Origin of the sequence: Allochromatium humboldtianum, from assembly GCF_013385175.1 — a bacterium.
GTDB classification, from domain to species: domain Bacteria; phylum Pseudomonadota; class Gammaproteobacteria; order Chromatiales; family Chromatiaceae; genus Thermochromatium; species Thermochromatium humboldtianum.
The window spans coordinates 227633-285303 of the sequence record NZ_JABZEO010000001.1 but is presented as its reverse complement, the minus strand read 5'-3'; the positions used below and the strand labels follow the sequence as shown (position 1 = coordinate 285303).

Annotated in this window: 51 protein-coding genes (2 of these 51 running past the window's edge); 22 read left to right on the top strand and 29 right to left on the bottom strand. The window is 65.2% G+C overall.

The genetic code is table 11. The features are described from left to right. From HW932_RS01325 to surE, 16 genes are all read right to left on the bottom strand, one after another. Positions 1–804 carry the 5' portion of an exopolyphosphatase gene (locus tag HW932_RS01325; protein WP_176974700.1) on the bottom strand. Its footprint begins 126 nt before the window's first position, so the window shows 804 of its 930 coding nt (coding positions 1–804); its start codon is at positions 802–804; its stop codon lies beyond the left edge, outside the window. Between the two features lie 111 nt (positions 805–915). Next, positions 916–1140 carry a DUF2835 domain-containing protein gene (locus tag HW932_RS01320; RefSeq protein ID WP_176974699.1) on the bottom strand — a complete coding sequence of 75 codons (225 nt, stop codon included), beginning with the start codon at positions 1138–1140 and terminating at the stop codon, positions 916–918. Positions 1141–1185: 45 nt separating this feature from the next. Beyond that, positions 1186–1479, bottom strand: coding sequence for a PilZ domain-containing protein (locus HW932_RS01315; RefSeq protein WP_176974698.1), 294 nt, complete (start codon positions 1477–1479; stop codon positions 1186–1188). 49 nt (positions 1480–1528) lie between these two features. Further along, a complete protein-coding gene (locus HW932_RS01310; protein ID WP_176974697.1) occupies positions 1529–3184 on the bottom strand; it encodes a methyl-accepting chemotaxis protein in 1656 nt (551 codons plus the stop codon). Between the two features lie 115 nt (positions 3185–3299). After that, positions 3300–3500: a cbb3-type cytochrome oxidase assembly protein CcoS gene (gene ccoS / locus HW932_RS01305; protein WP_176974696.1), complete on the bottom strand. Its 201-nt coding sequence runs from the start codon at positions 3498–3500 to the stop codon at positions 3300–3302. Positions 3501–3553: 53 nt separating this feature from the next. Next, complete coding sequence (locus HW932_RS01300; protein ID WP_176974695.1) at positions 3554–6052, bottom strand: heavy metal translocating P-type ATPase metal-binding domain-containing protein; 2499 nt, start codon at positions 6050–6052, stop codon at positions 3554–3556. Between the two features lie 3 nt (positions 6053–6055). After that, positions 6056–6583, bottom strand: coding sequence for a FixH family protein (locus HW932_RS01295; protein WP_176974694.1), 528 nt, complete (start codon positions 6581–6583; stop codon positions 6056–6058). A gap of 36 nt (positions 6584–6619) precedes the next feature. Beyond that, positions 6620–8059, bottom strand: coding sequence for a cytochrome c oxidase accessory protein CcoG (gene ccoG / locus HW932_RS01290; RefSeq protein WP_176974693.1), 1440 nt, complete (start codon positions 8057–8059; stop codon positions 6620–6622). A gap of 18 nt (positions 8060–8077) precedes the next feature. Beyond that, positions 8078–8977 (bottom strand): cytochrome-c oxidase, cbb3-type subunit III, encoded by a 900-nt coding sequence (gene ccoP / locus HW932_RS01285; RefSeq protein ID WP_176974692.1) that lies wholly within the window; start codon positions 8975–8977, stop codon positions 8078–8080. Then, on the bottom strand, positions 8964–9182 hold the full coding sequence (locus tag HW932_RS01280; RefSeq protein WP_012970006.1) for a cbb3-type cytochrome c oxidase subunit 3: 219 nt from the start codon (positions 9180–9182) through the stop codon (positions 8964–8966). Before HW932_RS01280 ends, ccoP begins: the two co-directional genes overlap by 14 nt. Beyond that, the gene (gene ccoO / locus HW932_RS01275; protein WP_176974691.1) at positions 9175–9975 is read right to left on the bottom strand and encodes a cytochrome-c oxidase, cbb3-type subunit II; all 801 of its coding nucleotides are present in this window, start codon (positions 9973–9975) and stop codon (positions 9175–9177) included. Before ccoO ends, HW932_RS01280 begins: the two co-directional genes overlap by 8 nt. A 17-nt stretch (positions 9976–9992) precedes the next feature. After that, positions 9993–11426, bottom strand: coding sequence for a cytochrome-c oxidase, cbb3-type subunit I (ccoN, locus tag HW932_RS01270; protein ID WP_176974690.1), 1434 nt, complete (start codon positions 11424–11426; stop codon positions 9993–9995). A 140-nt stretch (positions 11427–11566) separates the two neighbouring features. Next, positions 11567–12583, bottom strand: coding sequence for an RNA polymerase sigma factor RpoS (gene rpoS / locus HW932_RS01265; RefSeq protein ID WP_176974689.1), 1017 nt, complete (start codon positions 12581–12583; stop codon positions 11567–11569). A 30-nt stretch (positions 12584–12613) separates the two neighbouring features. Further along, complete coding sequence (locus HW932_RS01260) at positions 12614–13531, bottom strand: peptidoglycan DD-metalloendopeptidase family protein (RefSeq protein WP_176974688.1); 918 nt, start codon at positions 13529–13531, stop codon at positions 12614–12616. A 92-nt stretch (positions 13532–13623) separates the two neighbouring features. After that, entirely contained in the window at positions 13624–14292 is a 669-nt protein-coding gene (locus tag HW932_RS01255) for a protein-L-isoaspartate(D-aspartate) O-methyltransferase (RefSeq protein WP_176974687.1), read from the bottom strand. Then, positions 14292–15041, bottom strand: a complete 750-nt coding sequence (gene surE / locus HW932_RS01250; RefSeq protein ID WP_176974686.1) for a 5'/3'-nucleotidase SurE — start codon at positions 15039–15041, stop codon at positions 14292–14294. The genes HW932_RS01255 and surE overlap by 1 nt, the downstream gene beginning before the upstream one ends. Positions 15042–15177: 136 nt before the next feature. On the opposite strand from surE, the gene HW932_RS01245 reads away from it, so the two are divergent. Genes HW932_RS01245 through lgt form a run of 3 tightly spaced genes read left to right on the top strand, consistent with a single transcriptional unit; the run spans position 15178 to position 18566 of the window. After that, positions 15178–15732 carry a Smr/MutS family protein gene (locus HW932_RS01245; RefSeq protein WP_176974685.1) on the top strand — a complete coding sequence of 185 codons (555 nt, stop codon included), beginning with the start codon at positions 15178–15180 and terminating at the stop codon, positions 15730–15732. Between the two features lie 37 nt (positions 15733–15769). Next, the gene (locus tag HW932_RS01240) at positions 15770–17719 is read left to right on the top strand and encodes a hypothetical protein (RefSeq protein WP_176974684.1); all 1950 of its coding nucleotides are present in this window, start codon (positions 15770–15772) and stop codon (positions 17717–17719) included. A gap of 16 nt (positions 17720–17735) precedes the next feature. Continuing rightward, complete coding sequence (gene lgt, locus HW932_RS01235) at positions 17736–18566, top strand: prolipoprotein diacylglyceryl transferase (RefSeq protein WP_176974683.1); 831 nt, start codon at positions 17736–17738, stop codon at positions 18564–18566. Between the two features lie 73 nt (positions 18567–18639). On the opposite strand, the gene rpsT is transcribed toward lgt, so the two are convergent. After that, the gene (gene rpsT / locus HW932_RS01230; RefSeq protein WP_012969996.1) at positions 18640–18903 is read right to left on the bottom strand and encodes a 30S ribosomal protein S20; all 264 of its coding nucleotides are present in this window, start codon (positions 18901–18903) and stop codon (positions 18640–18642) included. 182 nt (positions 18904–19085) lie between these two features. On the opposite strand from rpsT, the gene murJ reads away from it, so the two are divergent. After that, positions 19086–20624, top strand: coding sequence for a murein biosynthesis integral membrane protein MurJ (gene murJ, locus HW932_RS01225; protein WP_176974682.1), 1539 nt, complete (start codon positions 19086–19088; stop codon positions 20622–20624). 60 nt (positions 20625–20684) lie between these two features. Here murJ and HW932_RS01220 read toward each other — a convergent pair whose 3' ends face one another. From HW932_RS01220 to parE, 3 genes are all read right to left on the bottom strand, one after another. Continuing rightward, positions 20685–20993 (bottom strand): helix-turn-helix domain-containing protein, encoded by a 309-nt coding sequence (locus tag HW932_RS01220; protein WP_176974681.1) that lies wholly within the window; start codon positions 20991–20993, stop codon positions 20685–20687. Beyond that, positions 20990–21289: a DNA-binding protein gene (locus tag HW932_RS01215; protein WP_176974680.1), complete on the bottom strand. Its 300-nt coding sequence runs from the start codon at positions 21287–21289 to the stop codon at positions 20990–20992. The genes HW932_RS01220 and HW932_RS01215 overlap by 4 nt, the downstream gene beginning before the upstream one ends. Before the next feature lie 81 nt (positions 21290–21370). Then, on the bottom strand, positions 21371–23275 hold the full coding sequence (parE, locus tag HW932_RS01210; RefSeq protein WP_176974679.1) for a DNA topoisomerase IV subunit B: 1905 nt from the start codon (positions 23273–23275) through the stop codon (positions 21371–21373). Between the two features lie 122 nt (positions 23276–23397). Between parE and HW932_RS01205 the strand changes: the two genes are divergently transcribed. From HW932_RS01205 to cysZ, 5 genes are all read left to right on the top strand, one after another. Continuing rightward, entirely contained in the window at positions 23398–23640 is a 243-nt protein-coding gene (locus tag HW932_RS01205; protein WP_176974678.1) for an exodeoxyribonuclease VII small subunit, read from the top strand. Beyond that, on the top strand, positions 23633–24526 hold the full coding sequence (gene ispA / locus HW932_RS01200; RefSeq protein WP_176974677.1) for a (2E,6E)-farnesyl diphosphate synthase: 894 nt from the start codon (positions 23633–23635) through the stop codon (positions 24524–24526). Before HW932_RS01205 ends, ispA begins: the two co-directional genes overlap by 8 nt. 156 nt (positions 24527–24682) lie before the next feature. Further along, positions 24683–25534 carry a GTP cyclohydrolase FolE2 gene (folE2, locus tag HW932_RS01195; RefSeq protein ID WP_176974676.1) on the top strand — a complete coding sequence of 284 codons (852 nt, stop codon included), beginning with the start codon at positions 24683–24685 and terminating at the stop codon, positions 25532–25534. After that, a complete protein-coding gene (locus tag HW932_RS01190) occupies positions 25531–26298 on the top strand; it encodes an alpha/beta fold hydrolase (RefSeq protein ID WP_176974914.1) in 768 nt (255 codons plus the stop codon). Before folE2 ends, HW932_RS01190 begins: the two co-directional genes overlap by 4 nt. 81 nt (positions 26299–26379) lie before the next feature. After that, positions 26380–27579, top strand: coding sequence for a sulfate transporter CysZ (gene cysZ, locus HW932_RS01185; protein WP_176974675.1), 1200 nt, complete (start codon positions 26380–26382; stop codon positions 27577–27579). 4 nt (positions 27580–27583) lie between these two features. Here the strand turns inward: cysZ and HW932_RS01180 are convergent, their stop codons facing one another. After that, the gene (locus HW932_RS01180; RefSeq protein WP_176974674.1) at positions 27584–28306 is read right to left on the bottom strand and encodes a class I SAM-dependent methyltransferase; all 723 of its coding nucleotides are present in this window, start codon (positions 28304–28306) and stop codon (positions 27584–27586) included. Positions 28307–28415: 109 nt separating this feature from the next. Between HW932_RS01180 and HW932_RS01175 the strand changes: the two genes are divergently transcribed. Continuing rightward, positions 28416–28847: a phosphate-starvation-inducible PsiE family protein gene (locus HW932_RS01175; RefSeq protein WP_176974673.1), complete on the top strand. Its 432-nt coding sequence runs from the start codon at positions 28416–28418 to the stop codon at positions 28845–28847. A 37-nt stretch (positions 28848–28884) separates the two neighbouring features. Further along, positions 28885–29682, top strand: coding sequence for a sulfite exporter TauE/SafE family protein (locus HW932_RS01170; RefSeq protein WP_222932175.1), 798 nt, complete (start codon positions 28885–28887; stop codon positions 29680–29682). Between the two features lie 9 nt (positions 29683–29691). Here the strand turns inward: HW932_RS01170 and HW932_RS01165 are convergent, their stop codons facing one another. Beyond that, positions 29692–30300 carry a hypothetical protein gene (locus tag HW932_RS01165; protein WP_176974671.1) on the bottom strand — a complete coding sequence of 203 codons (609 nt, stop codon included), beginning with the start codon at positions 30298–30300 and terminating at the stop codon, positions 29692–29694. Positions 30301–30447: 147 nt separating this feature from the next. Next, positions 30448–32418, bottom strand: a complete 1971-nt coding sequence (locus HW932_RS01160; RefSeq protein WP_176974670.1) for a transglycosylase SLT domain-containing protein — start codon at positions 32416–32418, stop codon at positions 30448–30450. A gap of 29 nt (positions 32419–32447) precedes the next feature. Between HW932_RS01160 and HW932_RS01155 the strand changes: the two genes are divergently transcribed. The 5 genes from HW932_RS01155 to HW932_RS01135 all read left to right on the top strand — a co-directional run bounded on the left by HW932_RS01155 (position 32448) and on the right by HW932_RS01135 (position 39716). After that, positions 32448–32759, top strand: a complete 312-nt coding sequence (locus HW932_RS01155) for a hypothetical protein (protein ID WP_176974669.1) — start codon at positions 32448–32450, stop codon at positions 32757–32759. 113 nt (positions 32760–32872) lie between these two features. Beyond that, positions 32873–33676 (top strand): AmmeMemoRadiSam system protein B, encoded by an 804-nt coding sequence (gene amrB / locus HW932_RS01150; protein ID WP_176974668.1) that lies wholly within the window; start codon positions 32873–32875, stop codon positions 33674–33676. Continuing rightward, entirely contained in the window at positions 33654–34283 is a 630-nt protein-coding gene (gene amrA / locus HW932_RS01145; protein WP_176974667.1) for an AmmeMemoRadiSam system protein A, read from the top strand. Before amrB ends, amrA begins: the two co-directional genes overlap by 23 nt. 25 nt (positions 34284–34308) lie before the next feature. Further along, entirely contained in the window at positions 34309–37605 is a 3297-nt protein-coding gene (locus HW932_RS01140) for a hybrid sensor histidine kinase/response regulator (RefSeq protein WP_176974666.1), read from the top strand. Further along, complete coding sequence (locus HW932_RS01135; protein ID WP_176974665.1) at positions 37602–39716, top strand: GGDEF/EAL domain-containing response regulator; 2115 nt, start codon at positions 37602–37604, stop codon at positions 39714–39716. The genes HW932_RS01140 and HW932_RS01135 overlap by 4 nt, the downstream gene beginning before the upstream one ends. Here the strand turns inward: HW932_RS01135 and HW932_RS01130 are convergent. Further along, positions 39705–40538 carry an ATP-grasp domain-containing protein gene (locus HW932_RS01130; RefSeq protein WP_176974664.1) on the bottom strand — a complete coding sequence of 278 codons (834 nt, stop codon included), beginning with the start codon at positions 40536–40538 and terminating at the stop codon, positions 39705–39707. The genes HW932_RS01135 and HW932_RS01130 overlap by 12 nt on opposite strands. A 109-nt stretch (positions 40539–40647) precedes the next feature. Between HW932_RS01130 and HW932_RS01125 the strand changes: the two genes are divergently transcribed. Continuing rightward, a complete protein-coding gene (locus HW932_RS01125; RefSeq protein WP_176974663.1) occupies positions 40648–42222 on the top strand; it encodes an AAA-like domain-containing protein in 1575 nt (524 codons plus the stop codon). A 1-nt stretch (position 42223) separates the two neighbouring features. On the opposite strand, the gene HW932_RS01120 is transcribed toward HW932_RS01125, so the two are convergent. Beyond that, a complete protein-coding gene (locus HW932_RS01120) occupies positions 42224–44302 on the bottom strand; it encodes a molybdopterin-containing oxidoreductase family protein (RefSeq protein WP_176974662.1) in 2079 nt (692 codons plus the stop codon). 71 nt (positions 44303–44373) lie between these two features. Between HW932_RS01120 and HW932_RS01115 the strand changes: the two genes are divergently transcribed. Continuing rightward, positions 44374–45567, top strand: coding sequence for an alkaline phosphatase family protein (locus HW932_RS01115; RefSeq protein ID WP_176974661.1), 1194 nt, complete (start codon positions 44374–44376; stop codon positions 45565–45567). Between the two features lie 86 nt (positions 45568–45653). Here the strand turns inward: HW932_RS01115 and rimI are convergent, their stop codons facing one another. Further along, positions 45654–46124: a ribosomal protein S18-alanine N-acetyltransferase gene (gene rimI / locus HW932_RS01110; protein ID WP_246296596.1), complete on the bottom strand. Its 471-nt coding sequence runs from the start codon at positions 46122–46124 to the stop codon at positions 45654–45656. A gap of 289 nt (positions 46125–46413) precedes the next feature. Between rimI and nifJ the strand changes: the two genes are divergently transcribed. The 3 genes from nifJ (at position 46414) to HW932_RS01095 (ending at position 52048) form a co-directional block, all read left to right on the top strand. Beyond that, on the top strand, positions 46414–49995 hold the full coding sequence (nifJ, locus tag HW932_RS01105; protein WP_176974659.1) for a pyruvate:ferredoxin (flavodoxin) oxidoreductase: 3582 nt from the start codon (positions 46414–46416) through the stop codon (positions 49993–49995). Between the two features lie 78 nt (positions 49996–50073). After that, the gene (locus tag HW932_RS01100) at positions 50074–51090 is read left to right on the top strand and encodes a dihydroorotate dehydrogenase-like protein (RefSeq protein WP_176974658.1); all 1017 of its coding nucleotides are present in this window, start codon (positions 50074–50076) and stop codon (positions 51088–51090) included. A gap of 25 nt (positions 51091–51115) precedes the next feature. After that, positions 51116–52048, top strand: coding sequence for a DNA ligase (locus tag HW932_RS01095; RefSeq protein ID WP_176974657.1), 933 nt, complete (start codon positions 51116–51118; stop codon positions 52046–52048). A gap of 13 nt (positions 52049–52061) precedes the next feature. Here HW932_RS01095 and HW932_RS01090 read toward each other — a convergent pair whose 3' ends face one another. After that, the gene (locus tag HW932_RS01090; RefSeq protein WP_176974656.1) at positions 52062–55490 is read right to left on the bottom strand and encodes a CHASE domain-containing protein; all 3429 of its coding nucleotides are present in this window, start codon (positions 55488–55490) and stop codon (positions 52062–52064) included. Then, on the bottom strand, positions 55487–56647 hold the full coding sequence (locus HW932_RS01085; protein WP_222932173.1) for a response regulator: 1161 nt from the start codon (positions 56645–56647) through the stop codon (positions 55487–55489). Before HW932_RS01085 ends, HW932_RS01090 begins: the two co-directional genes overlap by 4 nt. 192 nt (positions 56648–56839) lie before the next feature. On the opposite strand from HW932_RS01085, the gene HW932_RS01080 reads away from it, so the two are divergent. Next, positions 56840–57190, top strand: coding sequence for an Hpt domain-containing protein (locus HW932_RS01080; protein WP_176974654.1), 351 nt, complete (start codon positions 56840–56842; stop codon positions 57188–57190). Between the two features lie 11 nt (positions 57191–57201). On the opposite strand, the gene HW932_RS01075 is transcribed toward HW932_RS01080, so the two are convergent. After that, positions 57202–57671: the 3' portion of a peptidylprolyl isomerase gene (locus HW932_RS01075; RefSeq protein ID WP_176974653.1), read on the bottom strand. It continues 94 nt past the right edge of the window; 470 of the gene's 564 nt are visible here — the last part of the coding sequence; its start codon lies beyond the right edge, outside the window — the gene reads right to left on this strand; it ends in the stop codon at positions 57202–57204.

Here is a 57671-nt window from a genome sequence, read left to right as displayed (position 1 = left end):
ATTGGTCTTGGAGCTACGGTCGAAGATGGATTTGCCGGTGGCGAAGACGGTGTTCTGCTGCTTGACGCCCCAGAGCACATGAATCGAGATGTTGCACTGCGGAAAGAGCGCATAGATCATGAAGCGGTTGCCGGCCCAGATGGTCTCCTCGCCGCGCAGATCCAGCACCACCAGATTGTCGTGGACTGTGGCGCAGCGTCGAATCTGTTCCTTACACTGCTCTTCGTGCTCGAAATAGAGCTCGACACGCTCGCGAACATCCGGCAGGGCCAGGATCTGATCGATGTCGTGATTTTTGCAGTAGTCGATCAGATCCATCATCAGGTTGTAGTTGGAGATGCGGAACTCGCGGAAGCGCCCGAGTCCGGTGCGCGCGTCCATCAAAAAATTCAGCAGCACCCAGCCCGTAGGATGCAGCACGTCTTCCTGATCGAACTGAGCCGAATCGCCCTTGTCGACCGCCTCCATCATCTCGTCCCAGGCGAGCGGGAAGGCGTCGTGACCGCCGTAATAACGCCAGACCACGCGCGCCGCCGAGGGGGCATCCGGATCGATGACGTGATTGTCGTGCCGACCCGTGCGCAGGGTCTCGGACAGATGATGATCGAAGGCCAGATGGACACCCTCGACATAGGGCAGATTGGTGGTGATATCACGGTCGGTGATCGCGATCTTGCCATCCTGCATGTCCTTGGGATGGACGAAGGTGATGTCGTCGATCAGATCCAGATGTTTGAGCAGGACGGCGCACACCAGGCCGTCGAAATCGCTGCGAGTGACGAGGCGGAACTTCTGGTCGGACACGAGGTGTCTCCGGGTGGTTCGTATGGCGGTCGATCTGACGGGCATGATACGCAAGATGGTTAGACGTTGGCACGCGACGTCCATTCTGAACCACCATCACAAACCCTGCTCTCAATCCGCCTGACGCTCCAACGCGATCAGCCGATTGTTTTCATCAATCGTGGCGCGGAATCGGCCCTGGATACCGGCATGAGTGACGAACTGACGCAGATTGATCGCCGGAATGGACAGTGTGCGCCCGTCATGGGCGCGCACGACCACGCGCGCGGCCGAGCCCTGGTAATAACGCAGATACTCGGTGCGCTGGATGTTCAGGCTGAAATAGAAGTAACGCATGGCGGCTGGACGGCGGACGGGATGGGTACGAGCGCGGGCGAGTCCTCAATCCTGATCGAGCACGAATTCGACCGCGATCAGCCGTCCCTCCTCGTCCTGGGTCACGCGAGCCACACACGCGCGCCGACGCAGCGGCTCGATCTTCGGGTTCGGACTGAGGACCAGGATCTCCAACTCCTCATCGGGCGCAATCGGTCGATCGGAGCGAAAGGCGCATCCCGAGGCACTCAGGTTGATCAGGCTGGTGGTCATGGATTCACCCGTCATCAGGCGGGTGATGGTGACATCGGTCTCGGTCTCCAAGCGTCGGAATCCCCGGCGTTCGTCATTGGTCAGCATGGATGGCTTCCTCCTCTACGAGCGATCATTCGCGACAGCGGAGTCGAGATCATATCTTGAATCGCCCCGAGCTATCCTGAAGACTCGCCGCGAGCCTGGCCAGTTCGCCGCTGGCGGAAGCCGCCTGCGTCGCTCCATCCGAGATCTGACTCACGCTCTGGGACAGCGACTGGATATTGCGGTTGATCTCCTCGGCCACGGCCGATTGCTCCTCGGCCGCACTCGCGATCTGGGTGTTCATGTCATTGATGCGCGCGATGGCGGCGGCGATGGCGCGCAATGACTCGCCGGCCTGACGCGCCTGAGCCACGCCCTCGCCAGCCCGGACGCGTCCCTGATCCATGACAGCCACCGCACCGGCCGAACCGGACTGTACGCGCTCGATCTTGTCCTGGATATCCTGAATCGAATCCTGGGTACGGCTGGCCAGGGTTCGCACCTCATCGGCGACCACGGCGAAGCCGCGCCCCTGTTCACCGGCGCGGGCGGCCTCGATCGCGGCGTTCAGGGCCAGCAGATTGGTCTGGGCTGCCACGCCGCGGATCACATCGAGCACGGCGCCGATTTCGCGGCTGTCATCCGACAGACGGGTGATGACCTGACCGGCCGCCTCGACTTCGTTAGCGAGCGCCTCGATGGCGAAGATGGTCTGTTCGACCACCCGAGAGCCAGCCTCGGCCTCGCGGTCGGTCTCCTGGGCGGCGTGCGCGGCATCGGCGGCATGGCGCGCGACCTCCTCGACCGTGGCCGTCATCTCATGGATGGCGGTGGCGACCTGATCGGTCTCGGAGAGCTGCATGTGCACCTGTTCGCTGGTCTCGCCACTGGTGAGCGACAGCTCCTCGGCCGCCGAGGCCAGATGCGTCGAGACCCCGGCGACCTCCTTGACCATCTCGTGGATACGCTCGACGATGAGGTTGAAGGTTCGCGCCAGCTCGGCCAGCTCGTTGTTCCCTTCGGCGGGGAGGCGCTGACTGAGATCGCCCTCGCCTTCGGCGATCTCGCGCAGGCCGGCAGTGACCCGGCGGATGGGACCGGTGATCATGCGTGCTATCCCAAGGATGCCCAGAATACCGACCGCGATCACCACCAGGAGCGCCACGCCCATGGCGAGCACCATCTCGGCCATGCCCTTAGCGACGATGGTCGTGGCGCGGGTCTTGGGGATGCCGAGCCCGAAGACGCCGATCACCTGACCGGCGGCATCGTGCAGCGGCTCATAGGCCGTCAGGTGCGGTTCGCCCAGGATGTCGGATTCACCCACATAGCGCTCGCCCCGCACCAGTGGATCATGGGCCGCGCTCGACTCGCCGAGCCGGGTGCCGAGCTGAAGCCGCCCGTTGGCATCGCGTACACTGGTAGCGACACGGACGAAGTCCGTGCCATCGCGAGCAAAGAGGCTGAACACCAACCCCAGATCGCGACCGATGGCGTCGGGCATCTCCGTGCGCCCTTCGATCGAACGACCCTGGGCATCGACCAATTGGCCGCCCTGCAAGCTCAGTTGGCCAAAGTCACGCGCGATGTAGAGCTTGGCGGCGCGCAGATCGCCATCGGCCTTGGTGAGCAGCGTCTGATGCACCAGCGTCTGGGCCATGGAAGACGCTGTGAAATAGGCAATCAGGACCAGCGCGGCGCCAATCAGCAAAATGCCGGGGATGGCTGCGACCATGAGCCGGGAATGGATGGTGAGATTTTTCCACATGGGAACCCCCAGCGTGTTGGAAAGTATGATGGTTTCTAGCCCGACACGGCTCCCTGACAGGCCCCAACGGGTATAGCTTACCCTTTTGATGCCCACCGACTTCGGTCACGATACATCAATTGCGCTCCGTTGCGTCCGGCTCGGCATCGGTCAGGCCCTTGGGGTCGACTCTATCCTCGTCCTCGTCGAGCAGGAGGCGCTGCCCATCGCCCTCCAGATCGTCGAACTGACCGCTGCGCGCGGCCCAGAACAGCACAGCGACCGCCGCGAGACCCAGGATCAGCATTCCGGGGATCAGGCCATAGATGACTTCCATCGTGAGATGCCCGCTATGATGGGATTGAAACCGTCAGTGAACCCGAACGCTCTCTATCGGGCCCACAAGTGATCTCGTTCGTCGGATGACTTGAAGAGCGCACCGAGCCGCGCCGAGTTGCCGATCACGGCCAGACTGCTCAGCGGCATGGAGACGGCCGCGAGCAGCGGCGTAATGACGCCGGCCATGGCCAGCGGCACCATGACCAGATTGTAGAGGATGGAGAGTGCGATGTTCTGTCGAATGGTTCGCAGTGTGCGCCGCGAGAGTTCGGCGGCTTCCAGCACCCGTTTCAGCTCGCTCGACATGAGCACGATATCGGCGCTGGCGATGGAGACATCGGTGCCGCTGCCCATGGCGATGCCGACATCGGCGCGCACCAGGGCCGGAGCGTCGTTGACGCCGTCGCCGACCATGGCCACCGGCTCGCCGGCACGCTGGAGTTCGTCGATGACGCGATCTTTGTCCTCGGGCAATACCTCGGCGATCAGCTCGACCATGCCGAGCCGGCCGGCGATGCGCTCAGCAGCGATGCGCCGGTCACCCGTCAGCAGCGTGACACGAAGCCCTTGTTCGCGCAGACGCGCAACGACTGATTCAGCGCCTGGACGCAGCTGATCCGCCAACCCCAACCGCAGGGTCAGGCGGCCGTCGATGGCGCAGAGAATCCGGCTGTCCGGTTCAGTGCTCGACTCGGGATCGGATGGCAGCGCGATACCCTGACACGCGAGCCATTCCGCGCGTCCGATGGCCAAGGCGCGGCCCGCGACCCGCCCGGCGATGCCCAGGCCCGGCTCGACCTCGACCGCTTCCACCGTCAGGCCATCCGTATCGATCCCGGCTCGTTCGCACAGATCCAGCACCGCCGTCGCCGCCGGATGCTCCGACAGCCGCTCCAGCGCGCCGATCAGACGCAGATCGGCGCGCTGTTCGTTGGTCAGCACCGGCGATTCGGGAGCGAGCGGGCGCCAATCGGCTCCAGCCCCGGCGATCGCCACCACGGCCGGGCGCCCCTCGGTCAGGGTGCCGGTCTTGTCGAAGACCAGATGGCGGATGCTCGACAGCCGCTCCAGCACCGCCCCGTTCTTGATCAGGATGCCGCGCGCCGCGCCCACGCCGGAAGCCACCGCGACCGCCATCGGCGTGGCCAAGCCGAAGGCGCAGGGACAGGTGATGATGAGCACAGCGGTCGCGGCGGTGAGCGCGCGTTCCAGATCGACCTGGACCCAGAGCACGAAGGCCAGGGCCGCCAGTCCCAGCGTCGCGGCGACGAACCAGGGCACGACGCGGTCGGCCAGATGCTGGATCGGTGCGCGGCTGGCCTGCGCCTCCTCGACCAGCCGGATGATGCGCCCGAGCGTGGTCTCGGCGAGCAGCCCCGTGACCCGGACCCGGAGCACACCTGCCCCATTGATGGTGCCAGCCGAGACCCGATCGCCCGCCGTTTTGGGGACCGGGCGCGACTCGCCGGTCAGCATCGACTCGTCCACACCGCTGCGTCCGTCCAGGATCTCACCATCGACCGGGATGCGCTCGCCGGGACGCACCAGCACCCGTTCACCGACGACGAGCGAGCGGATCGGCACCACCGCCTCGCCGCCGTCGTCCTGGAGCCGGGTGGCCACTTTCGGTTGAAGATCGAACAGCCGTTGGGTCGCCGCCACCGCGCGTCGGCGCGAGATGGCCTCCAGATAGCGTCCGACCAGGATCACGAACAGAAAGTTGACCACCGTGTCCCAGTAGACCGCGCCGATCTCGGAGCCGCCGAGCGTCACATAGAGCGAATAACCATAGGTGACAGTGACTCCGATGGCGATCGGCAGGTCCATGCTCAGATGACCCGAGCGCAGACCCGACCAGGCGCCCCGATAGAAGGGCGCGCCCGAATAGAGGATGGTCGGTGTGGCGAGCAGGAAGCCGAGCCAGTGGAAGAGATCGCGGAACTCGCCCTCGTCCGCCCCGCTGTAGAGCGCGATCGAGATCCACAGCAGGTTCATCATGGCGAATCCGGCCCAGGCGAGCCGGAACAGCAGGGCGCGATTCTCGCGTGCAATGGCGCCCTCGGAGGCGTCCGGATCGAAGGGCGTGGCGGCATAGCCCAGATCGGCCAATCGGCGCAGGATGCGCGAGAGCTGGAGTCGACCGTTGTCCCAGCGCACCCGCAACCGGCGTCCGGTGAGATTGACCCGTGCCTCCTCGACGCCGGGGAGCGACTGGAGTCCGCGCTCGATCAGCCAGACACAGGCCGCGCAGTGGATGCCTTCGACCAGCAGGTTGATCTCGCGGTCCTCGGCGGCAACATCGGTGAATTCCTCCTGCACCGCGTCCAGATCGAAGAGCGCGAGATCCTTGGGCGGCTCAGGCGGCGGGCCGAGCAGGACGCCTTCAGGCGTGCGGCGGTAGAAGCCTTCCAGCCCCGCCGCATGGATGGCCAGACAGACCGACTTGCAGCCGGTGCAGCAGAAAGCGCGCTCGCTGCCAGCGATCTCAGCCGTCTCGCGCGCACCGACGACGATCGGCAAACCGCAGTGGAAACAGTGCTCGCCATCCACCCGCTAGGGCGTCCCGACCGTGAGGCGTTCGCCAACGCTGAACTCATCTTCGCCCAGACGCGCAACGATCAGCGTGTCCCAGACACCGATCAGCGGAAAGGCGGTCTCGACCACATAGCGCCCGCGATCCTCACGGTTCATGCTCAGGGTGAAGTCGCGCGCGGCATCCGATGGCCGGTAGGCATGGAAGGTCACGACCTCGGGATCGACCGGCTGACCGGCTTTGTCGACGAAGAAGACGCGGATGGACTCGGTCTGACCGGCATGCAGCGACGCCGGGATGTCGGCCCGGATCAGCCAGCCCGGGTCGCGTGCCTGACGGGTCAGGACGGTGCGCTCGTAGTTGCGACCACGCTCGTAGTAGTCGGCGTTGACCAGCCCCGGATTGGTCGCGAAGGCCAGATAGACCATGACCAGATTGACCGCCAGCACCACGACGATGAGCCCGATCCAGCCGAGCACCCAGGGATTGCGCAGGGCCGCGTTTGGCTGGAGATGAGTCTGGAGACGGGTTTGGATGTGGGTCATCATCGGCACTGGGCCTCGTGTTGCTCGGAGTTTCGCCCCTCAATCGGAGCGCGGTTCGGGGCCGACGAAGACGCTCTCACGCTCGGTCAAGGCCGGCTCGCCCGTCGTTCGTTCGGCCTCGATCCGGAAGACGATCGGCTGCTGTTCAGATTCGAGCGCCTCACGAGGAATGCGAACGAACACGGTCGCCGGCGTCACACCGCCCGGCATCGTCTCGATCGGCTGCTCGGCGCCGACGAGCGTCAAGTCGTCATGCCCCGTGGCGCGAACCGTCACGGCCAGCGGCTCATGAGTCTTGTTGAGGATCTTGAGGGTATATTTGTTCTGAATCGAGCCATCGCTTTGAAGCACGAACAGCGGCGCGCGCTCATGCAGCACCCGCAGTTCGAGCGGGTCGAGCGAAGTCAGGCCATAGAGAATGCCGGACAGCGACAGCCCCAGGATGAGCACATAGACCCAGACGCGCGGCCTGAGCCACAACCGACTGGTCGAACGCCCTTCGAACTCGTCGAGCGAGGCATAGCGGATGAGTCCACGCGGCCGACCGACCTTGTCCATGACCTGATCGCAGGCATCGAGACAGAGCGCACAGGTGATGCAGCCCTCCTGCTGACCGCGCCGGATGTCGACCCCGGTCGGACAGACCGCCAAGCACTGATTGCAGTCGACGCAATCGCCGGTCGTCCGTTCTCCCTCGTCCTCGCGCTTGACCCGACCACGCGGCTCGCCGCGCCGCTCGTCATAGGTCGGCACGATGGTCGAGCGGTCGAGCATCACGCCCTGGATGCGCGCATAGGGACAGAGCCAGAAACAGGTCTGCTCGCGCAGGAAACCGGCCAGGACATAGGTACCGGCCGTAAAGAGCGCGACCGTGACATAGGCCGCACCATTGGCCTGACCGGTGAAGAAGGTCCACCACAGCGTCGGCGCGTCGGTGAACCAGGACACAAAGCTGAAACCGGTCAGAAAGCCGATCAGGAGCCAGAGACCGTGCTTGATGGCTCGAACCTTGAGCTTCTCGCGGCTCATCGGCGCCGCATCGAGCTTGCGCCGCGCCGCCGGCGGACCCTCCAGCCGCTCCTCGATCCAGGTGAAGACATCGGTCCAGACGGTCTGGAAGCAGAAAAACCCGCACCAGACCCGCCCGACGAGCGCCGTCATCACCGCCAGCAGGATGGCGAAGAACAACAGCAGCAGCGACAGCATCCAGAAGTCCTGCGGCAGCACTGTCACCGAGAACAGATGGTATTGACGATTCGGGATGTCGAACAGCACCGCCTGTCGTCCGTCCCAGCGCAGATAGGGACCGAGCAGATAGATCAGCCACACTGAGGCCATGGCCCACTTGATGGTGCGCCAGCGGCCCGGAATCCGCTTGGCATGGATGGTCTGGCCGCCGGCATTGACGTGCCAGTCGTCGGCTTCGGCGTAGAGCGCGTCGACCGAGACCGGCGCGGTCGATTCAGGATCGGTATTCAATTGGGTCACATCCAGACGTCACATCCCGCCACCGAGCGAATGGACATAGACGACCAGCTTCTTGATGTCCTGCTCGCTGAGTTTGCCCGCCGGCTCGGCAAAGGCGGGCATCACGGCATTGCGGCTCTCGGGGACGTCCTTCTGGTTGACGCCATAGAGGATGGTGTGACGCGCACTTTCGAAACCACCCGGCTCGAAGCGCCAGATACCGTCGCGCAGATTGGCTGCGCCCACGCCGATGAAGTCGCCATTGGGCAGGTCGACCACATGGCCGTTGGCGGTCTGACCATGACAGGCCACACAGCCCTTGGTCTTGAAGAGCGTCCAGCCGGCCTCGCTCCCGCCCTCGCCGCCGGTCTCGTTCATCTGGACGACCCAGTGGGCGAGCGTATCGACCTCGGGCTCGGTGAGGATGGTCTTGTGCGCCGGCATCAGCGACTGACGCCCGCCCGTGATGGTCTCGGTGAGCTTGGCCGTGGTGCCGCCATAGAGCCAGTCGTCGTCGGCGAGCACCGGATAGCCCGGATTGCCCTGCCCGCCGCTGCCGTGACAGGCGGCGCAGTTGTCGCCGAACAGCACCTTGGCCGAGGCCAGTGTGTACTGCTTCAGCCCCGGATCGGCCAGGATCTGATCGGCGCTCAACTCGCGGATCCGGTCCTCGAATTCGGCGCGCTTGGCCTCGATGCGCTCGACGCCCTGCTCGTACTCTTTGATCTGGGTCCAGCCGAGCAGGCCGCGATTGGCATCGTCACCGACCGGCCAGGTCGGATAGAGGATCGAATAGCCGACGACCCAGATGATCGACAGCCAGAACCCCTGCATCCACCAGCGCGGCGGCGGATTCTTCAGCTCGCGGATGTTGTCGTCCCAGACATGCCCGGTGTTGTTCTCGCCTGGAAAGGGATTATGGTCGGCCATCGTGATCTCCGGAGGGCGCGTCGTCCTCGTCCTCGAACGGGATGTGCTTCCTGGATTCGAGCGACTCCCGGTTCTTGGGACGAAAGACCTGAAAATAGGCCAGGATCATCAGCAGAAAGATGACGACGGTCAGGATGGTGCCGATCCAGTCGTTGACCGTCATCGCCTCCCAGTCGGTCGCGAAATACTCGATGAGGCTATTCACGATAGGCCTTGGCGTCATCGAGCTTGACCATGGTGCCGAGCACCTGGAGATAGGCCACCAGGGCATCCATCTCGGTCTTGCCTTCGAGCAGGAACTCGGCGGCGGCGATGTCGGCCTCCGTATAGGGCACGCCGACCTGTTGCATTCCCCGCATGTGACGCTGCATCCGCGAACCGGTCCCGGCCGGCCAGAGCGTGAAGCCGAACACCCGCAGCGACATGTCCGGATCAGCCGCCGTCTCGTCGAGCCAGGGATAGCTGGGCATCACCGACTCGGGCACCAACGAACGCGGATCGTACAGATGCCGGCGCTGCCAGTCGTCGGAATACTTGCCGCCGACGCGCGCCAGATCCGGGCCGGTGCGCTTCGAGCCCCATTGGAAGGGATGGTCGAACATGGATTCGGAGGCAAGCGAATAATGCCCGTAGCGCTCCTTCTCGTCGCGGAAGGGCCGGATCATCTGCGAATGGCAGAGATAGCAGCCCTCGCGCTGATAAATGTCGCGCCCGGCCAGCTCCAGCGCCGTGTAGGGCCGCACACCGTCGCCCGGCTGCCAGTTCCATTTCACCTTGCCGGCGTCATCCAGAGTGACGATGGGTTCCTTGCCCGCCTTGTCCCAGACGATCTCGGGGAAGGCGTTGTGCTCCATAGTGTTCTTCAGATAGAACAGGGGCACGATCTCGACCAGTCCACCCACCGAAAGCACCAGCGCGGTGGCGATCAGCAGGCCCCAGATGTTGACCTCCAGCCATTCCTGAAAGCTCTTGACGCGAACCTTGGCTCTGTCGCTCATGTCGATACTCCTCCCGATCAGGCCATGGCCGGGAGGGCGCGCGCCTGTTGCAGGCGACCCTCGACGACGGATTTGCGCACGGTCATGAGCACGTTGAACAGCATCACCGCCGCGCCGAACAGGAAGAGTCCGCCGCCGACGGCGCGCATGGCGTAATAGGGATGCATGGCATCGACCGACTCGACGAAGGTATAGGCCAGGGTGCCGTACTCGTCATAGGCGCGCCACATCAACCCCTGCATGATCCCGGACACCCACATGGCGACGATGTAGATCACGGTGCCGATGGTCGCGGTCCAGAAATGCAGGTTGATCAGGCGCTCGGAGAACATCTCAGTGTGATAGAGCCGCGTCATCAGATGGTAGATGGCCCCGATCGAGATCCCGGCCACCCAGCCGAGTGCACCCGAATGCACATGGCCGATGGTCCAGTCGGTGTAATGCGAGAGCGCGTTGACGCTCTTGAGCGCCATCACCGGCCCCTCGAAGGTCGACATGGCATAGAAGGCGAGCGCCATGATCAGGAAGCGCAGCACATAGTCGGTGCGCAGCCGGTCCCAGGCGCCGGACAGCGTCATCATGCCGTTCACCGCCCCGCCCCAGGACGGAATGATCATGGCCAGCGAGATCGCCGCCCCCAGCGAGCCGGTCCAGTCCGGCAGCGCCGTGTATTGCAGATGATGCGCACCGAGCCAGACATAGCCGAACATCAGCGCCCAGAAGTGGATCACCGACAGCCGGTAGGAATAGACCGGACGCCCCGCCTGCTTGGGCACGAAGTAGTACATGATGCCGAGGAAGCCGGCGGTCAGATAGAAGCCGACCGCGTTGTGCCCCCACCACCACTGGATCATGGCGTCCTGCACCCCGGAGAAGATCGAGTAGGACTTGAAGAGTCCGACCGGGATCGCCAGGCTGTTCACGACATGCAGATAGACGATCATGATCATCATGCCGAGGAAGAACCAGTTCGACACATAGATGTGCGAGGACTTCCGGATGGCGATGGTCATGATGAAGTTGAAGGTGAAGGCCAGCCAGACGACGGCGATCAGGATGTCGATCGGCCATTCCAGCTCGGCGTATTCCTTCGACTGGGTCAGCCCCAGGGGGAGCGTGAGGACAGCGAGCACGATGACCGCGTTCCAGCCCCAGAAGGTGAAGCGCGCCAGCTTGTCGCTCCAGAGCCGCACCCCGCAGGTGCGCTGGACCGAATAGAAGGCCGTGGCCATCAGGGTACAGCCGCCAAAGGCGAAGATGACGGTGTTGGTGTGCAGCGGTCGCAGCCGCCCGAAGGAGAGATAGGGACTGTCGAAGTTCAGGAACGGCCAGGCCAGTTCCGAGGCGATGTAGACACCGAAGCCCGCGCCCAGGACCAGATAGACCACGGCCATGATCGTGAACCAGCGCACGATATCGAAATTGTACTTCTGCTCCAGACTGGCTTGCATGGACCCTCCCGAAACCATTGGACACAGCACGAAGGCAAGGAGGCCATCCGGCCTGGAACGAGGCGACCGCGATCCGGCGGCGTCGATCGGCGAATCTCAATGGATCGCGTGTCGAAAGTCAACCCGCGAATCGTCAATGCTTATTTGAAGAAAGACTCGACCGAAAACCCTTCGCTTTCGAGGATATCGCGCAACCGGCGCAGGGCGTCCATCTGGATCTGACGCACACGCTCGCGAGTGACGCCCAGCTCGCGCGCGACGCTTTCGAGCGTCGAGTTCTCGTAGCCGTGCAGACCGAAACGCCGCTCGACCACCTCGCGCTGTTTCTCGTTGAGCAGCCCGAGCCAGTGCTCGATGTTGACGTGGATGTCGTCGTCCTGGATGCGATCGGTGGGATCGCTGGAGCCGTCGTCCTGGAGCATGTCGACCAGCGGCTTGTCTGCGTCCTTGCTGTAGGGCGTGTCGACCGAGGTGATACGCTCGTTGAGGCCCAGCATCCGCTTGACCTCGTTGATCGGACGGTCGAGCAACTGGGCGATGTCCTCGGAGGTCGGATCATGATCCAGGCTCTGCGCGAGCGTGCGCGACGCCTTGAGATAGATGTTGATCTCCTTGACCACATGGATCGGCAGGCGCACGGTGCGCGTCTGATTCATGATCGCGCGTTCGATGGTCTGGCGGATCCACCAGGTCGCATAGGTCGAGAAGCGAAAGCCGCGCTCGGGGTCGAACTTCTCGACCGCCCGGATCAGCCCGAGGTTGCCCTCCTCGATCAGATCCAGCAGCGGCAGCCCGCGATTGAGATAGCGCCGCGCGATCTTGACCACCAGGCGCAGGTTGCACACGATCATGCGCTGACGCGCCGCATTGTCGCCGGCCTGGGCGAGTCGGGCGAAATGGATCTCCTCCTCGGCGGTCAGGAGCCGGGATTCGCCGATCTCGTTGAGATAGATCCGGGTGGCATCGAAATCGGCCTCGGAGGCCTCGATGGGGCGCTCTTCGGCGGCGCTCGACGAGTCGCCGTCGAGCAGCTTGAGATCGTCCGAGTCGGAGTCATCGGAATCGATGGAGTCCGAATCCCCGTCCAGCAGCGGCAGGGATTCGCTATCGATCTCGGACAGATTGTCAGGGGTCTCGCGGTCTTTGGCGCTCGACATCCACATCCTCCGGCGCGCGGGACGAACTGTTCAAGGGCGCGCGGGCAGATAGAGGATCGGGTCGACGGCTTGGCCATGACGACGAACCTCGAAATGCAGCAGATAGGCGCCATCCGCGCCCTGCCCGACCTCGGCCACGACCTGCCCCCGATTCACACGCTCGCCCTCCGTGACCAACAGCCGGCGGTTGAAGCCATACGCGCTCAGATACTTTTCACTGTGTTTGACGATGATAAGGTTGCCGTATCCCTTGAGTCCACTCCCGCTGTAGACGACCCGACCGTCGGCGGCGGACTTGACCTGATCTCCCGACCGACCGCCGATGCGGATCGCGTGTCGGGTACGATCGCCCTCGCTGTAGGTCTGCACCAGCGGGCCGGTGAGCGGCCATTCCCAGTCCACGCCCGAGGGGCCGCGCCGGCTGCCCGGCCCCTCGCGTGTCGGCGTCCTGGCGGCGGGACGCGATCTTGCCCGAGGTTTGGCGGCCTTGGTCGCCTGGGGCGTTTCGGTCTTGGGCGTCTGCTCAGCGGTCCGGTTCACGGGAGTCCGACCCGTCTCGGGCTGGTCGGTCGGCGTGGAGACCTCGCTCGGGGCCGTCCGGGGCGCGTCCGCGAGCAGGGGCGCCGGCGGTTTGCGCACCCCCTTGGGCGAGCGATCATCCGGCGGCGCGATCCGCAACAGGGTATCGGCATAGATGGTGTAAGGCGGCTCCAGCCGATTCCAGCGCACGAGTCGACGCTGATCGATCCCGAGTCGCTGCGCGATCAGACCGAGACTGTCGCCGCTTCGGACCAGATAATAGCCGTCGGGCGCCGGACCGGACCAGTATCGGCCATGGAGCGATTCCGACGTTCTGGAGGCACAACCGGCGATCAGCAGCGTCAGGGCCAGCCCCAGCAGCGACGGGACGACCGGCATCCGCGTGTCGCGCGGTTCGTCTCGGCTCATAGCTGGGGTCGATCGCGGATGGAACAAGATCAGGTCGAGGCTCCCATCATCCAGTCAGGACTCCCAGGCGCATCGGGCGGCGCGTCCCGGATTCAGGCGACTCCAGCCAGCAGGGGTACGAAGCTGGCCGGTTCCAGGATCTCGTGACCGAAGCCGCCGCGCGCCAGCCGCACCAGCCGCACCAGACTCTGGCGCGGTCCCTCGCCGATCGGCAGCACCATGATCCCGCCGGGCGCGAGCTGCTCGGCGAGCGCACGCGGGATGCCTCGCGGGGCGGCGGTCACCATGATGGCCTGATAGGGCGCGTACTCGGGCCAGCCCTGGGCGCCGTCGCCATGACGATAGCGGACATTGCGCATCTTCAACGCGCCGAGCCGTTCCTGAGCGCGCTCGAACAGCTCGCCGACGCGCTCGACGGTGTAGACGCGCCGCACCAGCGAAGCCAGAACGGCGGTCTGGAACCCTGAGCCGGTGCCGATCTCCAGCACGGTGTCGGGCGTACCGTGCTCCAGCAGGGCCTGGGTCATGCGCGCCACGGTATAGGGTTGGGAGAGGGTCTGACCATGTCCGATCGGTAGCGCCGAGTCCTCGTAGGCACGGCTGGCGAGCGCCTCGTCGACGAACAGATGACGCGGCAACTCGCGCATCACGCGCAGCACCTCGGGTGAGTCGATCCCGGCGTCCATCAGACGCTGGATCAGGCGCTCGCGCGTGCGCCTGGAGGTCATGCCAATGCCCGGATCGAGCAGGGTCGCGGTCATCACAGGCATCCGGTCAGCCAGGAACCGAGCGACTCCAGGGCTGAATGGCGGGTCAGGTCGACCTGTAGCGGCGTGATCGAGACAAAGCCCGAGCGCACGGCGTCGAAGTCCGTGCCGGGTCCGGCGTCCTGTTCGGGACCGGCCGGTCCGATCCAGTAGATGAGCCGGCCGCGCGGATCGCGGGCCTCGACCACCGACTCGGCCTTGTGCCGATGTCCCAGCCGCGTGGCCTTGAAGCCCTGGAGTTCGGCATAGGGCCGATCCGGGACGTTGACGTTGAGGATGATGTTGGATTCGAGCGGGTTCTGACGCAGACGCTCGACCAACTGGACCGCCACGCGCGCGGCGGTGTCGAGGTGCTGGGGCGCACTCGAAGCCATGGAGACCGCGATCGAAGGCAGTCCCAGAAAGCGCCCCTCGGTGGCGGCGGCGACCGTGCCCGAGTAGAGCACATCGTCACCCAGATTCTGGCCATGATTGATGCCGGAGACCACGATGTCCGGCTCGATTGAGGGCAATCCGGTGAGCGCCAGATGCACACAGTCGGTCGGTGTGCCGTCGACCTGGATGAAACCGTTGGGCATGCGCTTGGCGCGTAGCGGTCGGTCGAGCGTGAGCGAGTTGCTCGCGCCGCTGCGGTCGCGTTCGGGGGCCACGACCACCACCTCGCCCAGGGCCGTCAGGGCCTCGGCCAACACGATCAAGCCGGGTGACTGATAGCCGTCGTCGTTACTGACAAGGATTTTCATCGTTTCTTCGCGAGTCTCTTGGTATCGCCGAGGATCATACTCTACGGACGCTGATCGGGCATCCCGACATCGTCGACCGATCGTGGGGCGGCTATACTCGCTCCCCAAGCGTGCCCAGACAGCCCCAATCCAGCCGATGAAACCCACACTCCAGGACGCCGACCGCCAGCTCTTCCGCGAACAGGTCGAGGACGCCGAGCCTTTGTCGTTCGAGAGCACCGAGCCCTTTCGCCGCCGTCCGCCGCCGGTGCCCCGTCCGCGCCCGATCGAGGCGCCGGAAGGTGACGAGCGGGTCGCGCTCGCCGAGTCCGAGGTCGAGACCCACGACTATCTGTTCTTCGCGCGCCCCGGCGTCCAGAACCGGGTGCTCGCCGACCTCCAGCGCGGGGCCTTTCCGGTCGGGCTGGAGGTCGATCTGCATGGACTCCAGGCTGAGCACGCGCGTCAGATCCTGGCCGAGTTCCTCACAGAATGCGCCCATCGGCGGGTGCGTTGCGCGCGCATCATCCACGGCAAGGGTTATCGTTCCAGCGGACGTGCGCCCGTGCTCAAGAGCAAGGTCAACTACTGGCTCAGACTCTATGATCAGGTGCTGGCCTTCTGTTCGGCGACCCGTCGTGATGGCGGAACCGGAGCGGTCTATGTGCTGCTGCGTAATCCCAACAAGGCGTCCAGGGCGCGCATGGACTGAGCGGGGACGGTGGCTCGGCATGTGGCTTCGACGCTCGATGGCGCTGCTTACCCTGAGTCTTGCTGCAACTGGAATCGCACCGGCGGACACGCCGATCCTGGGGCTGGCCTATCAGCCCTATGTCGGACACTGGAGCGCACGACCGGACAACCCCTATGCGCCCGGAGACTTCCATGTGCCGGCCTTCAACAGCTATGTCGGCGGCATCGATGTCGAGCATCCGGCCCGCTTGCTGTGGGCGGCGACCCAGACCCTGCGTCTGACGTTCGACGAAGCGGGACGGCTCCAGGACGTCTCGGCCGAAGGTTCGCTGGCCTTTCAGCCCGAGGCACTGCGCGGACAGGACGCCATCGCCTGGAGCCACACCAAGACACGTTTCTTCGAGGATCGCACACCCCAGACCGTCAGCGGCGTTGATCACGCAGCCTCGGTCTATCGACAGCTCGATGTCCTGCGCCAGGCTGCCGGCGGAGCGCCGCTGACACTCGCGACCTATGGCACGGGCTTTCAGGCCGGCTACTGGCGTCAGGTCGACGGACGGGACTCTGTCGCCCTGCCGTTCTGGACCGACCGTCGCCTCCTCGAACTCCGTCCCGGCGAGACCACGCCCTATCAGAGACGCGAGACCACCGATGTGGTCTTTCTCTTTCCGCCGATGGCCGTCCATGTCAGACCCGCACCCGAGCGCATTCGGGTCGAGACCGCCGGCACGCCTGGACAGGATCTGCGCGTGGTCGCCATCCATCAGGCATTGTTCGAGCCGGCGAATCCGACCGACCCCGAAGCTCGGCTCAATCCCGGGTTCTTCGCCGGTGACGCCAATGCCCAGATCGCACTCGCGGCGGCTGAGATCAACGCCCAGGCCGGTCGGCGCCTGCTGACGATCAAGCTCGGCGTCGACAACATCCAGGTCGCCGGCACCCTGGTGAACGACCGGATGCGCTTCGCGATCCTGTCCGCGCTCGCCCAGGCCCAGGTCGCCAACGCACGCTTTCCGGGGACCGTCACCCATCTGATTCTCACCAACGAATACGCCCAGCCCTGGAGCGGGCCGGACGGACAGCCGAGTCCGACCGAACAGATCACATCCATGTTGAAGTACGCCAGAGCGCAGATGGCGCCGGGCGCGGCCTTCGCCGGACTCGATCTGCGGCTCGGTGCGCGCGGACATCGCTTTCGACTGGCTGATCCGAACGCGAACGATCCGGCACGCGCCCGCTTCGGACGCGAGGTCGCCGCCCTGCTCGCGGAGTCGGATTGCGTGATGGAGAATCTCTACCCCAGTCCGGAGGCGGTCGAAGCGGCTTCCCAAAACGGTCAGTGGTCGGTCTATTTCGATCCCGAGCAGGGTGAGCTCGGCCATAAATGGCGCCAGCTCGAACGAACGATCCGGACGCTGGCCGGCGAGCGGTCGATCGAGATCATGATCGGCGAGATCGGCCATCCCACCGACGGCATCGCCTTCAATCTGCCCGGCTATGTCGAGGATGGAGCGCCGATCCGTCCGGACACGGCCTTCGCCGCGATCGCCGACCGGCTCGATACCGCCGGCGCACAACTCGACGATGGCGGTCTGGCCATCGCTCGGCGCTATTTCAACCCGGCCCTAGCCAGCGCCTTCGTGCGCGAGGCCGTCACCTGGTCGCGGACCACGGGTGTGCAGATCCATCTGTTCGAAGCCTTCGACGAACCCTGGAAATCCTCGCCGAACCTTCCAAAAGATGAACGCGCGGCCAGACGCGCCCTACTCGGCCGCTCCGGTCCCTATGGCGCTGAATCCAATTACGGACTCTTCGGTTACAGTGGCGTCTCAGAGCTACGACCGCTGCCGCTGCGTCCCGCCGAGATCGCGCCTGGCTCCCAGCTCGCACCCCAGTTGCCTGACGGCATGCACTGGAACGGAGCCTTCGAGGGACAGTTCTTCCTCAAGCTGCCGGACCTCGATTTCGCCGCCCTGGCCCACTCCTTCACCACTACCGCACCGTGATACCATCCGCGACCATATGCTGACCTATCCCGACATCGACCCCGTCGCCCTCGCCCTTGGCCCGATCAAGGTCCATTGGTATGGCCTCATGTATCTGATTGGCTTCGCGCTGGCCTGGTGGCTCGGGCGCTGGCGCGCGCGCCGCCCCGAGTCCGGCTGGACGACCGAGATGGTCGACGATCTCATCTTCTATGGCGTCCTCGGCGTCATCGTCGGCGGACGGCTCGGCTACATGCTGTTCTACGGCTTCGATCAGATCCTGGCCAATCCGCTGAATCTGCTCAAGGTCTGGGAAGGCGGCATGTCCTTCCATGGCGGGCTGATCGGCGTTCTGGTCGCGATCGGGCTGTTTGCGCGCCGTCATGGTCTGCACTTCTTCCAGGTCGGCGACTTCCTCGCGCCCCTGGTGCCGACCGGGCTACTGGCCGGGCGCATCGGCAACTTCATCAATGGCGAACTCTGGGGGCATCGCACCGAGTGGCCCTGGGGGTTTCAACTTTCCTGCGAGCGTTTTCCGCGTCAGTGTCTCGACCAGCCGGCCGACACCCTGCTGAGTCCGGCCGTGCACGCCTCTCAGCTCTACGAGGCCGCACTCGAAGGACTGGTACTGTTCGCCGTGCTCTGGATCTTCTCCAGCCGTCCGCGACCGATGATGGCGGTCTCGGGGCTGTTCCTGCTGGGCTATGGCGGTTTCCGCTTCCTGGTCGAGTTCGTGCGCGAACCCGATGCCCACATCGGCTATCTGGCCTTCGACTGGCTGACCATGGGGCAGATCCTGTCGCTGCCGATGGTGCTCGCGGGTGCGTTGCTGCTCGCTCTGGCCTATCGTCCGCGAAAGACGGCCTGAGCGCGATCTGGCAGGCAACAAAAAACCGGCTCAAAGGCCGGTTTTTTGTGTCTTCGCGTGAGCGTCTTCGCGATCAAGCCATGGCCTTGATGTGGGCGTTCAGACGGCTCTTGTGACGCGCGGCCTTGTTGGCGTGGATCAGGCCCTTACGAGCGGCGCGGTCGATACGCGGCACGGCGTCCTTGAACGCCTGAACGGCCGCTTCCTTGTCTTCGGCGCGGATCGCCTTGATCACCTTCTTGATGAAGGTGCGCAGGGTGCTGCGCTGAGCCATGTTACGCTGACGACGGTCTTCCGCCTGACGGGCGCGCTTGCGCGCTTGAGGTGAATTAGCCAACTGAGTCTCCCGAGAATTCGATGTCTGACGCGGTCGAGGTAAAAACGATGAAACCGCGTGGAGGGTCGGCCAGCACAAGCGGGCCACACCGAACGCGGTTTTAGACGGCGCAGTATTTCGGATCGGAGCACGATTGTCAATTATAATCAGCGCCTTTTCCTGTCTGGAGCCGCCTCCGATCCATGGCCTCGCTGGTTGCCTCGTTCGCCAAGGTGGGCGGCGGAACGCTGTTGTCGCGTATTCTGGGATTCGTGCGGGATCTGACCATCGCGCGCGTGTTCGGGGCTGATGCGGCGACCGATGCCTTCTTCGTCGCCTTCAAGATCCCCAACTTCGCGCGCCGGCTGTTCGCCGAGGGCGCCTTCTCGATGGCGCTGGTGCCGGTGCTCAACGACTATCGCGAGCGACAGGGACTGCCGGCGCTCAAGTCCTTCGTCGACGACCTGACGGGCACGCTGGCCGCCGCGTTGCTGCTGATCACCGGACTCGGAATCCTGGCCGCACCGCTGCTGATCCTGGCCTTCGCGCCCGGCTTCGGCGCGGATGCCGATCAGTTCACGCTGGCCACGACGCTGCTGCGGCTCACCCTGCCCTATCTGTTCTTCATCACGCTCGCCGCGCTGGCCAGTGCCCTGCTCAATACCTATGAGCGTTTCGGGGTGCCGGCCTTCACTCCGGCGCTGCTCAACATCGTCCTGATCGGTTGCGCGCTGTGGCTGGCGCCGTTGCTGGAGACGCCGATCCTGGCGCTCGCCTGGGGCGTGCTCGTCGCCGGGCTGGTGCAACTGGCGTTTCAACTGCCCTTTCTGGCACGGCTCGGGCTGTTGCCGCGACCGCGCTTCAAACCGCGCGATCCGGGCGTGATCGCCGTTTTCAGGCGTCTGGGGCCGGCGGTGCTCGGCGTGTCCGTGGGCCAGATCAGCCTGCTGCTCGACACCCTGCTCGCCTCGGTGCTCGTGACCGGCAGCATCTCCTGGCTCTATTACTCGGACCGGCTCATGGAACTGCCGCTCGGACTGCTGGGCGTGGCGCTGGGCACGGTGATCCTGCCGCGTCTGTCGCAGCGTGAAGCGGCGCAGGATTCCGAGCGCTTCTCCGACACGCTGGACTGGGCCTTGCGGCTGGCGCTGCTACTCGGTCTGCCGGCGGCGGTCGGACTGCTGGTGCTGGCCGAGCCGGTGATGGCGACGCTCTTTCTGTCGTCGGAGTTCGGTGCAGAGGATGTCACCCAGGCGGCGTACTCGCTCATGGCCTATGCGCTCGGCATCCCGGCCTTTCTGGCGATCAAGGTGCTGGTGCCCGGCTATTACGCCCGGCAGGATGTGCGCACGCCGGTGCGACTGGCGCTGATCGCGCTCGGTGTCGGACTGGCGCTGCATCTGCTGCTCATGGTGCCGCTGGGACATGCCGGGCTGGCGCTCGCAACGTCGCTCACGGCTGCACTCAATGCCGTCCTGCTGCTGCGCGGACTGAGGCGATCGGGCATCTATCGACGGCATCCTGGCTGGAAGCGCCTGTTCGCTCAGACGTTGCCGGCCAGTGTGGGGATGGGGCTTGCGCTGCACTGGGGTCTTGGAGAGCGTGCCGACTGGATGCTTGCGGACGCCTGGACGCGGATACTGGAGCTGACAGGCTGGATTCTGGCGGGCGGATTGGTTTATGTAACGCTCTTGCTCGTCGCCGGACTGAGACTGCGCGATCTGCGTGAGTGTCGTTGTTGATGGGTATTTCTGCCCTACCAGACAGCAACTTGTCAGCTTGACAGTCCCTGCGGAGGCGGCTCAGGCCGCCAATTCAGTCAATACCTCGGGGTGCTTGGCGACGATCTTCAGAAGACACAGCACCGCGCCCGGCGGCGTGAATCGCCCCTGCTCCCAGTCACGCAAAGTTGCCACGGGCGTCTGAATCAGGTCGGCGAACTGAGGCTGCGAAAGCCCCAGCGCCTGACGCGCGGATCTGACGAGCATCTGCTCCGGGGTCGTGGTGCGCGCGACGAGGCCGTCGCGCATCTCGGCCAGACTCTCACGCAGACCCGGCAAGGCTTCACCCGCGTCCTGTTCGATGGCGTTGGCGATCTGGTCGATGTTCATCGAGCGGCCCTCAGTATGTCGTTGGGTTGGATGTTGGACTGATCCGACTTCGCATAGATCGCGACCAAACAGAGCACGCCTTGCGCCATGAAGTTGAAGTAGATCACGCGCACGCCGCCGCGCTTACCTTTCGCTTGAGCCGCCCAGCGCACTTTCCGCGCACCATCGGCGCCTGGGATCACGTCGCCGGCCAGTGGGTTCCGGGCGATCCAGGTCACGAAATCGAGCCGCTCGTCTTCCGACCAGATGGCGTCGGCCTGCTTCTGAAAGGTCGGAGTTTCGATGACGGTTTGCATGGGTCGCATCGTACGGGAATCCCGTATCATGCACAATCCCCTGACACTCGACACCGGCGCAGATCCATCAGATTGCCCCGATCAGGACACCTCGGCCAGATCCCCCTTCTCCTGCAACCAGGCCCGCCGGTCCGCCGCGCGCTTCTTGGCCAGCAAGCGGTCGAGCAGTTCGTCGGTCTCGCGGTCGTCGTCGATGGTGAGCTGGACCAGACGGCGCGTGTCGGGATGGATGGTGGTCTCGCGCAGTTGCGCTGGGTTCATCTCGCCCAGGCCCTTGAAGCGCTGCACATTGACCTTGCCCTTGATCTTCTCGGCGGCGATGCGGTCGAGGATGCCCTTCTTCTCGTCGTCGTCGAGCGCGTAATAGACCTGCTTGCCGACATCGATGCGATAGAGCGGCGGCATGGCGACATAGACATGCCCCTCGGCGACCAGACGCCGGAAATGCTTGAGGAAGAGCGCGCACAGCAGGGTGGCGATATGGGCGCCGTCCGAGTCGGCATCGGCTAGGATGCAGATCTTGCCGAAGCGCAACCGGCTCAAATCATCGCTGCCCGGATCGACGCCGATGGCCACGGCGATGTCGTGCACCTCCTGCGAGGCCAGCACTTCCTCCGGCGCGACCTCCCAGGTGTTGAGGATCTTGCCGCGCAGCGGCAGGATGGCCTGGAACTCGCGGTCGCGCGCCTGCTTGGCCGAGCCGCCGGCCGAGTCGCCTTCCACTAAAAACAGCTCGCCGCGCTCGGGATCGGTCGCGGTGCAGTCGGCGAGCTTGCCCGGCAGGGCCGGACCCTGGGTGATCTTCTTGCGCGTGACCGTTCGCCCGGCACGCAGCCGCGCCTGAGCTGCGCCGATCGCCAACTCAGCGATGCGCTCACCCTCGGCCACATGCTGATTGAGCCACAGGCTGAACGAATCCTTGACCACACCCGAGACGAAGGCCGCGCACTCACGCGAAGACAGCCGCTCCTTGGTCTGGCCCGAGAACTGCGGGTCGAGCAGCTTGACCGACAGGATGTAACTGACGCGGCTCCAGACATCCTCCGGCGCCAGCTTGACCCCGCGCGGCAGCAGATTACGGAACTCGCAGAACTCGCGCACGGCTTCGGTCAGCCCGGTGCGCAGACCATTGACATGGGTGCCGCCCTGCACCGTCGGGATCAGGTTGACATAGCTCTCGGCGATCGGCTCGCCGCCGCCGGACTTGGGCGGCTCGGGCAGCCAGACCAGCGCCCAGCTCGCCGCCTCGGTGCGTCCCTCCATGTCGCCGACGAAGGGTTCGGACGGCAAGGTCTCGACGCCGTTGAGCGACTGGAGCAGATAGTCCTGAAGCCCATCCTGATAGCACCAGACCTGCTCCTCGCCGCTGGTCTCATCGCGAAAACGCACCTCCAGCCCCGGACAGAGCACGGCCTTGGCCTGAAGCAGATGGGTCAGCGGACGCACGGCGAACTTGGGTGAGTCGAAATAGCCGGGATCGGGCCAGAAACGCAGCCGCGTCCCTCTATCGTTGCGCTTGACCGTGCCGACCACATCCAGATCGCTGACCTTGTTGCCGTCCTTGAAGGCCATGTTGTATTCCTGGCCGCCGCGCTTGACCCAGACCTCCAGATGGCGCGAGAGCGCATTGACCACGGACACGCCCACGCCATGCAGGCCGCCCGAGAAGCGGTAGTTGTCCGAGTTGAACTTGCCGCCCGCGTGGAGCTTGGTCAGGATGACCTCGACTCCAGGTCGCCCCTCCTGCGGATGGATGTCGACCGGCATCCCGCGCCCGTCGTCCTCGACTTCCAGCGAGCCATCGGCATGGAGCGTCACCGAAATGCGCTTGGCATGACCGGCGAGGGCTTCGTCGACGCTGTTGTCGATGACCTCCTGGGCCAGATGGTTGGGACGAGTGGTGTCGGTGTACATTCCGGGGCGTTTGCGCACCGGATCGAGGCCCTGGAGGACTTCAATGGCTGAGGCGTCGTAATGGCCGGTCATGGACGGGCGGATCTTCCTGAAGGCTGAAAGGGTTGAATCTGAGAGTCGCCGGAGCGGTCGCGCTGGTTTGACCGCTCAACCGAGCTACGGTACCGTACCTGCAAACCCGGATTCAAACCCAGATGAAACAACCCAAGACCCCGCCCCCACCGTCGTTCGAACAGTCACTGACCGAACTGGAAGCCGTCGTCGACGCCCTGGAGCAGGGCGAGATGACGCTCGAAGACTCGCTCGCGGCCTTCGAACGCGGAATCGGCCTGACCCGCGTCTGTCAGCAGGCGCTGGAAACCGCCGAGCAGCGGGTGCGGATCCTCACCGACGCCCGGCCGGACGCCGAGCCAGAGCCATTCGACGCCCATGACTGATCACACCCTGGATGACTTCCGCGCGCGCTGTGGTGCGCGCGTCGAGACCGCGCTCGACCAGATCCTGCCGCCCGTGAGCGTGCAGCCGTCGCGCCTGCACGAGGCCATGCGCTACACGGTGCTGGCCGGCGGCAAGCGCATCCGTCCGCTGCTCGCCTATGCCGCCGGCGAGGCGCTCGGACTCGAGGCCGCCCTGCTCGACCGCCCGGCCTGCGCCGTCGAGATGATCCATGCCTATTCGCTGATCCACGACGATCTGCCGGCGATGGACGACGACGACCTGCGGCGCGGGCGTCCGACCTGTCATCGCGCCTTCGACGAGGCCACGGCGATCCTGGCCGGCGACGCGCTCCAGACGCTCGCCTTCCAGGCGCTGGCCGAGGCGCCTGGGCTGAGCGCCGAGTCGCGCGTCGGCATGGTCGCGGCACTGGCCCGCGCCAGCGGGGCGCGCGGCATGGTCGGCGGTCAGGCGATGGATCTGGAAGCCGAGGGCAGCCCGCTCGATCTGGTGCAGCTTGAGAACATCCACATCCACAAGACCGGCGCCCTGATTCGCGTCTCGGTGCAGATGGGCGTGCTGGCCCATGGCGAACTGGATGCCGACAAAGCCGAGCGGCTCGACCATTACGCCAAGTGTCTGGGGCTGGCGTTCCAGATCCAGGACGACGTGCTGGATGTCGAGGGCGACACCGCCCAGATCGGCAAGACCGCCGGCCGCGACCAGGCACTCAACAAAGCCACCTATCCGGCGCTGGTCGGTCTGGCCGAGGCCAAGGCCATGGCCAATCAGCTCATCACCGAGGCCATCGAATCCGTGTCGATCTTCGGCGAGCGCGCCCAGCCGCTGGTCTGGATCGCCAACGCCCTCCTGGGACGCAAGCACTGACCGAATACACGGGAGAGGGGATGCACGGCGACATTGAACCGCCGCCCCTCGAACCACTCTAACCCCAGCACTCGGCCTGCCCGACCCATCCGACTTGGCCGAGCCGCCAGCCGCCCCCATCTTCCAGCCATCCATTCCGACGACGACACTATTCTCATGGAGCCATCGACCCCATCCCCCTGCTCGACCAACGCCACCTGCGAGATCGCCGACGTCCAGGGGAGCGCCGACACCCGCCGCATCGCCATCGACAAGGTCGGCATCAAGGACATCCGCCATCCAGTGCGGGTACTCGACCGCAGCGGCACCGAGCAGCACACGGTGGCGAACTTCAACATGTACGTCTATCTCCCGCACGACTTCAAGGGCACGCACATGTCGCGCTTCGTGGAGATCCTCAACCGCCACGAGCGCGAGATCAGCGTTTCGTCCTTCAAGACCATGCTCAGCGAGATGTCCGAGCGTCTGGAATCCGAGGCCGGCCACATCGAGATGCGCTTCCCCTTCTTCATCAACAAGAAGGCGCCGGTCTCCGGGGTCGAGAGCCTGCTCGACTACGAAGTCACCTTCATCGGCGAGATCCGCAACGGACAGCCGCGCCTGGAACTCAAGGTCATGGTGCCCGTCACCAGTCTCTGCCCCTGCTCCAAGGAGATCTCGGCGTTCGGCGCGCACAATCAGCGCTCGCATGTGACGGTTCAGGTGCGCATGGAGCGCTTCATGTGGCTGGAGGAACTGATCGAGCTGGTCGAGCGTGAAGCGTCGTCCGAACTCTATGGCCTGCTCAAGCGCCCGGACGAGAAGTTCGTCACCGAGCGCGCCTACACCAATCCCAAGTTCGTCGAGGATCTGGTGCGCGACGTGGCCAAGCGGCTCAATGACGACCCGCGCATCCTCGCCTACACGGTCGAGGCCGAGAACTTCGAGTCGATCCACAACCATTCGGCCTATGCTCTGATCGAGCGCGACAAGGCCGCTGAGTCCGGCTTGGCGGAGAGCGCGCTCTGAGTCCGGTCGAAACCCGCTGTCTGCTGCTGCACGGTTTCACAGGCAGCGGAGCCGACTGGTCGAGCGTCTTTCCCGAGGATCCGGAGCGGTTGGCGCTCGATCTACCGGGGCATCTGACCAGCCCGGATCCGACGGGCGATTATCTCGATGTGATCCGCGCGTTGCTCGACACGCTGCCGACGAGCATCGACCGGGTCATCGGCTATTCGCTCGGCGGTCGGATCGCGCTCAGCCTCATCCAGCTCGCGCCCGAGCGTTTTCGTTCCGCCGCAATCATCTCGGCCCATCCCGGACTGCTCGATCCGGCCTTGCGCGAACAGCGCCGGCTGGCCGATCAGGTCTGGATCGACCTGCTACGCGATCAGGGAATCGACGCCTTCGTCACGGCCTGGGAGCATCAGCCCCTGTTCAGAACCCAGGCACGGCTCGCACCCGAGATCCTGGCACGTCAGCGCGCGCAGCGTCTGAGTCAGCGTCCGGAGGGACTGGCCAGGGCGCTCGAACGGCTTGGATTGGGCGAGATGCCCAGCACCTGGGAGGCGCTCGCGCGCTACCAGGGTCGGCTCGACTGGATCATCGGCGGCGAGGACACGCGCTTCCAGGCGATCGCGCACGAAGTCTTGGCGCATCGTCCGGCGACCTGGCTGCATGTTCTGGAGGACGTGGGTCACAATCCGCTGCTGGAGGCGCCCGAGCGGCTACGCGCGTGTTTGGAGCACGCGAAGACGTCGCCCTCCAATGCACTCAGGATTTCGATCGCCTAGAATCGCCGAATCTCTTTGCGCTCTTTGCGTCTTTGTGGTTCAAATCCCCAACCCATTCAAACCCTGCACGCTCCCGATCCTATGTTCAGCCATCCCATCTCCGGGGCCGGTTATCTATTACAGGGCCTGAGGCTCATCACCCGCCCCGGAATCAAGCGTTTCGTGGCCGTTCCCTTGCTGCTGAATCTGCTGATCTTCTCGGCGGCCCTCTATGCCGGCATCAGCCAGTTCGAGGGACTGATGCAGCTCATGGAATCCAGACTGCCGACCTGGCTGGGTTGGCTCGAATGGCTCATCTGGCCGCTGTTCATCCTGCTGCTGTTCGTCTTCGTCTTCTACACCTTCGGTCTGCTCGCCAACCTGATCGCCGCGCCCTTCAACGGACTGCTGGCCGAAAAGGTCGAGCTGATGCTGACCGGCCGCCCCATCGATCAGGAGGGCGATTACGCCCGGCTCTTGGCCGAACTGGGGCCGACCCTGCTCGACGAACTGCGCAAGCTCGTCTATGCCCTGCTGTGGGCGATTCCCTTTCTGTTCCTGCTGTTCGTGCCGCTGGTCGGGCCGCTGCTCTGGTTTCTCTATACGGCCTGGATGCTGGCGGTCGAATACAGCGACTATCCGATGGGCAATCACGGTCTGCGCTTCGCCGAGATCCGCCGCCGACTGCGCGAACGGCGTACGCTGAGCTTCGGCTTTGGCGCGGCGGCGGCCGGGATGGCGATGGTGCCGGTGCTCAACTTCCTGCTGATGCCGGTCGCGGTGGCCGGCGCCACGGCCATGTGGGTGCGCGAGTTCCGCTCGTCCAACGGCTATCAGGGACCGCATGAGTCGCGCGTGGCCACGCACTACATCCTGCTGACCATCGATCATCTCTCGGGGCGCATGGATGGCGAGATCCTCGCCGGACCGCTCACCGGGCGCACGCTCGACGCGACCGAAACCGGCGAGCTGCTCGGTCTGCTCGATCTCTGTTATCGCACCGACGCCGAGTCGGCCGAGGCGCTTGAAGCCTATCTGACCCACGAGCGCGGTCAGCGTTTCCAGGAGCCGCCGCCGCGCCCGGACACCGAACGCGCACCGCCACCGCCGTCCGATCGACCCGGCCTGGACGAGAACGAGGCACGCGCCATCCTGGGTCTCGCGCCCGATGCAGGCGCCGATGCGATCCAGGCCGCCCATCGACGCCTGATCCAACGCCTGCATCCGGATCGCGGCGGCTCGGACTATCTGGCTGCCAAGGTCAACGAGGCCAAGCGGGTGCTGCTGGCGTCCCGAGTCTGAACGCTCAGGCCACGGCGCGCAGCAGATCGACCCGATGAGGTTTGAGGAAACGCGCACCTTCCGGGGTCAGATGACGCTCGAAGGCGGCGCGGACCTCGGCGAGCCGCGCCGCGTCGAGATCATGCTCGATATGCGTGACCTGAATGAAGCGCTCGGCGAAGGCCTCCCAACTCGGATAGACGCCTTCCGACTGGTAGAACACCTGACGCTCCCAGGTGAAGCGCCCCGAGTCGACCGCGCGCTCGATGGCGGCATAGGCCGCCGTGCGCACGAGGCGCTCGTCATGGATCAGCCGCATGACCGCGTTGAACGGCCCCCAGTAGACGGGTTCCGAGACATAGACGTAACCGCCCGGCGCCAGCACGCGCCGGATCTCGGCGAGCGCGCGATCCATGAGTTCGACCGGCACATGATGCAGCGACTTGAACAGAAAGACGCCGTCATAGGTCGCATCCGGGTCGGCGATCGACTCGGCGCCGCCGAACCGGAACTCGACACCGGGCAGATCCTGGATGGCGAGATTCTTCGCATGCTGGATACGATCGACCTCGGTCGCCGTCACCCGCCGTGCGCCCAGGCGCGTGGCGAGCAGTCGGGTCATCCAGGCCGCGCCGCAGCCCAGTTCCAGCACCCGGCGTCCCTCGACCTCGACCAAGCCCTCGACGATCCGGATCTCGTCGCACGTCCGGTAATCTGTGGGGTCGGTCTGTATCATCTGTCTCGGCATCACGACCTCGTCTAGGATTGCAACGTTCAGATTTGTATTCAAGGCGTTCGCGTTCTACCGTCGACGGCGAAACGCCCATTTCCACCATCGCGCCCAGGAGCTGAAACGGATGAACCAACCGCATACCCGCTTGGACAAATGGCTCTCGATCCTCTTTCTCTACACCGAAAAGCTGGTGCTCGTCATCGTCGGCGGACTCGCATTCATCGGCATCGGAGAGCTGATCTGGAAAATCTATCAGCTACGTGATATCCGCCTGGAGGATCTGCTGATGATCTTCATCTTCATCGAGATCATGGCGATGGCCAACGTCTATTTTCTCAGACGCAGCGTGCCCTTCACCTATCCGATGTTCATCGCCGTCACCGCACTCTCGCGTCTGATCGTGCTCCAGGGCAAGGAGAACAGCTCCGAGGGATTGATCTACGAGAGCGGCGCCATCCTGATCATCAGTCTCGCCATCCTCGTCATCCGCTTCAGTCAGCAGTTCAGCACAGATGCGCTGGAACGACGCGAGGCGCACGAGGATCGTCACGAATGATCGCCGTGATCTTCAATGCAGGCGGTTCCCGGTGCTCATGATCGAACTCATCGCCTATCTCGCCATCGGCGCACTCTCCGGCGTGCTGGCCGGACTCTTCGGCGTCGGCGGCGGCGCCGTCATGGTGCCGGCCCTGATGCTGCTCTTCGGCGCGCTCGGGATCGGCGGCGACTGGATGGCGCATCTGGCCGTCGGCACCTCGCTGGCGACCATCATCGGCACGGGCGCGGCCTCTACGCTCGCGCACCATCGACGCGGGGGGGTGCGCTGGGACATCGTCCGGCCGCTGGCGCCGGGGATCGTCGTGGGCGCGCTGGCCGGCGCGGTGCTGGCCGGCTGGATCTCCGGCCCTTGGCTGCAACGGATCTTTGCGGTATTCCTGGCCTATGTCGGTATGCGACTGCTGATGACGTCCGCGAAGACGGCTGTATCCGCCGCGCATCCGCTGCCGGGACGCCTGGGACTGGCCGGTGTCGGCAGCGGGATCGGCATACTGTCGTCACTGGTCGGCATCGGCGGCGGGACGCTCACTGTGCCCTTTCTGAGTCGTCATGGTCTGGAGATGCGTCAAGCGGTCGGCACCTCGGCGGCCTGTGGGTTGCCGATCGCGCTGGCGGGCGCATTGGGGTTCATCGTCGTCGGCTGGGGACGGGACGGGCTGCCCGGGTTCAGCACCGGCTTCGTCTACTGGCCGGCGGTGCTGGCCATGCTGGTCGCCAGCATGCCGATCGCGCCGCTCGGCGCCCGTCTGGCCCATGCCCTGCCCGTGGCGCTGCTCAAGCGACTCTTCGGTATCCTGCTGCTGCTGATCGCCGCGCGTCTGGCCTTCGCCTGAACTGAGACGCTATCGGGCGGGATTGGCGGATGGATTCAGGATCAAACGACGATAGAGATAGAGCTGACCATTCTGGTCACGCAGTGCCAGTCGGCCCTGATCCAGGGCGAACTCGAAGGTCTGGGTGAAGTTCTCGGTGCGGTTGCTCAGCTCGACCCGATCGGTCTGAACCCGGATCTCGCCTTCGATGTAGCCCCGACAGGCCGAATAGAGACGGTAGAACCCGCCCTGGACGATCAGGAGGCCGCCCTGATTGTCCTCCCAGAGTCCTTCCAGCGACGTGCCGGTCCAGGGCATGGCGCCGCCGCTCGCCCCCTGCATGGCGCGCCAGGCCGAATCGGCCATGGAGCCGGCCTGCTGGGCGGCGCGATCGGGCGTGGTGGAAAACGATTGGGACATCGGCCCCTGGGCCGAGGGCCATGACGGCATTCCCGCCGGAGCAGCGGGCGGCGGCACCCGCCCCGGATCGACATTGGCCGTGAATCCCATGCTCTCCATCATGCGCGCGATGGCATGCGCCATGGCCTCGGCCGCCGTCTGCTGGGCGCTGGCGGACTGAAGTGGTAGTCCACCGAGGATCAGGGTCAGGATGAACGCTTGGCGCGCGCGCGGACGCATGATGGGCGATCGGACTCGAATGGCTGGCATGAGGCGCTGCTGGGCGCACGACACGAGGTCGGGCCGATAGGTGAAGACTGGGCGGAATGTTCCACGAGCGGCGCAGTGTAACAGAGCCGGGAATCCGGATTGAAAATCCTGTCGCGCTCATTGCGCCGGGGCCTGGCCCCGGAAATCGCGTCCGGGCACCGGCGGCAGGAATTCGCGCAGGCGGCGCGGCTCCAGCCCCAGACGTTCGGCATAGATGATCCGATAGCTCAGGACGCGCTCGACATAGCCGCGCGTCTCGGCGAAGGGGATGCGCGCGATCCAGAGATCGGCGTCCATACAGGTCTCCGGCAGCCAGCGCTCGACACGCGCGGGACCGGCGTTGTAGGCCGCCGTGGCCAGAGCCGCATGGCCGAAGCGGTCGCGCATCCGCGTCAGATAGGCACTGCCGAGCGTGATATTGAGTTCGGGGTCGAGCAGATCCCAGCGCGAGGGCTGGGGTCGCTCCAGCTCGGCGGCGACCTCGCCGGCGGTCGCCGGCATGAGCTGCATCAGCCCCACGGCCCCCGCCGGTGAGGCGATGGTGCGCGCAAAGACACTCTCCTGGCGCATCACGGCCTGGATCCAGTCCGGCTCGATGCCGATCTGCCACGCCTGTTCGGCGGCGCGATCGCGATAGGCGAGCGGAAAGCGGATCTCCAGATCGTCCCAGTAGCCCGAGCGGGCGAGCATGACGATGGCCTGATCGTGCCAGCCGCGATCGTGCGCGAGCCGGGCGGCGGCCATGAGTCCGTCATTGTCCAGTCGACCGGCGAGCGTGCGCCATTCGCGCCGGACATCGACCTCGCGGCCGATCTGGTCGAGCGCGAGGATGCGCCGGTAGGCCGGCTCCTGGGCCAGGGTCTGGAGTCGCTCCGGCGCGACCGGCACCGGACGGTGCTCCAGGTTGTAGGGCAGATCCAGACGATCGGCGGCCATGAAGCCCCAGAAGCTGCGTTCGCGCGCCGCCTCGCCGAGTGTCGCCTGTGCGGCCTCCGACTGGCCAAGGAACGCCTGGGCCACGCCCAGCCAATAGAGCCAGCGCTCGCGCTTGATCTCACCCTCGGGCATCCGCTCGATCCATTTGGCCAGCCAATCCCAGGCGCGCAGCGTGATGGCCGCGCGCAGACGGCGTTCCTGCTCGGGCAGATTGTCCGCGCTCGGCTCGATGGCGTCCCAATAGAGCAGCCCCAGGCGATCGCCGGACTCGGCCAATGCACGTCCGACGGCGACATGCGCCCGCTCGCGTGCCGATCGATCATCCGTCAGCGCCGGCTCCAGACGCTGCAACGCCAGCGCTGCGCGTTCGAGATCGCTCCGCGCCAGCATCACGATGCCGTGTGCCAGAATCGCGGCGCGCATGGGGTGGTTCTCCCGAAACAGACTGGCCTCCAGAATGCGCTCAGGCATCTGATCGACCGACAGCCAGAGCTTGAGCCAGGACCGCTCGGACTCGGGCAACCGCCGACCGAGATAACGCGCCAGTCCAGTCCTTCCGGCCTCCAGCGCCAGCCGGATGCGCGCCCAGACCCGTTCGGTCGTCAGATGTCCCTCGGCACTCCAGCGCTCGAACACCGGATCACAGGCATCGGGCCGCGACTGGCCCGACAGCCAGATCGGCTCGACCTCGGGCAGTGCCTCCCCGGCACGTCCGGTCTCGATCAGGGCGCGCAGATGCAGACAGCGGCGCTCGACCGAGTCGTCCGGCTGATAGACACGCGCGTAATCGGCCCAGCGCCCGGCGTCGGCCAGACGGCGCAGATAAGCCGGACGCAGCCGCTCGGCCAGCGGGGTGTCGGCATAGTCGGCGAGAAAGGACTCGATGCGTGCATCCGGCGCTTGGGCCAGATCGCGCGTCAGCTCCGCGAACAGCAGATAGGGATAGAGCGGGTCATCGCGCAGACCGTCCGCCAGGGTCTGAAAGGCCGCCGGATCGCCGCGTTCGAGCGCCGACTCGGCGGCGAGGAAGTCCGCGCGGGCGTCGGCGCGGGTCTCCAGCGCCACGAAGCAGGAGACGGCGAACAGCGCAAGGGTTAGCATGGCCGGGACAGCGGCCGGACGCCGTGACCGCTTCGACAGTGACAGACTCATCGGATTTGGCCTATTGGGGAACCTCAGACATGCGAACGACCATTGTAGTCATCATTTCACTCCTGGTCGGTGCCTCCTTCGGCGGCATCATGACACTCGGCTTCGGCTGGGGCATGGGCGCGGCGAGCGGGATGCTGATGGGAACCCAGGCCGGTGTCTGCCTCGCCGTCGAGACCGCGCGCCGCCAGGGCGGGATGGACGAGGCCAAACTGGATGCCCTGGTCGCCGCCAGCGTCGAGCACATCCGTTCCAAGGGTTCCTCGGTGCCGCTGCAAGCCGAGATCGAGTGGGTCCGGAACGCCGCCGGCTGCACCAAGCTGGTCGAGCAGCTCGACCAGTGAGACCGGCCGTGTCGGCAGCCGTTCGAGGTTGCCGACACCGCATCGGGTTATACTTTATGCATCGTAGGGACTGACGCTCAAACTCCAAACCGTGATGCGTGAGGAGGCGCCCCATGCCAACGATTCGACAGCCCGCCGTGGCCGATCAATTCTATCCGGGCGATCCCGCCGAGCTGGGCCGGATGCTCGACGCCCTGCTCGCCGAGCCGCCTGCGTCGGCCTCATCCAACCCCGGCGCGACGCCGCCCAAGGCGCTGATCGTGCCTCATGCCGGTTACATCTACTCCGGTCCCATCGCCGCCACCGCCTATGCCACACTGGCGCCGGTGCGCGACCGGATCCGGCGGGTCGTGCTGCTGGGTCCATCGCATCGGTTGCCCTTCATCGGACTGGCGGCGACCAGCGCCGACGTCTTCGCCACGCCGCTCGGTCCGGTTCCCATCGATCGCGCCGCCGTCGAGCGCGCCCTGACGCTGCCGCAGGTGCATCTGCTCGATGCCGCGCACGCCCAGGAGCACAGTCTCGAAGTCCAGTTGCCCTTCCTGCAACGGGTGCTCGACGCCTTCAGTCTGGTTCCCCTGGTCGTCGGCGAGGCCGCGCCCGAGTCGGTGGCCGAGGTGCTGGATCTGCTCTGGGGCGGACCCGAGACCCTGATCCTGGTCAGCTCGGACCTGACGCACTATCTGGACTACCGCACCGCGCGGCGCATCGACGCGCAAACCTCCGAGGCCATCGAGGCCCTGCGTCCCGAGGCGATCGGCTATGACCAGGCGTGCGGTCGCGCTCCCTTGAACGGACTGCTGACCCTGGCGCGACGGCGCGGACTCCAGGCCGAGACCCTGGATCTGCGCAACTCGGGGGATACGGCTGGATCACGCGATCAGGTGGTGGGCTATGGCGCCTATGCCATCCATTGAGACGGCGGGCGAGCGACCGGCCATCTATGACGCGACCGAGCGCGCGACCCTGCTCGACATCGCCGCGCGCTCGATCGCGCATGGGCTGGAGCACCAGCGCCCGCTGGATCTCGACCCGGCCGAGTATCCCGAACCGCTGCGCGCCATCCGCGCCACCTTCGTCACCCTGGAACGCCACGCCGATCTGCGCGGCTGCATCGGCGTGCTGGACGCCTTCCGCCCGCTGGTCACGGACGTGGCTCAGAACGCCTTCGCCGCCGCTTTCGAGGATCCGCGCTTCCCGCCGCTGCGCGCGGCCGAGTATCCCGAGCTGACGCTCAAACTCTCGGTCCTGACGCCGGCCGAGCCGCTGTCCTTCGGCTCCGAGGCCGAGCTGCTCGCCCAGATCCGGCCGGGCGTCGATGGACTGATCCTGAGCGACCGGGGCCGGCGCGGCACCTTCCTGCCCTCGGTCTGGGAGCAACTGCCCGATCCGCGCGACTTCCTCGAACACCTCAAGCGCAAGGCCGGGCTACCCATGGGCCACTGGTCCGACAGTCTGCACATCGCTCGCTATGCCACCGAGTCGTTCGGCGGACCGATCGGCCAGCTCCAACGACCGGCCTGAGTCATCACAGCCTCCTGGACACCCCATGTTTCAAGGACCGAAGCCCCCCAGACGCGCCGTCCTGTCACTGGCCGCCCTGCTGACCGTGCTGCCGGCGGCCGGTCTCGCCTGGAACTGGCCGGCGCCCCGACTCGACGGCGGCGATCATCGGCTGGTGCGGATCGGTCTCTATCAGAATGCACCCAAGGTCTACACCGACGCCAACGGCCGCCCGACCGGACTCTTCGTCGAACTCCTGGAAGCCATGGCGAGCGCCGAGGGCTGGCGCCTGAGCTATGAGTCCTGTCAGTGGGCCGAGTGTCTCGACCGGCTGGAACGTGGAGAACTCGATCTGATGCCGGACGTGGCCTTTTCCAGCGAGCGTGCGCAACGTTTCGACTTCCATCAGGTCTCGGTCGCCAGTAGCTGGTCGCAGATCTACAGCCGTCCCGAGCTACCGATCCACACCATCAACGATCTCGCGGGCAAGCGGGTGGCCGTCCTCCAGGGCGGCATCCAGCAGGTCTTCTTCGACCAGTTGATGCACGGCGCCGGACACGACTACCGGGCCGTGCCCGTCGGCTCGCTGGAGGCCGGCTATGCCGCCGTGGTCGCGGGCGCGGCCGATGCCGTGGTGACGAACAGCTTCTTCGCCGCGCGCAACGGTGCGCAATATCGTCTGCGCGAGACGCCGATCGTCTTTCTGCCCTCGACCCTCTATTTCGCCACCACCCAGGGGCGCAACGCCGATCTGCTCACGCGCATCGACGCCCATCTCACCGACTGGCGTCGCGACGCCGACTCGCTCTATTTCCGCGCCCTGCACCGTGCCATGGCCCTGCCGCCCGAGGTGCTGGTGCCGCACTGGGTACGCGGATCGCTCATCGGGCTGGGCGTCGGGCTGCTGCTCCTGATCTCGCTCAGCCTGCTGCTGCGCCGGCTGGTCGAGCAGCGCACCCGGACGCTGGCCCGGACCACGCGCGAACTCGAGCACGAGCGCGCCAACCTGGAATCCCAGGTCGCGGCGCGCACCGCCGAACTCCGGTCGCTGATGGAGGAGATGCGCGCGGCGCGCACCCTGGCCGAGCAGGCCACCCGGCTCAAGTCGGAGTTCCTGGCCAACATGAGCCACGAGATCCGTACCCCGATGAACGCCATCCTCGGTATGCTGCATCTGGCGCTCAAACAGACACTGACGCCCGACGTGCAGAACTATCTGGTCAAGGCCCAGCACTCGGCCCGGACGCTCCTGGGCCTGATCAATGACATCCTCGACTTCTCCAAGATCGAGGCCGGCAAGCTCGTCATCGAGCAGGTCGAGTTCGGACTCGACAGCGTGCTGGAACAGGTGGCCGACGCCATCGGCGTCCAGGCCGAGCACAAGGGCATCGAGTTCCTGATCCGCTACGATGTCTCCCTACCCCCGACCCTGATCGGCGATCCGCTGCGTCTGGGTCAGGTGCTGCTCAATCTGTGCGGCAACGCGCTCAAGTTCACCGACCAGGGCGAGATCGAGGTGGCGCTTCACCGACTCGATGCAAGCGAGACCGATCTGAGACTCCAGGTCTGCGTGCGCGACACCGGACTCGGCATGACGCCCGAGGTCCAGTCGCGGCTGTTCGAGAAATTCACCCAGGCCGATCAGTCCACCACCCGCCGCTTCGGCGGCACCGGCCTGGGACTGGCGATCAGCAGGAATCTGGTCGAACTCATGGGCGGGCGACTCTGGGTCGAGGACTCCCAGCCGGGGCACGGCAGCACGCTCTGCTTCACGGTGCGTCTGGGGATCGCCCGGCAGGCCCTGGAGCGCCGCCGGGAACTGGTCGATCAGGCCGGTCCGCTGCTGCGCGGCATCCGGCTGCTGGTGGTCGACGACAACGAGGTCTCGCGCGAGATCCTGGCCGAGATGCTGCGTTTCTTCCATCTCGACGTCGCCACCGCGCCGAGCGGGACCACGGCCCTGAGCACCCTGCGCAATGCCGCCGACAATCCCTACGATCTGGTGCTCATGGACTGGCACATGCCCGGCATGAAGGGCGACGAGGCGATCCGGCGTCTGCATCGCGATCCGTCCATCCCCCATCGGCCCAAGGTGGTGATGATCACGGCCTATGGACGCGAGGGCGTGCGGCGTCTGGCCGAGCAGGCGGGCGCCGACGGCTTCCTGATCAAGCCGGTCTCGCCCTCGACCCTGCTCGACACCATGCTCTCGGTGCTCGGGCGCGGGCGCCTCCTGGGCGAGGCCGGCCGGAGCCGGCCCGATCCGGCCGTCAGCGGGCGGCTGGCGGGCGCGCGCGTGCTGCTGGTGGAGGACAACGAGATCAATCGCGAATTCGCTGGCGAGCTGCTGCGCAGCGAGGGCCTCGAGGTCGACGAGGCCGGCGATGGACAGGAAGCGCTGGAGCAGGTCCGGCGCCGCGACTATGAGGCCGTGCTCATGGACATCCAGATGCCCGTGATGGACGGATACGAGGCCACGCGCCGCATCCGCGCCCTGGCCGACGAGCCAGGCGGCGAGCGCTTCGCCCGCCTGCCGATCATCGCCATGACCGCGCTGGCGATGGTCCAGGACAGCGAACGCAGCCGGGCCGCCGGCATGAACGACCATGTCAGCAAACCCATCGACCCCGACCATCTGATGCAGGTGCTCGCGCGCTGGATCGAGCGTCCGGCCGATGCGCGCCCGGCGCCCGAGTCCCGCCCCGAACTCGCGGACCTGCCGGACGACCTGCTCGCGCTCGCCGGCCTCGACGTGCGCGAGGGGGTGCGCCGCATCGGCGGCCGGGTCGAGGCCTATCGCAAGCAACTGCGCCGTTTCCGCCAGAACTACGCCGGGGCCGTCGAGGAACTGGAGCGTCTGGCGCGCGAGGTCGGTCCGGCGCGCGCCGAGGAACACTGCCATGCGCTCAAGGGCGTGGTCGGCAATCTCGGGGCCGTGGTCCTGCACGAACGGCTCAACGCGATCGACGCCGGACTCAAGCGCGGCGAGCCGCCCGACCCGGCTCTGCTCGCCGAGGCGCGCGAGCGCCTGGAGCGACTGATGGCCGAGATCGACGCCCTGGAGGCGGCGGCCCCGCCGCCGGTCGCGCCCAGCGCCGAGCCGCTCTCCCCTGAGCGGCTCGATGCGCTGCTGGGGGATTTGATCGAGGCGCTGAACTATGATTTGGGGGCAGTCGATCCATTGCTCGGTGAATTGCGCGCGGGAACCGCGGGCGGTGAACTGGAGACCGAGATCGCCGCCATCGCCGCCCACTGCGACGTGTTCGACATCGACGAGGCGCAGGCGCTCGCCACGACCGTGCGGGCGCGCCTCGAGACCAGACAGGATCCGCCATCGGTATGAATGAACACCGCCCACGCCTGCTCATCGTCGACGACGTGCCCGAGAACATCCACGAGCTGCTCGAATCGCTCAAGGGCGACTACCGCATCCAGGTCGCCTGCTCGGGGGCCAAGGCCATCGAACAGGTCGCCGGTCCCAATCCGCCCGATCTGGTGCTGCTCGACATCCTGATGCCCGAGATGGACGGCTACGAGACCTGCCGGCGCCTCAAGGCCCTGCCCGCCGGCGACCGCATCCCGGTCATCTTCGTCACCGTGATCGACAGCGCCGTGCAGAAGGTGCGCGGTTTCGAGATCGGCGCCGCCGACTACATCACCAAGCCGTTCGACATCGACGAGGTGCGCGCGCGGGTGCGCACCCATCTGGAACTGGCGCGGCTGCGTCACGAACTGGAGGCGCTGGTGGCTCAGCGCACGGCGCTCCTGGAGCAGAGCGAGGAGAAATACCGGGTGCTGGCCGACTACTCGCCCAATTGGGAATACTGGGTCGGTCCCGGCGGCGACTATCTCTACGTCTCCCCGGCCTGTGAGACCGTCTCGGGATACGCCCCGGCCGACTTCTTCGCCGACCCTGGGCTGATGGAACGGATCATCCACCCCGACGATCTGGCCGCCTGGAACGACCATTCCCCCGAGGGCCGGGAGGACGTCGGCACCCTGAGCTTCCGGCTGCTGTCACGTCATCGCGGCGAGCGCTGGATCGAACACGTCTGCAAGCCGGTCTACGACCACTCGGGTCGGCTCTTGGGGCGGCGCGGCTCCAACAGCGACATCACCGACCGGCGTCGTGCCGAGCAGAAGCTCGATTTCATCACCCATCGCGATCCGCTGACCGGGCTGGCCAACCGGGCGCTGTTTCGCGAACTGCTCAAGAATGCCATCGAGCACGCCGCGCACACCCAGGGCCGGTTCGCGCTGCTCTTCCTCGACATCGACAACTTCAAGACCATCAACGAGAGCCTGGGCCACAGTCTCGGGGATCTGCTGATCATCGCCGTCAGCCGTCGGCTCCAGGGCCTGCTGCACGACAACAGCACCATGGCGCGCATCGGCGGCGACGAGTTCAATCTGATCCTGGACTACGACCCCGATCAGCCGGGGATCGACCTGAGCGCGCAACATCTGCTCGACGGTCTGAGCAGGCCGTTCCAGATCGACGGCAATCCGGTCTATATCGGCGCCAGCATCGGCGTGGCGCTCTACCCGACCGACGGCGAGGACAGCGACACGCTCCAGCGCAACGCCGAGGCCGCGCTCCATCAGGCCAAACAGCAGGGGCGCGGACTGCTACGCTTCTTCTCGCCCGAGATGACCCAGCGGGCCAAGGAGCGTCTGCGGATGGAGGGCGATCTGCGCCGCGCCATCGAGCGCGACGAACTGCTCCTGCACTATCAGCCGCAGGTCGATCTCAGGAGCGGCGAGCTCGTCGGACTCGAGGCCCTGGTGCGCTGGCATCATCCGCAGCGCGGTCTGGTGCCGCCCGGCGACTTCATCCCGCTGGCCGAGGAGAGCGGACTGGTGGTGGGCCTGGGCGAATGGGTGCTGTGCACGGCCTGCCGGCAGATGGCGCTGTGGCTGGAGGCCGGGGTGGCGCCACGGCAGACGGCGGTCAATGTGTCGGCGGTGCAGTTGAGTCAGGGCCGGCTGGTCGAGCGTGTCAGCGAGATCCTGCGCGAGACGGGTATCCCGCCCGAGCGGCTGGAGCTGGAGATCACCGAGAGCTTCATCATGGCCGATCGCGAGCAGTCGTTCGCGTCCCTGACCGAATTGCGGGCGCTGGGTGTGCGGCTGTCGATCGACGACTTCGGCACCGGCTATGCCTCGTTCGGCTATCTGCAGCGGATCGCGGCTCAGAAGCTCAAGATCGATCTGTCCTTCGTGCGCGACGTGACGACCAACAGCGGCAATGCCTCGATCGTGCGCGCCATCATCGCGCTCGGGCGCAGTCTGGGGCTCGCGGTCATCGCCGAGGGCGTGGAGTCGACCGAGCAGGCCGAGTATCTGCGCGCGCTCGGGTGCGATGCCATCCAGGGCTATCTGATCAGCCGACCGCTGCCGGTGGCGGAGATCACGGCGTTTCTGGAGCAGGCACGCTCGGCGTCACCCGAGTGAGCCAAGCCGTTCGATCAGTTCCAGGCCGCGTGCCTTGCCGGGACAGAGGATCACGGCGATGCGGTCGGGGGTGTGCAGGTCGGGGCGACTGATCGCGCCGGACGCTGAGATGAGCGCCGTCTGCGCGTCGGTGAGCGGCCCGGTGCCGAAGAGCGAGATCACCAGTCCGCCCGGCACCGGCGGCGGCGCCTCGAACGGCTCGCCGTCTATGAGCGCGACCCAGGCCGGTACGAACTCAGGTCCATAGAGTTCGAGGAAGCCGTTGGAGCCGCGCAGATGGGCCTCGATCGGCCGGCCGCCGATCATCTCCAGATTGCAAAGTCCGGTATAGCCGGCCAGATGGCGCGTGACCCAGTCGCGGACGCGCGCATCGAGTTCGGGCCGCTCGACGCCCACGTCCCAGTAGAGCGGGCGCGCGCGATCCTTGCGCTCTGAGGCGCTGGTGTGAGCCAGCCAGACGACCTCGCCCGCGCGCACCAGACAGTCGGTGCTGGTGTGCTCGCCCTCCAGCCGCTCGCACCAGAAGAGTCCGGGGTCGTTGGGGACGACGTCGGCGCGCACCGCACGCGCCTGGAGCGCCATGCCGGCCAGATTGACGATCGGCTTGACGAACACCCAGTCGTCCGGCGTCAGGCCGCAGGCGAGCGGATCGACGCCGCAGGGCGCGGCGCGCAGTACGGCGGCGAGCGCCACGCCGAGCTTGTCGTAGACGGAGCGATGAGCGGGATTGAGCCGCCAGGCGGCGGCGTCGTTGACCGCGACCTCGGATCTCGGCTCGGGCCGGAAGAGGTGCGCGCGTTCGGGCAGGACTCCGATGAACATCGAAACCGGACCTCCGTCTGAGCTGTCGTTGATGATTGGCGGCACGTCCTGACAGATGGGGCCGACATGCTATGCTGATCAGCCCGTGCCACTCGCCGTGAGTCGACCGATGCGTTTCTTCAACACCGAAGGGCCGATCCGGCCTGAAGACCACTATCATCTGCCGCCCCTCTCGCGCTGGGATCTCGACGCGATCCTGACCCTGATCGACCAGAAGAAATACTTCCTGCTCCATGCCCCGCGTCAGACCGGCAAGACGAGCTGTCTGCTGGCATTGATGGAGCATCTCAACCGCGAAGGGCGCTATCGGGCGGTCTATGCCAATCTCGAAATCGCCCAGACCGCGCGCGAGGATGTGCCGCGTGCCATGCGGGCGGTCTGCGGTACGATCGCTGCCGCCGCACGTCTCTACATCGGCGATGACCGCCTGTTCGACTGGAATGAGATCGCGCTGGCGACCCGTGGCGCGGATGGGATGCTCGGTAGCCTGCTGGAGACCTGGAGTCAACAGAGTCCGCAACCGCTGGTGCTCCTGCTCGATGAGGTCGATGCGCTGGTTGGAGACACGCTGATCACCCTGCTGCGCCAACTGCGCGCCGGCTACATTCAGCGCCCGCACGCCTTTCCGCAGACCGTCATCCTGTGTGGGGTGCGCGATCTGCGCGACTATCGCATTCATGCCAGTTCCGAGTCCGAACCCATCACCGGCGGTAGCGCCTTCAATATCAAGGCCAAATCCTTGCGCCTCGGTGACTTCGACGCCGACGAGGTGCTCAGGCTGCTGCTGGAACACACGAACGAGACCGGTCAGGTCTTTACACCCGAAGCACTCGACCGGGTCTGGGAGCTGACTCTGGGCCAGCCGTGGCTGGTCAATGCGCTGGCCTATCGCGCCTGCTTCGAATTGCGCGAAGGGCGCGACCGGAGCCGGCCGATCACGCTCGACCTCATCGAGCGGGCCAAGGAGTCGATGATCGTCGAGCGCGTCACCCATCTCGATCAGCTCGCCCACAAGCTCCAGGAACCGCGCGTGCGCCGCATCATCGAGCCGATGCTGGCCGGCTCGGCGCTGGGCGAGGCGCCCGAGGATGATCGCGACTACCTGCTCGATCTCGGCCTACTGCGCCGTGATGGCAGTGGGGGGCTGGTGATCGCCAATCCCATCTATCGTGAAGTACTGCCGCGTGCCCTGGCCAGCGGTCCCCAGGATAGTCTGCCGGCGATCAACCCAAGCTGGCTGGCTCCCGACGGTTCGCTCGATGCCGAACGCCTGCTGGACGCCTTCCTCGACTTCTGGCGTCAACACGGCGAGCCGCTGCTGAAAAGCGCGCCCTATCACGAGATCGCCCCGCATCTGGTACTGATGGCCTTTCTGCATCGTGTCACCAACGGCACTGGAAGCCTGGAACGCGAATACGCCATCGGCTCCGGGCGCATGGATCTGTGTCTGCGCTATGGCGGCCTGACCCTGGGCATCGAACTCAAGGTCTGGCGCGACGGGCGCCCCGACCCGCTCGACGATGGATTGAAGCAGCTCGACGCCTATCTGGCCGGTCTGGGCCTGGATTCGGGCTGGCTGGTGATCTTCGACCGGCGTTCCGGTCAGCCGCCGATCGAGGAACGCACCACCAGTCTGGAGCAGCAGACGCCAGCCGGACGGCGCGTCACCCTGATTCGCGCCTGAGTCAGGCCACGGGCGCGACCTCGCACAGGCTCGACTTGAACGGCGGAAACCCGCTGATCGGGTCGAGATGCCGGTCGTCGGTCAGCTCGTTGACGTTAGCGCTGTTCCAGCCGTGGGTGCAGTGGACCACGCCGGGCTTGATGCGCTCGGTGACGCGCGCGACGAAACGCACGGCCCCGCGCGGCGAGCGGATCTCGACCGCTTGACCATCCCGGATGCCGCGCGGCTCGGCATCGCTCGGATGGATCTCGACCAATGGGTTTGGAATCGCCCGGCGCATGCGCTGGATGTACTGATGCTGTGAATGGGTGTCGAACTTGGTGCGCGCCCCACTGGTCAGGACCAGCGGATAGTCGCGGGCGATCTCGGGCGTCGAGAGCGGACTCTCGGCCGGTTCGCGATAGATCGGCAGGCCGTCGTGTCCGGCCGCGCGCAGTTCGGCCGAGTCGAACTCGACCTTGCCGCTCGCGGTCGGGAAGCCGCGCAGCCGATAGAGCCGGTCGGCGTCGAGAAAGCCGTGCTCGACCAGATCCTCGATGGCTTGGGCATACACCGTGACGCCATCGGGATTGTTGTAGACCTCATCGCGGATCTCCTCCGGGATGCCCTCGGCGGCCTCGGCCCAGGCCGCTTCGAGATCGCCGTGCCAGAACTGTTCGGCCATGCCCAGCCGCACGCCGAGTTCCAGGAAGATCTCCCCGTCCGGACGCGCCTCGCCGCGCGGTGCGACCACCGGACGCCGATAGCGCAGTTCGCCCTGATAGGCACAGCCCGGATAGGCGATCAGCGCCGGACGTTCCAGACTGGTCGCCGCCGGCAGAACGATGTCGGCCTGGAGCGTGGCCGGGTTATGGAAAAAGTCGGTCGCGGCGAAGAAATCGAGCGATCCTAGAGCCCGCTCCATGCGCTTGGAGTTCGGCCACATGGCGGTGTTGATGCCCATGGCCAGCAAGGAGCGCACCCGTTGCGGACGCCCGTCCAGGATGCAGTCGGGCAGCAACATGCTCTGCCCTGCCGGCCAATATTTGGTCCAGACCGGATAGACCTCGTCGCCGATGCGTGGCGGCAGATTGTTGCGACAGTGATCGAACAGCTCGATCGGCTTGGGCAGCACCTTGTCGTTGAAGAAGCGGTTGCCGCCCTCGCGGTCCAGATTGCCGGTGACGGCCGAGAGCAGAATGAGCGCACGGTGGTTCTGAAAACCGTTGCTGTGCTGCACGGTCGCGGTCGGCGACAGCGTGATCTGGGCCGGCGGCGTGGTGGCGAAGAGTTCGACCGCCGCGCGCAGATCGGACTCGGCGATGCCGCAGATGGAGGCGACCCGCTCGGGTGTGAACTCGTCCACATAGTCCCTGAAGGCATCGACACCCGAGCACCATTGATCGAGAAACGCCTGATCCTGCCAACCATTGGCGAAGATCAGATGATGGAAACCGAGCGCCAGCGCGCCATCGGTGCCGGGACGGATCTGGAGATGGATGTCGGCCTGATCGACCATGGGCGTGCGGCGCGGGTCGACGACGATCATGCGCCGCCCCGGCTTGAGCGTCACCAGACCATGGGTGTCGAAGGGTGGGATCGAGCCGCGCGGATTGGTCGACCAGATCAGATGACAGCGCGTCTTGGGCGAGACCACGGTCGAGGTGGTCTTGATCTTGTAGCCGAAGGTGACTTTCTCGGCCACCATGGTCGCGGAGAAGCAGCAGCCGCTCTCAGTCAGATAGTTGGGCGAGCCGAAGGCATGGGCGAGCCGCTGGAGCTGTGGGCGCGCTTCCTTGGTGTAGCCGGCGAAAAAGGCGACGGCGGGTGCGCCGTGCTCATCACGGGTAACGCTGAGACGTTCGGCGATGGTGCCGAGCGCCTCGTCCCAGGAGATGCGCTCGAACTGGCCGCTGCCGCGCGGCCCGACCCGCTTGAGCGGATAGAGCAGACGCTCGGGATGGTTGCGCCGGTCGAGCTGGGCATAGCAGCGTGGACAATCCGGCCCCTGGATGGCGATCGGTTCGCCGCCGGCGTCGAACTCGACCTGGATCGGGCAGTTGGCATCGCATTCGTAGCAGGTGCTGGGCTTGGTGGACATCTCGATGGTCTCGCGCGACGATGGGTGTTCGTGGTTTCATGCCGGATGGTCCCCAACATGACGCCCGATTCATGGAAACCAAGCACAGACCCGACTACAGCGGCGGCGGCCTGCTGAATCTGATGAGCACCGTCATCCAGGCGCGCGGCGGACGCTGCGAGCATCCACCGCTGGCCGGACTGGCGCTGGACGATCTGACGCGCGCGACCAATCTGGTGCTGCTGGTCGTCGACGGACTGGGCGCGGACTGGCTGGAGCGGCACGCACCGGATGGATTGCTGAGCCGGGCGCGCTGGGGGGCGATCAGCTCGGTGTTTCCATCGACCACGGCCTCGGCGATTCCGACCTATCTCACCGGGCTGTCGCCGCTCCAGCATGGGTTGACCGGCTGGTTCACCTATTTCGGCGAGTTGGGATCGGTACTGGCGGTCCTGCCCGGTCGGCCGCGCTATGGCGGGGTGTCGTATCGTGCCGCCGGGATCGATCCGCGCCGGCTCTTCCCCCATCGCTCGATCTTCGACCGCATCGGCACGCGCGGTATCGCCGTCTCGCCGCGCTTCATCGCCTATTCGGACTTCAATCGCGCGCATCTGGGACGCGGCGAGGTGCGGCCGTTCGAGTCGCTGCCGGAGATGTTCCAGCAGACGCTGCGCGTACTCCGCCCTCGGCGGCGTTGGGGGCGTTCGTCGGAAACGCCCGAGCGGCGCTATCTCTATCTCTACTGGCCGGAACTCGACCGCATCGGGCATGAGCACGGCATGGAGAGTGCGGCCGCCCTCGCCCATCTGGCCGAGATCGAACAGGCGCTGGAGGCGTTTCTGAGCGCGGCGGCAGGGACGGACACGGTGCTGCTGGTGTGCGCCGATCATGGCCAGATCGACACCCGACCTGAGGACGTCATCGATCTCGCACAGCATCCCGAGCTGGTCGAGTGTCTGACGCTGCCGCTGTGCGGCGAGCCGCGCGCGGCCTGGGCCACGGTACGCGCCGACAGTGCGCAGCGCTTCGAGGACTATTGCGCCGACGAGCTGGGCGATATGGTCGAGCTGATACCGAGCCGGCAGGTGATCGCGGACGGCCTGCTCGGGCCTGGGCCGGCACATCCGCGCATCCGCGACCGGGTGGGCGATTACTGTCTGCTGCCGCGCGCGCGGCACGTCCTGCGTCAGGCTCTGCCCTTCGAGGAACCGCACATCCATGTCGGCGTCCATGGGGGACTGAGTGAATCCGAACTCCGGGTGCCGCTGTGTCTGTTTACGCTGTAGACCGATCGGTGAGTTTTGGCGGCCGGAGCAAGCAGACAGCTACGACCAAGGGCGTCAGATGGCCTATTACGAAACTCTCCAGCGGATCAGTGAGGATAGGACTCATCCGATGGTTGCCAAACGCAGTTAGCCGTCATCAATTCGAGCGCCAGCACAAGCGCATCCTCGCGTCCACTCGGCGCGGGGTAATAGTTGCGCCGCCGACCGACTTCGCAGAATCCCTCGGCGCGATAGAGCGCCAGTGCCGCCGCATTCGAGACGCGCACCTCCAGAAAGGCCGTCTCGGCCTTGCGCCGGCGCGCCAGCCGTAGCAGATGACGCAGCATCTGGCGTCCCAGCCCGCGTCCCTGCCAGTCGGGATGGACGCCGAGATTGAAGACCTGACATTCCCCGACCGCGACCGACATCACGCCATGCGCGACGATGGTCGCGTCGATCTCGCCCAGCCAGCAGTTATAGCCGGCCTTCAGACAGTCCTCGAAGATCTCTCGACTCCAGGGAAAGGCATAGGCCGCGCGCTCGACGTCGAGCACAGCGTCCAGATCCGGCCGACACATGGGCCGCAGGCGCAGGTGCGTGCCTGTACCTCTGTCCGTACTCGCGCTCCGCTCCGAAGCGGTATTCACTCGATTCCGTCCCCCAAGATTTGAACGCCAGCAGGGATCATCGCTCAAAACCGGCGTCATGCACACTTGATCTCGGTCAGGAGAACTGTGATTCGTGCCGCCGCTCGTCGCGTCCTGTCACCAACGTGGCGCGGTTTCGGTCTATAGTGTGCCTCTGAGTGCCGCGCTTGGCATCTCGCTTCGCGGTCATCCCGTTCCACCCACACCAATGGACAGTCCGATGTCGCACAAGAGCCTGGTCACACTCGACGGCAACGAGGCCGCCGCTTACGTCGCGCACCTGACCAACGAGGTCATCGCCATCTATCCCATCACGCCCTCTTCCAACATGGGCGAATGGGCCGACGAATGGTCTTCGCTAGGTGTCAAGAATCTGTGGGGCACGGTCCCCGATGTCGTCGAGATGCAGAGCGAGGGCGGCGCGGCGGGCGCCATCCACGGCGCGCTCCAGGGCGGGTCGCTGGCGACCACCTTCACTGCCTCGCAGGGTCTGCTGCTGATGATCCCGAACATGTACAAGATCGCTGGGGAACTGACCCCGACGGTCTTCCATGTCTCGGCGCGGGCGCTGGCGGCTCAGGCCCTGTCGATCTTCGGCGATCATTCGGACGTCATGGCCTGTCGCGCCACCGGCTATGCCATGCTGTGCGCCGGCTCGGTGCAGGAAGTGATGGACTTCGCCCTCATCGCCCAGGCCGCGACGCTTGAAAGCCGCCTGCCCTTCGTGCACTTCTTCGACGGCTTCCGCACCTCGCACGAGGTCAACAAGATCGAGCGTCTGCCGGTCGAGACCATCCGCGCCCTGATCGACGAGGAATTGGTCAAGGCCCATCGCGAGCGCGCCCTGAATCCGGATCATCCCAAGCTGCGTGGTACCTCGCAGAACCCGGACGTCTATTTCCAGGGGCGAGAGACGGTCAACCCCTATTACGCCGCCGCGCCCGCCATCGTGCAGACGGTCATGGATCGCTTCGCCGCCCTGACCGGACGTCAGTATCGGCTGTTCGAGTACGTCGGCGCGCCGGACGCTGAGGGCGTCATCATGCTGATGGGTTCGGGACTGGGCGCGGCTGAAGAAACGGTCGAGCATCTGATCGCGCGCGGCGAGAAGGTGGGACTGCTCAAGGTGCGGCTGTTCCGCCCCTTCGATGCCTCAGCGCTTATCGCCGCCCTGCCCGCCGGCGCCAACCGGATCGCCGTGCTCGATCGCACCAAGGAACCCGGCTCCGACGGCGAACCGCTCTACAAGGACGTGACCACCGCGCTCGCCCGCGCCTTCTCTGCCGGCGAACTCCAGACGATGCCACGTGTGATCGGCGGACGCTATGGTCTCGGCTCCAAGGAATTCACGCCAGCGATGGTCAAGGCTGTGTTCGACGAGCTGGCTAAGAACGCGCCCAAGAATCCCTTCACGGTTGGCATCCTCGACGATGTCGGTCATACCAGCCTGGCCTGGGATCCCGATTTCAAGGCCGACGCACTGCAAGGCGTCACGGCTTGCGTCTTCTATGGTCTCGGCTCCGACGGCACGGTTTCGGCCAACAAGAACTCGATCAAGATCATCGCCGAAGAGACGCCCAACCACGGTCAAGGCTATTTCGAGTACGACTCCAAGAAAGCCGGCGCCGTGACCATCAGCCATCTGCGCTTCGGCCCCAATCCGATCAAGAGCACCTATCTGATCGGCGACAACGAGGCCAATTTCGTCGCCTGTCATCAGCCGACCTTCCTCACGCGCTACGACATGCTCGACAAAGCGCGTGCGGGTGCGGTGTTCCTGCTCAACTCGCACACGCCGCCCGATCAAGTCTGGAACGATCTGCCCAAGCGGATGCAGCGCACTATTCTCGACAAGGGCCTGAGCTTCTATGTCATCGACGCCTACGGCATCGCGGCGGCGACCGGCATGGGGCGGCGCATCAACACCATCATGCAGACCTGCTTCTTCGCCATCTCGGGCATCCTGCCCAAGGACGAAGCCATCGCCCACATCAAGCACGCGGTCGAGAAGACCTACGGCAAGAAGGGGCAAGCGCTGCTCGATCGCAACTATCAGGCGATCGACGCCGCGCTCGCCGGACTGCATCAGGTTCAGATTCCAGCCCAGGTCACGAGTACCTTCGATCGCCCGCCGGTGGTCCCTGACGAAGCGCCCGAGTTCGTGCGCCAGGTCACGGCCACGCTCATGGCCGGTCATGGCAATCAGCTTCCGGTCAGCCTGATGCCCGCCGACGGCACCTGGCCGACTGGTACTACGCAGTTCGAGAAGCGCCAGCTCGCCCTGCAACTGCCCAAGTGGGATGAAGCCCTCTGCACGCAGTGCGGCAAATGCCCGCTGGTCTGTCCGCACGCGGCGATCCGCGCCAAGGTCTATCCAGCCGCGCTGACCGAAAACGCACCGGCGAGCTTCAAGCACGCCGCCATCAAGGGCAAGGACTTCCCCGAGGGCTATCGCATCAGCTATCAGATCGCGCCCGACGACTGCACCGGCTGCGGGCTGTGCGCCGAGGTCTGCCCGATCCGCGACCGCCAGGAGCCCAACCACAAGGCGCTCGACATGGTCGAGGCCGGCGAGATCCAGCACGCTGAGCAGGCCAACTGGGACTTTTTCCTGACCATCCCCGAGTACGACCGCACCCAACTCGACGCGACCAAGATCAAGCACGCGATGATGATGCAGCCGCTGTTCGAGTTCTCCGGCTCCTGCGTCGGCTGTGGCGAGACGCCCTATATCAAGCTGGCGACCCAACTGTTCGGCGACCGGATGCTGATCGCCAACGCCACCGGCTGCTCGTCGATCTATGGCGGCAACCTGCCGACCACGCCCTACACGACCAATGCGGAAGGACGCGGCCCGAGCTGGAACAACTCGCTGTTCGAGGACAATGCCGAATTCGGTCTGGGTCTGCGGCTGGCGGTCGACAAACAGGCCGAGCAGGCGCGTGAGTTAGTCGCGCGACTGGCCGGACAAATCGGCGAGACGCTGGTCGAGGGGCTGCTGAACGCGGATCAGTCGACCGAATCCGGCATCCACGAGCAGCGCGAACGGGTCGCAGCGCTCAAGACCAGGCTCGCCGAGATCGACTCGGACGAGGCCCGTGCCCTGCTCGCGCTGGCCGAGCAACTGGTCAAGCGCAGTGTCTGGATCATCGGCGGCGACGGCTGGGCCTATGACATCGGCTATGGCGGCGTCGACCATGTGCTCGCCAGCGGGCGCAACGTCAATCTGCTGATCCTGGATACCGAGGTCTATTCCAACACCGGCGGCCAGAAGTCCAAAGCCACCCCGCTCGGCGCCGTGGCCAAGTTCGCCGCCGGCGGCAAGCCGACCTTCAAGAAGGATCTGGCCATGATGGCCATGGCCTACGAGACCGTCTATGTCGCCCAGGTCGCCTTCGGCGCCAAGGACGTGCAGACGGTGCGCGCCTTCCTGGAGGCCGAGTCCTACGACGGACCCTCGGTCATCATCGCCTACTCGCCCTGTATCGCCCATGGCGTGGATCTGTCCAACAACCTGCGCCAGCAGGACATGGCCGTCAATTCGGGACACTGGCCGCTGCTGCGCTACGATCCGCGCCGCACCGCGCGCGGCGAGAATCCGCTCCTCGTCGACAACAAGGCGCCGAGCATCCCCTATCGCGACTTCATCAATTCCGAGACCCGTTTCAGTCTGCTGACCCGGACGCACCCCGAGGCCGCCGAGCGCTTCCTGCATCTGGCGCAGAAGCATGTGGACACGCGCTTCAGCCTCTATGAGCAACTGGCGCATCTGGCCGTTCAAAAGGGTCCGGTGTCCGAGTAAACCCAGCGGCGGACGGCGGCGCGAGCGCCTGTCGTCCCATCCGATTCCACTGTCTCCAAGCATGAGGTTTCGACGGCCATGAATCTGAAGACTGAGTATCTCGGACTGACTCTCAAGAACCCCTTGGTTCCATCCGCCTCGCCGCTCTCCAAGAGCCTGAACTCGGCACGCGAGCTGGAGGACAGCGGTGCGGCGGCCATCATCATGTATTCGCTGTTCGAGGAAGCCATCACGGCCGAGTCCGAATCCATGACGCGCTTCCTGCATCATCAGGAGACCGGATTCGCCGAATCGAGCGACGGCTTCCTGCCCGATCATCAGGACTTCGAGAACGGACTCGAGCGCTATCTGGAACAGATCCGGCGGCTGAAGGAGAGCCTGGACATCCCGGTGATCGCCAGTCTCAATGGGGTCACGACTGGCGGCTGGGTCAAGCACGCGCTCGAACTCCAGCAGGCCGGCGCCGATGCGCTCGAACTCAATGTCTATTACATCGCGGGCGACATCAGTCAGAGCGGCGAGCAGGTCGAGCAGCGTTATCTGGATCTATTGACCGAACTGCGGAGCCAGATCCGGATTCCGATCAACATGAAGCTCTCACCGAGTTTCAGCTCCATCGGGCATTTCGTCGGGCGGCTGGCGGCGGCGGGGGCCAACGGGGTCTCACTGTTCAACCGCTTCTATCAGCCGGATATCAACATCGACAGCCTAAGGCTCCAGGCGAGATTGCATCCCTCCACTTCCGCTGAGGCCCTGCTGGCCATGCGCTGGATCGCGCTCCTCTACGGTCGCATTCCGGACCTCTCGCTCGGCGCCACCGGCGGGGTCCATACCTCGGAAGACGCCATCAAGCTGCTGCTCGCCGGTACCGACGTAGTCCATCTGTGCAGCGTGCTGCTCCAGAAGGGACCGGCTTATACCGGTTTGATCCTGCGCGGCATCGAGGACTGGATGGAGGAACAGGGCTTCGAGTCGGTCGAGGACTTCCGGGGCCGGGTCAGCGCCCTGACCGTGCCTAACCCGGCCGAGCTGGAACGCGCCAACTACATCAATGTGCTCGACAGCTACAGCGTCGCGCCTGGGGTCATGACCTGAGATCGGCTGGATTCCCTTGTCCTCCATGCTGCACAACAGAGAAACGCTGCACAGGGAACGCCGCGCCGGCTTCTGGAGCCGGCTCGGGACGTTCCTGGCGCTGATCCTGGTTCTCGGTACGCCGCCGGTCGTGGCGGATGTGTCCGCGCACACCGTCACGGCACCCGAGACCACCACCGAGCCGACCGCCACTCCACCCGCTCTGATCCTGGCCAATGTCTACCGCGAGGGCATCGATCTCTCCCGCTACTGGGTGAGCGAGAAACTCGACGGTGTGCGCGCCTACTGGGATGGTTCCAGACTGATCACGCGCGGCGGTCATCCGATCGCGGCCCCCGACTGGTTCACGGCCGGCTTTCCGACCATCCCGCTCGACGGCGAACTCTGGATGGGACGCGGCGCCTTCGAGACGTTATCGGGCACAGTGAGACGTCTGGAGCCGGATCACGACGCCTGGCGCGCGGTGAGCTACCGAGTCTTCGATCTGCCGGGGATGGACGCGCCCTTCGGCGAGCGGCTCGCGGCACTCGAGCGTTTACTGGCCGATTCGTCGAACCCACAGATCGCCCCCGTCGAGCAATTCCGGGTCGCCGATCACGCCGACCTGATGACCCGTCTGGAAACGGTCGTCGCCGCCGGCGGCGAAGGACTGATGCTGCACCGCGATGACGCCCCCTATCGCGCCGGACGCAGCGACGATCTCATCAAGGTTAAACCCTATCTGGACGCCGAGGCCCGAGTGATCGCGCATCTGCCCGGCAAGGGCAAGTACGAAGGGATGCTGGGCGCACTCCTGGTCGAGGAACCCTCCGGACAACGCTTCCGTCTCGGCACCGGCTTCAGCGACGCCGAGCGACGCTCACCGCCGCCGATCGGCAGCCGCGTGACCTTCAAATATCACGGCCGCACCCGCAACGGCATCCCACGCTTCGCCAGCTTTCTGCGCGTGCGCGACTGAGCCGGACCCAGGCTCAATCCACTGACTCAGGTTCCGCCGCCGGCAGCCAGCGCTTCAGCATCGCCTTCAGATCATCGACCATGACCGGCTTGGCGAGGAAATCGTCCATGCCGGCGGCCAGACACCGTCGACGATCCTCCTCGAACGCCTCGGCCGTGAGTGCAATGATCGGCAGGCGTGCCCCGGCCGGTAGCTCCGACTCCCACTGACGCAGACGCTCGGTCGCCGCATAGCCGTCCATGACCGGCATCTGACAGTCCATCAGGATCAGATCCGGACGCTCGCCGCCCTCGACCCGCTCGACACACTGCCGACCATCCTCGACCAGGGTCACGCGCAAGCCCAGCTTGCTCAACAACGCCTTCATGATGGCGCGATTGGCCGGATTGTCCTCGACCACCAGCACCCGTCCGATCATGGAACGCGCGATCGGACGTCCGGGGTTTTCGGACAGACTACCGGCGCGTGACGTCGATTCGCCCGGATACGCCAGTGCCTCGGCGCGAATCCGGAACCAGAAGCGTGATCCCTGTCCGGGCTCACTCGTCACACCGGCCTCGCCGTCCATCAACAGCGCCAGATCGCGCACGATCGAGAGACCAAGTCCGGTTCCGCCATGCCGGCGCGTGATCGAGTCGTCGGCTTGCGAGAACGGCTTGAACAGCCGCGCCTGGGTGTCGGCGGGAATGCCGATCCCGGTATCCGTGACGGCGAATTCGAGCACCGCCCAGTCCCCCTGTCGCTCGACCTCACCGGCCTCGACCCGCACCCGACCCTGCTCGGTGAACTTGATCGCGTTGCCGACCAGATTGGCCAGCATCTGACGCAGACGATGCGCGTCGGCCTGATAGTCCTGTTCCGCCCGGCCCAGCCAGTGCGCTTCGAATTCCAGACCCTTGTCGCGTGCCGACTCGACGAACAGCGCCCGGATCTCTTGGATCAGACGCTCTGGGCTGAATGGAAGACATTCGAGCTGCAACTTGCCGGCCTCGATCTTGGAATAGTCGAGGATGTCGTTGAGCAGCTTGAGCAGACTCTGGCCCGAACTCAGGATGGTGCGCGCATAGTCGAGACGCTCATACTCAGCGAGATTCGGGATCAACAGCAACTGCGCCATGCCCAGGATGCCGTTCATGGGCGTGCGGATCTCATGGCTCATGGTGGCTAGGAAACGGCTCTTGGCGACGTTGGCCGCCTCGGCGGCCTCCTTGGCCTGCCGCAGATGCGCCTCGGCTTCCTTGCGTGCGCTGATGTCCAGATGCGTGCCCGACATGAGCACCGGTCGGCCATCGCCCATCCGATTCGTGACGATGCCGCGCGTCAGTACCCAGACCCAATGCCCGGCCTTGTGCCTCAGTCGGACTTCGCACTCGAAATTCGGGCGCCGTCCCGAGAAGTGCTCGTCGATCAGGACCAGCACCTGCCGCCGATCCTCGGGATGGAGCAGGCCCTTGAAGGTCTCGACCGAGACCGGCGCCAGTTCCTCGACGCCATAGCCGATCATCTCGGCCCAGTGCGTGTTGATCGAGACTTCACCCGTGTCGATGTCCCATTCCCAGGTTCCGGCGCGCGTGCCTTCGATGACATTGCTCAGACGTTGACGCTCGCGCTGGAAGGCCTGTTCGCGCTCGACGCGCTCGGTCATGTCGATCAGGCTGCCGACCATGCGTAGCGGCTGCCCATCGGCGTCGCGCTCGACTACCTGACCGCGATCCAGCACCCAGATGATCCCGCCGTCGGGACGGCGCATGCGATGCTGATGGACATAGGGCGTATCCTGCGCGAGCGAGGCGCCGATCGCGGCCATGACCGCGTCGCGGTCGTCCTCGTGCAGCAGGCCGGCGAAATACTCGACCGCATGATTGGGTTCGAGATCCGTGATGCCCAGGATCTCGGACCAGCGGGCATTGTGGTTGACCCGGTTGGTCGAAATCTCCCAATCCCAGATCCCCTCGCCGGTCGCCGCCGAGACATAGCTGTAGCGCCGTTCGCTCGCCACCAGCGCGGCCTCGATGCGCCGGCGCTCGGTGACGTCGTGAATGATGGAGTACAGCGCCGGCCGGCCATCGTAATTGAACGGCCCTGAATAGACCTCGACCTGACGGATCTCGCCATTGGCCAGACGGTGCGTGAAAAACAGATGTTCACAGCGCCCCTCCAGGACCGAGCACATGTCGTTCCGAATGGTCTCGGCTGAGGCCTGATTGATGTCGAAGATGGGCATCCCGCACAACTGACGCTGATCGTAGCCGTAGAAATGTTCGGCCGCCGGATTGGCATCGAGGATGAAACCGGTCTCGGGGTCGATGATGAGCATCACCGCCCTGGCGCTTTCGAAGAGTGCGCTGTAACGCGCCTCGCTATCGGCGAGCTGTTCGCTCAGATGTCGCGACTGCTGCTCGGCGCGCCGTTTCTGGCGTCCGATCGACTCGATGATGATGAAGAGAAAGAAGTCGATGGTCAGACCGCTGAGCGCGACGATCAGCGGTTGCGTGGCTTCAGTGTCGGAGAGATAGCCGGAACCGGCACGCACCGACAGGGTCCAGCGATGCTGGAAGAGTTCGAGCGCGACTAGGGCGTCGAAGCCATCCTTGGCCGGCGGATCGAGCGCACTGAGCGCGGTTTCAGGAAAGTTGCCGAACATAAAGCTCTCGGCCGTCGGGGTGTCGCCGTCATAGAGCTCCAGCCGAATCGCGTCCTGGTTGGAGCCGAGGATGCCGTTCATGAAATCGTTGGCGCGAAACGGACTGTAGACGAAGCCGAGCAGCGCCGCGCGCCGTTCCTCTAGGGTCGTGGTCGGCATTCCCGGACGATAGACCGGGATATACATCAGGAATCCATACTGAACGTCCTCATCGGTCTCCTGCACCAGGGTGACGCGCCCGGAGATGGCCGGCTCGCCCGAATCACGCGCCCGCTCCATGGCCCGACGCCGCACGGGTTCGGAATACATGTCATATCCGAAAGCGCGCTGATTACGCCAGTCGAAGGGTTCCAGATAGACGATCGCGCTGTATTGATCGCGCGGCTCTTCGGGTTGAACGCTGTAGTCGGGAAAACCCTCGGCGCGAATGCCGGCGATGTGCGCGTCCAATTCCGCCGGGGCGATCATCAACGAAAAACCCAGCCCCTGAATACCGGGAAAATTCTCCTGGAGCCGCAGTGCCTCGACATACGCATGCCATTGAGTGCGGGTCACCTGACCGGCGGCCTCGAACAGGCCGACTCCGCCGCGCAAGGCCGTCGCATAGGCGATCAGGCGTCGTTCGATCGCCGAGGCGATGTCGGCGGTCTGAAACTCGAAACGCTCGCTGGCTTTGGTTCGGATTGCACTGTCGGAGATCGACCAGGCCAGAGCGGTGACCACGAACGACAGCGCCAGAATGATCCAGGCGGTCGCCTGGTGCTGTAACCACAGGATCGGACGCCGACGTGGATTCAAGATTCGCTCCCGGTTGAAACGGCGTCGATCTTGCCGCTGAGACCAAAGCGGGCCATCAAACGCGGTAGTTCATGCTGCGGATCTCCGGCGTGCAGCAGTGCCGTGATTCGCATGATGATGGGTTCTTTGCGCACCGTGCCCGTGGGCAGACGATCGAGCGCCTCGATGCGCTCGCGGATCGTATTCGGGATGAGCCACTGGGCCTGGAGCCGTTCGCGTGCAGGCGGCGCATAGCGATCCAGGATCGAGTCGCGGGTCGTCTCGTCGATGGTGTGGCCGGCCTCGATCCAGGTTTGCATGAGCTGGAGCAGAGACAATTCGGCCACGGAATGCAGGATGCAGGCGGTGCGACAACTGTCGAGATTGAATTCGAGATGTTCCCTGAGTTTCACGAGGATTCCAACCAACGACATCAGACTGCGCCTGATTTCGAATCGCTTGCGCGCCAGACATTCATCGGCGATATGACTGCCGGGATGCAGTGAGACTTCGACGGCCAGATTGATGAAGGCATCGAGACCGATCTTACGAATAGCCTCCTCGAAGGTTTCCACGACATCCATGCCGTCGATATAGCGGCTGCTATTGGCCAGACTCAGCATACGAAACAGCAACGCAGGTTCGAGCCGGCATTCACGCAGTAATCCGATACGCTCAGGCGCTTCCATGTCGCGAATACGTGCAATGCGCTCGACGATTTCGGGAGCGATCGGCAATCCAATCAAATTCTGCTTCAGGCGATTTTCGATGAACGCATCCAGGCTCTCGAACGATTCGGATTCGGTCGAGCCATCGGATTGAACGTCCGTATCGATGAGCTGTGACAGGCGCTCCATGATCTGTTTGGCATCGAACGGCTTGATGATATAGGCATCGACGTGAAAAGCGCGCGCGGCGAGTATTTCATCGCGATCGGAATGACTGGTGATCATCACACAGATGGTCTTGATTCCCGAACGACGAATGGTCTTGAGGATCTCGAGTCCGCTCATTCCGGGGAGCTCCCAATCGAGCAGGATCAGATCCGCGCCCTGTTCCTGCCAGCGATCGAGCGCCAAGAGCGGATCGGCGTCCAGGGTCACGACGGCCTGCGGCCAGATCCGCTTGACGAGCTGACGCAGCAGGGCGCCGGTTGCCGGATCATCTTCGACGATCATGACGCGGATCACACACGGCCTCCAGATTGTTCAATACGGTTTCGGTCGCCTTCCGGATGGCTTGCTCAGCTATCAGCTGAGGATGCACGAACGGACGATGCGCCACTCGCGCGGCACGATCAAATCTCATATGATCGAATGCACTCGACAGGGCGAAGATCGCCATGATCGAAAAGACATTAGGAGACCGCAGTGAGCCATTTGAATCATGACGTACTCGATACTCTGCGCGAAGCGCTTGGAGAGAGCGACTTTTTCGAGGTGGTCAATACATTCGCCCAGCAATTCGAACACCAAATGCAAGCGCTCGAACAGCGTGCGGAATGCGGTGAGTTACCCGAGTGCGCCCATATTCTACACTCACTCAAGGGCGGTGCAGGCAATATCGGCGCTGAAACCCTAGCCGAGAGTGCGCACGGATTCGAACAGCAGGTGCGCGCGGGAGAGGTGTCCCTCCAGGCGATGATCGAGACGCTCTCGAACACGACGAGCGCCACGATCACGGAATTGCGGGATTCGGGCTATCTGGGTGGAAATACCTGAGCCCTGATGATTCAGAGCTGGCGGCAGGCCTCGAGCATCACGGGCGCCTGGGTGCGACCCGAGCGGCTGCCCTGCTGTTCCATGGCGCGCAATACGTCCATACCCTCGACCACCTTGCCGAAGACGACGTGCCGGCCGTCGAGCCAGGGCGTCGCGTCGACCGTGATGAAGAATTGCGAGCCGTTGGTGTCGGGACCGGCGTTGGCCATGGACAGGGTACCGGCCGACTCGTGCTTGAGGGTGAAGTTCTCGTCCTCGAACTTTTCGCCGTAGATCGACTTGCCGCCGGTGCCGTTGCCGTTGGTGAAGTCGCCGCCCTGGATCATGAAGCCGGGGATGATGCGATGGAAGGGACTACCGGCATAGGCCAGTCCCTCGCCCTTCTCGCCGGTGCAGAGGGCGCGGAAGTTCTCGGCGGTCTTGGGCGCCACGTCGGCGAAGAGTTCCAGGGTGAGGGTTCCGGCGGGTTGGCCGCCGATGC

What these genes read in the sequence shown, in the direction of transcription:
- HW932_RS01320 (WP_176974699.1), bottom strand. Translation starts at nt 1,140, where the DNA reads ATGCGTTACTTCTATTTCAGCCTGAACATCCAGCGCACCGAGTATCTG.
- HW932_RS01315 (WP_176974698.1), bottom strand. Translation starts at nt 1,479, where the DNA reads ATGCTGACCAATGACGAACGCCGGGGATTCCGACGCTTGGAGACCGAG.
- HW932_RS01310 (WP_176974697.1), bottom strand. Translation starts at nt 3,184, where the DNA reads ATGTGGAAAAATCTCACCATCCATTCCCGGCTCATGGTCGCAGCCATC.
- ccoS (WP_176974696.1), bottom strand. Translation starts at nt 3,500, where the DNA reads ATGGAAGTCATCTATGGCCTGATCCCCGGAATGCTGATCCTGGGTCTC.
- HW932_RS01295 (WP_176974694.1), bottom strand. Translation starts at nt 6,583, where the DNA reads ATGATGACCCACATCCAAACCCGTCTCCAGACTCATCTCCAGCCAAAC.
- ccoP (WP_176974692.1), bottom strand. Translation starts at nt 8,977, where the DNA reads ATGGCCGACCATAATCCCTTTCCAGGCGAGAACAACACCGGGCATGTC.
- ccoO (WP_176974691.1), bottom strand. Translation starts at nt 9,975, where the DNA reads ATGAGCGACAGAGCCAAGGTTCGCGTCAAGAGCTTTCAGGAATGGCTG.
- ccoN (WP_176974690.1), bottom strand. Translation starts at nt 11,426, where the DNA reads ATGCAAGCCAGTCTGGAGCAGAAGTACAATTTCGATATCGTGCGCTGG.
- rpoS (WP_176974689.1), bottom strand. Translation starts at nt 12,583, where the DNA reads ATGTCGAGCGCCAAAGACCGCGAGACCCCTGACAATCTGTCCGAGATC.
- HW932_RS01260 (WP_176974688.1), bottom strand. Translation starts at nt 13,531, where the DNA reads ATGAGCCGAGACGAACCGCGCGACACGCGGATGCCGGTCGTCCCGTCG.
- HW932_RS01255 (WP_176974687.1), bottom strand. Translation starts at nt 14,292, where the DNA reads ATGACCGCGACCCTGCTCGATCCGGGCATTGGCATGACCTCCAGGCGC.
- surE (WP_176974686.1), bottom strand. Translation starts at nt 15,041, where the DNA reads ATGAAAATCCTTGTCAGTAACGACGACGGCTATCAGTCACCCGGCTTG.
- HW932_RS01245 (WP_176974685.1), top strand. Translation starts at nt 15,178, where the DNA reads ATGAAACCCACACTCCAGGACGCCGACCGCCAGCTCTTCCGCGAACAG.
- HW932_RS01240 (WP_176974684.1), top strand. Translation starts at nt 15,770, where the DNA reads ATGGCGCTGCTTACCCTGAGTCTTGCTGCAACTGGAATCGCACCGGCG.
- lgt (WP_176974683.1), top strand. Translation starts at nt 17,736, where the DNA reads ATGCTGACCTATCCCGACATCGACCCCGTCGCCCTCGCCCTTGGCCCG.
- murJ (WP_176974682.1), top strand. Translation starts at nt 19,086, where the DNA reads ATGGCCTCGCTGGTTGCCTCGTTCGCCAAGGTGGGCGGCGGAACGCTG.
- HW932_RS01220 (WP_176974681.1), bottom strand. Translation starts at nt 20,993, where the DNA reads ATGAACATCGACCAGATCGCCAACGCCATCGAACAGGACGCGGGTGAA.
- HW932_RS01215 (WP_176974680.1), bottom strand. Translation starts at nt 21,289, where the DNA reads ATGCAAACCGTCATCGAAACTCCGACCTTTCAGAAGCAGGCCGACGCC.
- parE (WP_176974679.1), bottom strand. Translation starts at nt 23,275, where the DNA reads ATGACCGGCCATTACGACGCCTCAGCCATTGAAGTCCTCCAGGGCCTC.
- HW932_RS01205 (WP_176974678.1), top strand. Translation starts at nt 23,398, where the DNA reads ATGAAACAACCCAAGACCCCGCCCCCACCGTCGTTCGAACAGTCACTG.
- ispA (WP_176974677.1), top strand. Translation starts at nt 23,633, where the DNA reads ATGACTGATCACACCCTGGATGACTTCCGCGCGCGCTGTGGTGCGCGC.
- folE2 (WP_176974676.1), top strand. Translation starts at nt 24,683, where the DNA reads ATGGAGCCATCGACCCCATCCCCCTGCTCGACCAACGCCACCTGCGAG.
- cysZ (WP_176974675.1), top strand. Translation starts at nt 26,380, where the DNA reads ATGTTCAGCCATCCCATCTCCGGGGCCGGTTATCTATTACAGGGCCTG.
- HW932_RS01180 (WP_176974674.1), bottom strand. Translation starts at nt 28,306, where the DNA reads ATGCCGAGACAGATGATACAGACCGACCCCACAGATTACCGGACGTGC.
- HW932_RS01175 (WP_176974673.1), top strand. Translation starts at nt 28,416, where the DNA reads ATGAACCAACCGCATACCCGCTTGGACAAATGGCTCTCGATCCTCTTT.
- HW932_RS01170 (WP_222932175.1), top strand. Translation starts at nt 28,885, where the DNA reads ATGATCGAACTCATCGCCTATCTCGCCATCGGCGCACTCTCCGGCGTG.
- HW932_RS01165 (WP_176974671.1), bottom strand. Translation starts at nt 30,300, where the DNA reads ATGCGTCCGCGCGCGCGCCAAGCGTTCATCCTGACCCTGATCCTCGGT.
- HW932_RS01160 (WP_176974670.1), bottom strand. Translation starts at nt 32,418, where the DNA reads ATGAGTCTGTCACTGTCGAAGCGGTCACGGCGTCCGGCCGCTGTCCCG.
- HW932_RS01155 (WP_176974669.1), top strand. Translation starts at nt 32,448, where the DNA reads ATGCGAACGACCATTGTAGTCATCATTTCACTCCTGGTCGGTGCCTCC.
- amrB (WP_176974668.1), top strand. Translation starts at nt 32,873, where the DNA reads ATGCCAACGATTCGACAGCCCGCCGTGGCCGATCAATTCTATCCGGGC.
- amrA (WP_176974667.1), top strand. Translation starts at nt 33,654, where the DNA reads ATGGCGCCTATGCCATCCATTGAGACGGCGGGCGAGCGACCGGCCATC.
- HW932_RS01140 (WP_176974666.1), top strand. Translation starts at nt 34,309, where the DNA reads ATGTTTCAAGGACCGAAGCCCCCCAGACGCGCCGTCCTGTCACTGGCC.
- HW932_RS01135 (WP_176974665.1), top strand. Translation starts at nt 37,602, where the DNA reads ATGAATGAACACCGCCCACGCCTGCTCATCGTCGACGACGTGCCCGAG.
- HW932_RS01130 (WP_176974664.1), bottom strand. Translation starts at nt 40,538, where the DNA reads ATGTTCATCGGAGTCCTGCCCGAACGCGCGCACCTCTTCCGGCCCGAG.
- HW932_RS01125 (WP_176974663.1), top strand. Translation starts at nt 40,648, where the DNA reads ATGCGTTTCTTCAACACCGAAGGGCCGATCCGGCCTGAAGACCACTAT.
- HW932_RS01120 (WP_176974662.1), bottom strand. Translation starts at nt 44,302, where the DNA reads ATGTCCACCAAGCCCAGCACCTGCTACGAATGCGATGCCAACTGCCCG.
- HW932_RS01115 (WP_176974661.1), top strand. Translation starts at nt 44,374, where the DNA reads ATGGAAACCAAGCACAGACCCGACTACAGCGGCGGCGGCCTGCTGAAT.
- rimI (WP_246296596.1), bottom strand. Translation starts at nt 46,124, where the DNA reads ATGTGTCGGCCGGATCTGGACGCTGTGCTCGACGTCGAGCGCGCGGCC.
- nifJ (WP_176974659.1), top strand. Translation starts at nt 46,414, where the DNA reads ATGTCGCACAAGAGCCTGGTCACACTCGACGGCAACGAGGCCGCCGCT.
- HW932_RS01100 (WP_176974658.1), top strand. Translation starts at nt 50,074, where the DNA reads ATGAATCTGAAGACTGAGTATCTCGGACTGACTCTCAAGAACCCCTTG.
- HW932_RS01095 (WP_176974657.1), top strand. Translation starts at nt 51,116, where the DNA reads ATGCTGCACAACAGAGAAACGCTGCACAGGGAACGCCGCGCCGGCTTC.
- HW932_RS01085 (WP_222932173.1), bottom strand. Translation starts at nt 56,647, where the DNA reads ATGATCGTCGAAGATGATCCGGCAACCGGCGCCCTGCTGCGTCAGCTC.